The following is a 57,671-nucleotide window of genomic DNA, read 5'->3' on the forward strand; positions in this document are numbered from 1 at the left end:
GCAGCGACGTCCTGAATGCCTGGGCGCGGCAGTACGAGGCGGTCGCCGCCGGCCCGCAGTTCCGGACGCTACGACACTGCGCGATGCGCAGCCTGGCCACCGTGATGGCTGAGGTGGGCTGCGCCGGCGACCCGGCCACACTGTGCACGGCGCAGTTCACGTACTGGCAGTCGCCGCCGTTGCGTCCAGGCACCCGGCAGTTTCTCTCCCAGGTCACGGTGCCCATCTGCGTGGTGTCCGACGTCGACCGCGCCGACCTGGACGCGGCAATGGCGCACCACGGCCTGACCTTCGCCGCCGTTGTGACCAGCGAGGACGTCCGCGCCTACAAACCGGACCGGGCCATGTTTGCCCGGGCGCTCGCCGCCCTGGATCTGGATGCGGACGAGGTGCTGCACGTGGGCGACTCGACAAGCGCCGACGTGTACGGGGCGCACGCGGCCGGCATCCAGGCCGCATGGATCAACCACCGCGGGCATACCCTGCCGGACGATACGCCCGTCGAATACGAGTTCACGGATCTAACCGGCCTCATCGCAGTCATCCAATAGCCACGATCCTGGCGGGATGACGCCCGCCCCCGGGCCGGTCCGCGCGAGCGCGGCGGCCGCACGCAGGTCGGCTGTGGCGGTCAACGACCCGGTTGTAGTCCCGGCTGACCGCGGCCTGAGCCCGCCGGCCCTCGCCTCCGGGTCCGCCTTGTCGGTGCCGTTGGCCGCGATGACGGGCATCCCGTGTGCCTCCGGCTGATCACTCCTCCAGCAAGCCGACGAGAACCCGCGACACCACGTCCTCGAGGCGTGGCGCAGGCACCAGCGGACCGTCGGTCAGCGCCGCCGTCAGGTGGGCGTGCCGGCCCACCGCGATCACGTGGGCCAGGTACGCGCCCTGCCTCTGCCGGGCGCTGGAGCTCCCGTTGAGTTCGTTGAGGACGAACGCGGCGGTGAGCGTGTTCATCACGGCGAACGCCTCCAGCTTGCGGCCCACATCCGCCGGGTGTTCGGCGAGGACCGCCAGCACGTGCTCCAGCAGATCGGTACCGTGCGGGCCGAGCGCCGAGCGTGTGAGCAACAGCTTCGGCAGCCAGCCGTGCCGCCGCATCAGCTCGCGCCCCTGTCGGCACACCTCCAGCAGGCCCGGCAGCCAGGGGCCAGCCGGCGCCGGCAGCTGATAGGCGGCAGCCACCTCGTCGGTCATCAGGTCGAGCAGGTCGTCCCGGCTGTCGACATAGCGGTAGAGCGACGCCGCCCCGGTGCCCAACTCGGCGGCGATGCGGCGCATCGAAACCGCGGCCAGCCCCTCTCGGTCGGCCAGCGCGATCGCCGCGGCGGTCACCTCCGTCCGGGACCGCTCGGCGGGCCGGCCCACTCCCGTGCGCCGTTCCCGAAGCCATATCGGCATCGCCTCCATGCCACCGCGCTACGCCACCCGCAGCGGGTGCGCACCGTGACCTCTTTCGCCGCCGTGCCCAGCGACATTCGTGGTGCCGCCGTCCTACGCTATGTGCGCCTGCCATTCCTGGCGCGCCTGACGCGCATGCGCCAGCCCGCACGGCCGCGACGGCGACGTGGCGGCCGGCCTGGCCCTACTGCGGGCGGTCGCCTCTCCCGGCCACCCGTTCGACGAGCAGGACGCCCGCCTCCGCGTGGAGCGCGAACTCGACGCCGGGCTGCCCAGCGGTGTCCGCGACAGCCGTGCCCAGGCCCGGCAGACCAGCGCCACCTGGCACGGCCCGCGTCTGCGCGAGCTCCGCGTGCCCACCCTGGTGTTACACGGCGAGCAGGACCCGCTGATCCGCCCCGCCGCCGGCCGTCGCATCGCCGCGTCGGTGCCAAACGCCCGCTACGTCGAACTGCCCGGCACCGGTCACGATTTACCCCGGGAAATGTGGCCCACCGTGGTGCGCGAGATCCGGACTCGGGTCAGCTGAGGCCGCAGAACCCATCAGGTCCACGTGATCCATGTCCGGCACGCCCCACACGTACGGCACGCCGCGTCGTGATCCGCTGTCGCCGTACGGCTGATCAGCGTCCGTCCGGGGCGGTCGGCGCGATCTGGTCGAGGTGCGCGCCGACGGTGGCCTTGGCGGTTGCGTTGGAGGTCCGGCCGGGGCGCAGGAGGGCGTGCAGGATCACGCCGTCGACGAGGGCGTAGAGACGCTCTGCCTCGACCTTCTGATCGAGCCCGGGCCGGAGCGCGCCGGCGTCGGCCAGTCGCCGGATCATGATGGCGAAGGCGTCGGTCAGACGTCTGTCGATTTCCTTGCGCAGGCCGGCCATTGTCGGTTCCACGAGGGCGCGTGCCGTGAACGCGAGCCACACTTCGCACTCGCCGCGCCGCGGCTGGTCCAGCGGCAGCATCTCGTCGATCATCGACTTGACCACCGCGCGCTGGTCGCCTGTGGTGTCCACGGCTCGGATCCGCTCCTCGATCCGTTCTCCGACCAACCGTAGGGCGAATCCGAGGAGTTCGGACTGGGTGGTGAAGAAATGGCGCAACGAACCCATGGACAGACCGGCCTCGCGTGCCACGTTCCGCACCGATGCCTGCTCCAGCCCGTCCCGCATCACGATCCGCCAGACTGCCTCGGCGAGCTCGGTCCGTCGGGAGTGCGCATCCACCAGCTTCGGCATCCCCCTTTATAACACAGTCGTGCTATTCTCACGTTGCTAACACACGCGTGCTAGATAAACGGGAGCGTCTGTGTCACGTCGAGAAAACGCCTGGCTCACGGCAGCGGTGGTCGGCTGGATCGCACTCAACGGCGCGGTACTGCTCCTCGCGCCCGGCGACGCCCCCTTCGACTGGCCGGCGCAGCACGACCCACCCTCCGGGCCCGGCCAGGTGATCGCCGCTCAGGCCACCCTCGTCGAGTTGGTGCTGCTCGCCGCCATCGCGTACGCGCTCACCCGTGGTCGACCCGCACCCATGATCGCCGAGCGCGCACCGACGCTCCCGACCGCTCGCCGTGAAACAGGACTCGTCCTGGCGTACGGCGTCCTCGCCCAACTCGGTGGCCTGCTCATCGGCCGAGCGCTCGGCTGGCACCCGATCGGCTTCCACCTGGCCGGCACGCTCGTCGGTGCCACCGATCCGGTCGGGCCCGCCGAGGCGCTCGGCTGGGCCACGTACAACGTTGTGGTCTACGCCCTGGTGCCACTCCTGTGGTTCCGACGGCGTTACACCGCCCACCAGATGTGCCTGCGCTCGACGGATCGGCGCGGCGACACCATCCTCATCGTCGCCGTGCTGGTCCTCGAATCGCTCGCGCAATGGGTGGTGCTCGGCCACGCGTTCGCCGGCCTGGCCCCGGGTCAGCTCGCCATCGGAGTGCCACTGACATTCCTGCTGTACTTGGCTGGCACGGTGCTACCCACCGTCATCTTCGTGCAGGGCGTCCTCGTCCCCCGCTACGCCCGCCTGACCGGCTCCACCACCGCGACCCTCGTTCTCGGCGGCCTGACGTACGCGGCACTGCACGTGTTCGAGGGCTGGGGCGGGTTCGGGTCGCCGCGCGAGGCCGCGCTGACGATTCTGTTCGTGCTTCTCATCTACACGCTGCCCGGCGCATTCAAGACCTGGCTCACCGTACGGACCGGCAACGCCTGGGTGCACGCGTGGGCGTACCACGCCCTCGCGCCACACACGATGCACGACACCGGGTTGATAGTTCGGATCTTCCGCCTCTGAGGGCGCGCTGTCTCGGCGACGCGAGGGCCTCCGGCATTTGCCGAGCCAGTGCGCGTATCACGTCCAGGGAACCGCGTCGCCAAGCGGCGAGGCTACTCAGCAGATGGATCGTGGCGTCGGCTGTCAGAGTCTGCGTCGTCAGTTGACCGTCAACAGCCGCGTCTTCGGTGGTAGCCCACGCGGGCCTGGTCAGGTCCGGCCGACCGAACGGTAGGGCCGGAAGAATTCGCGCAGCTCCTGCGCGTACAGCTGGGGCTCCTCGAAGGGCGCGAAGTGGCCACCCCTGTCGAGCTCGGTGATGCGCACGACGTTGGCCGTGCGCTCGAGCCAGGCGCGCGGCGGGTGGAGCGTGTCGCCGGGGAAGAGCGCGAAGCCGGACGGCACCTCGACCCTGCGGGCGTGCTGTTCCGCTGGGATCGCGGCGTTGGCGACGTACATGCGCATCGACGAGCCGATCGTTGCGGTTAGCCAGTAGCGCGTGAGCAAAGTGAGGATCTCGTCCTTGGTGAAGCTCTGCTCGATATCGCCGTGACAGTCGCTCCACGACCGCAGCTTCTCGACGATCCACGCGGCCAGTCCGGCGGGTGAGTCGGTCAGCCCCACGGCGGCGGTCTGCGGTTTGGTGCGGTGCATCGCGGCGTACGCGCCTTCGCTGGCCTTCCACGCGGCGGCGGCGTCGAGCCAGGCCCGCTCCTCCGGTGCGAGGTCAACGGCAGTGAGCACCGGGAGGCTGGCCTCCATGCGGTGCACGGCAACGACTCGCTCGGGATGGTTCAGGGCGAGGTAGCGGCTCACTGAGCTGCCGATGTCCCCTCCCACGGCACCGAAACTCGCGTGACCGAGCACGGTCATCAGCTCGGCCCACAGGTCAGCGACCGCGATCGAGTCGAGGGGTCCTCCGGCAGGACGGTCCGAGTGCCCGAATCCCGGCATGTCCGGCACGACCACGTCGAAGGCGTCGGCCGGGTCCGCGCCGAACGCGCCGGGGTCGGTGAGCAGGGGCACCACCTTCTCGTAGCGCCACGACGAGTCCGGCCATCCGTGGCAGAGGACCAGCGGCAGCACCGGCCCAACTGGCGCGACGGCACGCGCATGAATGAACGAGACGCCTACGTCCCGGATCCGCGTGCGAAAGCGCGGCAGGCGCGCGAGAGCGGTCTCCTGCGCCGGCCAGTCGAACTCGTCCGCCCAGTAGTCCACGAGTTCGCGCAGATAGGTGATGTCTGTGCCCAGCGACCACCCGGCGTCCTCCGGCGCGTCTGGCCAGCGCGTCGCGCGCAGGCGCGCACGAAGGTCCTCCAGCTCCTCAGGGCTGGCGTGCACCCGGAACGGCTCGACACTCGTCGGGTCCTGCGACGGGGAAATCATGAGCCGCACCGCCTCGCCGAGCTACGGACGGCGACGGCGCCGCCGTCCGTGCCAAGAGTTGTTGTCATGGACGGATCATGACAACCTCCGCCTACGTCGACAAGCAACGCGGCGTCTGGCGGGCGGCGGCCTGTCGCGGCCGAAAGCTGGCCACCATGCGCCCTGCACCACCGACGCGCGCCGCACTATCGCGCAAGGGAGCCGTGCCCCTGGTCGTCCACCGACAAGGCGTGGTGTTTTCGGCGTAGCGCGATCAGCGTTGCCCGCACCTCAGGTTGCTGAGCGGCTTCGGCGAGGTCGAAGGCTTCGGCGGCGTAGGCGTGTGCGACGCCGATCGCGCCCAGGTCCAAAGTGAGGGCGCCGAGCAGCCCGGACAAATGGACGGCGACGGTGTAGAGCCGGGCGCGTTGTGGTGGGTGCTGCTGGCTGGCCATGAGCTCGTCCAGGCAGATGCGCAACTGTCGCATGCGAGCCAGGAGGACTGCTGGCGGAAGGTGTTCGTGGTCGGCGATCGCGCGTCGGACTTCGTCTTCGAGGTAACTGAGTCGGGCATCTTCGTCGCTGCGAGACTTCAGCGCGGCTCGGCGGGCATTGATGCTCTCCTCGTCTTCCCAGTGGGCTGATCCGTCTTCGGCGCGTTTGTTGGCATCGGCGCTGCCTACGAGCTGCGGCCGGTCAAGGATCTTCGCCGGCGGGACCGTCGTTGGTTCCGACTGGTGCCGCCGGACTCGTTTGGTGAGGCGGTCGTATCCCTGGACGAGGATGCCGCCGGTGTGCAGGGCGGTGTCGCAGCGCGCCCAGAACTCGCGCTCGGGGTGTTGGCGGCCGGTCTCGGTGTTGGCGACGGAGCTGCGGCCGTACTGCACGAGCCGGGCGAGGCACTGCTGGGTGAGGTTGGCTTCCTTGCGTAGCTGTGCGAGTTGACGGCCGAGTGCGCGCCGTGCCGTCGTGATCTCGTCGGTGTCGGCCATGGTGTGCCACCCCCTGGCGGTGCCGAGATGCGGTCACGGTGCGGGCAGACCGTATCCGCCGCCTCCGACAATTCCCGGGTCGGTCACCGAGGTCTGTCGTACGCCGGTAGGGCACCCGAACGCCCCGGGGCCAGGCAGCTTACCGGCGGTGTCGGCGGCCGGGAGGGGTCACGCGCGGACGGCGATGTCGCGGTCTTGTCGGAGTCGGTGGCGGTATCTGCCGACAATGTCGTGGCCCGGCGCGGTGGGCGTGTCGGACGGCTGGCGTCCTACGGTCGATTCGACTCTTGACTCTCTGCTGAAAATCCAACCCACGGGAGGCCGCCTTCAGGTGGCCGGCCCTATCCAGACACGTCCCACCGCCATCGATTTACATTATTTTGAGGAGGTTTGTCCATGAGGCAGGCGGTCACCGCGAAGAATCCCAGCACAGCGGACCAGCCGGGCACCGTGCGGCCGGAGTCGGTCTTGCCGGAGCTACGGGCCACATGGTGGGAGACGGGGGTGCGGGCCCGCGCGGAAGCAGGCGTGTTCACCGTCTTCGCGGAACTCCCCCGGCTCGTCCGGACCGCCCTGGGCGTCAGTTGGCGCGCAGACCGGCTCCGCACGGGTGTGGTCGCCGTGGCGACGGTCGGCGCCGGGGTGATGGCGGCCTTCGGCCTGTTGGCCACGCAGCGGGTGTTGGTGGAGTTGTTCGCCGGCGGGCCGACCGCGGACAAGGTCCGGGCGGCGTTGCCCGCACTGGCCGTGCTGGCGGTGGCGGTCGCGCTGCGTGCGGGGATGGGCATCGCCACGGGGTACGCGCAGAACGCGCTGACGCCGCAGGTGAGCCGGGAGGTGGAACGAGGGCTGTTCGAGGTGTCCACGCAGGTGCGGCTGGAGGCGTTCGACGCCGACGCGTTCGCCGACGACATGGAACGCGCCTCCCGAGGCACCGAGTCCGCGATCGGCCTGGTGCAGTCCTCGATGAATCTCCTCGCCGGGCTGGCCGGCGTACTGGCGGTGGCCGTCGCCGTCGTGGTGATCCACCCGCTGTTGCTGGTGGCGTTGTTGGTGGCGACGGTGCCGAACGGGTGGGCCGCGCTGCGGGCGGGCCACCTGCGGTATCAGACCTACACGGCCGGGTCGGTGCGGCGGCGCCGGCTGTGGCTGTTGCAACGGTTGATGGCCGAGCGGGCATCCGCGCCGGAGCTGCGGTCCTACGGCCTGCGCCGGTTCCTGCTCGACCAGTACGACCGGGTCATGCAGGTCGAGACCGACATCCAGCTCGTCCTGGCGCGGCGGGTCACCACCACCACCTCGGCCGGGGCGATGATCGGCGGAGTAGCCACCGCAGCGGTGTACGCCCTGCTCGGCCTGCTGCTGCTCGACGGGCAGATCCCCCTCGCCGCCGCGGCGACGTGCGTGATCGCCGTGCAGTCCGCGCAGCGCTCCCTCGCCATCGTCACCTTCCAGGTCGACCGCGTCTACACCGAGGGTCAGCACTTCAACGACTACACCGGGTTCATGACCCGCGCCGCCGCCTACCTCCCGGAAAGCAGCGGACCGGTGGCCACGACGGGCCCCGAACGGCTGCGGGAACTGACCGTCAGCGGGGTGAGCATGCGCTACCCAGACCGCGACACAGCCGCCGTCGACAACGTCAGCCTGACCATCACCGCCGGGCAGACCGTCGCGTTCGTCGGGGAGAACGGCTCGGGCAAGACGACCCTCGCCGCGATGATCGCCACCCTCCGTAGCCCCAGCGAAGGCGTCATCGAATGGAACGGCCGCCCCATGTCGGAATGCGACATCGACGGGCTACGGGCGCAGATCGCGGTCGTGACGCAGGAATACCACAAATGGCCGTTCACTGCCGCCACGAACATCGCCATCGGCAACGTCGACACCGACGCCCGGCAGGACCTCATCGAGGCCGCAGCCGCCCGCGCGGTCGCCCACGACATGATCACCGAACTACCCCACGGGTACGAGACACTGCTCGACCGCACCTTCGCCCGAGGCCAGGACCTCTCCGGCGGGCAGTGGCAACGCATCACCGCCGCCCGCGGTTTCCTGCGGGACGCCGAACTGCTCATCATGGACGAGCCGTCCTCCGCGCTCGACCCCCGCGCCGAGGACGCCCTGTTCCAAGCCATCCGCGACCGCAAAGGCCGGGCCACCACGATCCTGATCACCCACCGGCTCGCGAACGTCCGCCACGCCGACCGGATCTTCGTCCTGCACCACGGCCGACTCGTCGAGGCCGGCAACCACGACGACCTCATCGCCACCGGCGGCCGGTACGCCGAACTGTTCGCCCTCCAGGCCGCCGGCTACGACGCCACCCCGAGCGAGGACCACCCCATCCCGCACCAGCACCTACCCGCCTCGCGATAGGAAGAACCGTCATGGACCACGCGGCCCCCACCGGCACCTCCGAGACGATCCTCATCAGCATCCGCGGCAACTCCAGCGCCGGGAAGAGCACCCTCGCCACGGCGTTGCGGCGCCGGCACGGCCGCGGCTGCGCCATGGTCGGCCAAGACCACCTCCGTCGGATCCTGCTCAGGGAACGCGACAAGCCCGGCGGCCTCGCACCCGCACTCATCGCGCAGAACGTTCGCTTCTGCCTCGACCACGGCTACCACGTGATCCTCGAAGGGATCATGCACACCGCCCGGTACCGGAGCATGCTCACCGAGCTGCGCGATGCGCACCGCGGGCGAACGCTCTTCGTCTACCTCGACGTGTCACTTACCGAGACCTTGCGACGACACGAAACACGTCCCTTGGCGGCGGAGGTGTCGCCGGAAAACCTGCGCAGCTGGTACACCCCGCGTGACGTCCTCGACTGGCCCGACGAACTCGTCCTGTCCGAGACCACCACTCTGGAGCAGGCGATCGAGCGCATCGCCACCATCGCCGGCCTGCCGTTGACCGGTCGCGACAACGACCTGCTCCCGGCGGTCCCATGACTCGGGCCCAGGCGGCAACCCGACGTAGCCTCTCAGGCGGTTCAGCGGCACCGCTCCCGCTGAGCCGTGACTTCCACCGCCGGGGTCGGGTTAGTGGCGGCGGCGTGCTGTGACGACCACGTCGTGCATCGAAATCGTGTGGCCGCCGTGACCGGTCAAGGCCCGGTGCGGCTCCTGTGCGGTCACGATCTCCCACACGACTGGGTCGAGGCGGGCCGTGATGTCGGCGGCTGTCACCTCGGCCGAGGCGGGCGGCCCTGTCTCACCGTGCCCGTGCCCATGCCCATGCCCGGTGGCAGCGTCCTGATCGTGGTGGTGGAGGTGGCCGACGATGAGCAGGGTGCCCGCAGGGGCGACCCAGGACGCGATGCGGTCGTAGAAGTCGAGCTGCGGTATCGCGGGATGCGCATAGTGGGTGGTCACCAGGTCGTACCGTCCGTCCGGCCGCCACGTGGACAGGTCCGCCTCGACCCACTCCACCCGCTCAGCGACACCGGCGGTGGCGGCGCGTTCAGCTGCGTGAGCGAGCGCTACGGGAGCGATGTCCGCTGCGGTGACCTGCCAGCCCTGGGCGGCGAGCCAGATCGCCTCGGCTCCGGCACCGCAACCCGCATCCAGGGCCGTCCCGGGCGCCAGGTCGCTGACCTGGAGGATCAGCTGCGGATTGGGGTGACCGGCAGCCATGGACGGGGCACGGTCGCCGTCCCAGATCTGGTCCCAGTAATCCTTGTCGAACGAGTGCGTCATCGAGAGCCCTCCTCGTTGGCACCGGCGTCGGCCCGTGCGGCCACGACTGGGCGTTCGTCCTCAACGGCAAACTCCGCCTCGTCCTCGGCGAGCACGACCTCATCCTCGAACCCGGCGAGGCCGCCGAGTTCAACACCCGCACCCCGCACTGGTTCGGAGCTACCAGCTCAGGGCCTGTGGAGTTTCTCAGCCTTGTCGGCAAACAGGGCGAACGCGCGCACCTCCGCACAGCGTCCAGCCAGCATGAATCGAGTCAGTAGCATCACCCGCAGCCAAAGACGGCGATATTGCCCGAAAACCGCTCGGGATGCCAATCTTGTGGCTAAACAACTACGAGATTTGTGGCGTTCGGCACCCTGTCGACCCTCATGGCTGATTTGGTCCTCGCCCTATTCAGGGAAAGTGTCGGAGCAAGCACCTTGCCCAAGGGCACCATGTGCGACGGCGCTGACCACCGCGGCATCCATCACGCCGAAAGCCAGCATCGGCAACGTCGCCCTCAAGCGCCAGTCGGCCAATACCGGATTCGGTCGCCGCTACCGGCAATCGCCGCGCACGAAGGGCTGCACGCCTGGGGCGGCTGGGCGTTCGACCACTCAGGCGGGAATCCCGAGCCCCAACTGCTGACGGTCAACGCTGACGTCGAAGGCCAACCGCTCATGCGCCTCAAGATCACAGAAGGGCTCGGTGAGTTCTGCGAGTAGGACGACCACCGCATACCGAACCGGCAACGCACACCTGCCTGGCGGACGCCGGTCGTTCAGCGGCAGACCCGTGCGCCGGTGGGAGCCGCTGCGCTGGTGCCGCACCTTGACCTGCACGGACTCCCCCACCAGGAGACAAAGATTCACTCAGCCCTCGGGTCAGGCGGATGTGCGGACGCCGCGAAGGCGATACCCGCGAGCACGAACCCACCGGCGACGTGCCATCGGCCGTCGAAGCCGGTCAGCACCCGACCGTCGGGGCAGTCGCCGGGCACCAGCAGTCGGGCCTGGAACGTACCCGCGACCGGGTCGACGGACACTTCGACCTCACCGAACTCCAGCCACCTGTCGGTCAGCGGGGACCAGGTCTTGTAGACGGCCTCCTTGGCGCAGAACAACAGCCGGTCCCAGTGCACGGGTGCGGCAGTGCGGGCCAGCTCGCCGAGGTGTCGCCGTTCCGATGCCGAAGCGATCAGGTCGAGGACGCCCTCGCGCAGCCCGGCGTGCGGTTCGGCGTCGATGCCGACCGCGGTGAACTCGCTGGAGCGAACCACGGCGGCGGCACGGTACCCGTCGCAGTGCGTCATGCTGCCGACCACCCCTGCGGGCCAGACCGGGCCGCCACGCGCGCCCGGCAGCAGCGGCACCGGGGGGACGCCGAGCTGGCTCATCGCGGCGCGGGCGCACAGCCGCACAGTGGCGAACTCGCGGCGGCGCCGTTCGGCCCGCCGCGCGATGTGCGCGGCCTCCTGCGGGAACAGCAGGTCGTCGGCGCGGTCAGGGTCGGCGAAGGCCTCGGCGGTCCGTACGGCGGGCGGCAGCACCTGCTCGATCATGCGGCCTTCTGCAATTCTCTGACCATCCACATGAGTATCAACATATAGACAGGGCCCACTCGTGACGACGAATCGTCGTAGGATATCCGGCAGCGCAGGCCCAAAGGGAACGCGCGGGGGACGTCTTCTTAATGGGGAGGCTGAATCGTCTGTGCCTGCGACGCTCGACCTGTCCAGGCTTCTCTTCCTGCATTTGTCCGCAGGGCTCGTCGTCTGCCGGCTGCTGAAGGTGGACTGATCGATATCGCCTTGAGCGCGAACCTGATCACACCACGGCTGTCCATGACCCTGACCGTCATGACGCTCGGGACGACCTTCGTGGCCACGCCACCGCACGGGGTGTTCGAGGGCGGTGCCTGACGGCTGGCCGGGTGTATGGCCTCGCCGGGGAGGCCGCGGAGGTGGGTACCGCGCCCAGCAGCCGGAAATGGTGTGACGCACAGTCGTACGTCGAAATGGGGAAACGATGCAAGACGCTGCTTCAGCGCTGACCGAGGTCGCCGAACGCTACGGCGCGCTCGGCGACAAGCAGCCGCCCGGCCCACCCACCGCCGCGGAGTTCCGCGAGCGGTGGCGCGAGCTCGCCAGCCTGGGCTTCTTCCGGTACGCCGAGCAGGCCAACGACGGTGCCGGCCGGGTGAGCCGGGCAGTCGCGGCGATCGAGGCGTACGGCCGGGCGGGCGGTGATCCCGGCTTCTGCTACGCCGCGACGTCCCAACTGTTCGGCATCCAGTTCCCGCTGAACGCGCTGCTCAACGGCGCTCAGCGGGAGCTGCTCTCGGGCGTGGCCGACGGCTCGGTGATGCTCTGTCACGCCTCCACGGAGACCTCCGGCGGGAGCGATCCGCTTTCGGGTTCGGTGCGCGCCACGCCGGCCGGCGACGGCGGTTACCTGCTCAATGGCACGAAGAGCTTCGTCACCGCCGCGCCGGTCGCGGACCTGGGCCTGGTTTTCGCGCGCACCGACGAGGGTCGGTCGCCCTTCGCCATGTCGGCGTTCCTGGTGGACCTGCACGACCCCTCGGTCACCCGGGAGGGTCCGTTCACCAAGACGGCGCTGACCGGCGCGCCGATGGGCGCCCTCACTTTCACCGATACCCCGGTGCCCGCCGCGAACCTGGTTGGCGACGAGGGCGCCGGGTTGTGGGTCATGAGCACCACCACGACCTGGGAGCGGGCGCTGCTGCTCAGCTATGCGCTGGGCCTGATGGGCCGGCTGCTCGATCAGACGGTTGAGTGGTGCCGCACCCGGCGCCACTTCGGTCGCGCCATGGGCAGCAGCCACCAGGTCGCCGCCCGGGTGGCCGAGATGGTCCTGCGGCACCGCCGCTCGCGCACCATGATCCGCGCGATGGCCAGTCGTTTCGACACGGCGACGTCGTACGCCGGGTTGGCCACCGACGCGGCGCTGACGAAGATTTCGGTCTCTGAGGACTACGTGCGGTTCTCCCAGGAGGCCGCACTGCTGTCCGGGGTACGAGCGTTCGTCGCCGACACCGGGCTGACTGCGGCGCTGGCCGATCCGCTCGCCGCCATGACGTACGCCGGACCCAACGACCTCCTGCGCATCGCGATCGCCCGCGACAGCGGGCTGCCGGTCGTCAACTGATATCGACCCCAGCCGAAAGGACATCCCTGTGGATACCGCATCCGCCTCGATGCTGGAGCGGGCGGCGGCGTTGGCTGACGCCACCCGCCCGCACGTGGCCGATATCGACCGGGAAGTGGTCTCCGGATCGGTCGCCTACAAGCACCTGCGTTCCTCGGGCCTGCTGAGCCTCCTCGTGCCGACGGCATTCGGTGGCGACGGCGGCACGTTCTCGCAGTACACCGAGGTACTGGAGAAGATCGCGCAGACCGACCTCGCCACCGCCCTCGGCTTCAACATGCACAACGTCGCGATCGGCTCGCTGTGCGAGGCCGGCGACACCGCGCTGCCCGAGGGCGCGGCCCGGTTCCGGGCCTGGGTCTTCGATCAAGTGATCAACGAGCAGAAACTGTTCGCCTCGGCCACCTCGGAGGCGGGTGCCGGCGCGAAGCTGAGCCGGCTGCAGACGACGTACCGGCCCGGCGGGGACGGCTGGGTGCTCTCGGGCGCCAAGTCGTTCGTGTCGCTGGCGGGCGTGGCCGACTACTTCATCGTCGCGGCCCGCGCCGCGGACGACGACAGCGAGCACGAAATCTCCCACTTCGTGGTCGCCGCCGGAGACCCAGGCGTACGGTTCGGGCAGTTCTGGAACGGCGCCGCGCTGGCCGGCACCAGCACCGCCACCATGTTCCTCGAGGACGTGCCCGTCAGCCAGGAACGGCTGATGATGAACGTCCAGGGCATGTCACTGATCAAGCTGGCTCGCGAGCCGCACTGGATGATCTCGGGCTACACCGGCGCGTACCTCGGGCTGGCCGCCTCGATGTGCGCCGAGCTGATCGCCGTGGTGTCTCGCGACGCCCGCAAGTCGGCCGACCCGGTGGTGGTGCAGCAGATCGGCCGGCTGGTGGTGGAGCTGCGGGCGACCCGGGCGCTGGTCCGGGCCGCGGGCGTGATGATCGACACCCGGCGCGGCACGCCGGAGGCGGCCGAGACGGTACACGCCGCGAAGTACCGCACCGGTGAGCTACTGGCCGAGCTGGCCGACGCCTGCGTGCGGCTGGGTGGCACGGTGGCGCTGAACCGCGCGCACCCGCTGGAGCGGATGCTGCGCGAGGCGCCCTTCTGCCGCGTGATGCCGGCCAAGCCCGCCGAGTGCCTGGAGTACGTGGGCAAGGCGGCGCTCGGCGTCAACATGCGCGACGTCCGCAACTTCACCTGGTAACCCGGAAGGACAGCCGTGCCCTTACTCGACGTCACCGGCGGCCCGGTGGAGTACCTGGACATCCCGGGTCGCGACGACCTCGCGCCGCTGGTGCTGCTGCACCACGGCGTCGGTTCCATCGCCGGATGGTTCCGCTTCCACGCCGCCCTCGGTGCGGCGACCGGCCGCCGCACAGTTGTCTACAGCCGCCACGGTTTCGGCGGCTCAGCCCCGGCCGCGCGGCCACGCACGCTGCGGTACATCGACCACGAGGCGTGCGTGGTGCTCCCGGAGATCCTCGACAAGCTCGCCGTCGCCGAGCCGATGCTTGTCGGCAACAGCGACGGCGCCGCGATCGCGCTGGTCCACGCGGCGCAGTCCGGGCGGCCGGTGAGCGGGCTGGCGCTGATCGGGCCGCTGGTCTACCTACAGGAACGCGGCCGCAAGGCAATCGCGCAGATGGGCCGGGAGTTCGCCGAGGGTGACCTGCGCGCCCGTGTCGCCATGGTCCACGACGACCCGGACGAGGCGTTCTCCACCTGGTACGACGCCTGGAGCGGCGACGACGTCGCGGACTGGAGCATCATGCCCCTGCTGGGCAAGGTCACCTGCCCCACGCTGCTGGTCTACGGCAGTCGCGACCCTTTCCTCGTCCCCGAGCAGATCGACGTGATCGAGTCGGCGCTCGGCGGGCCGGTGACCCGCGCGAACATCCGCCGGGGGATCCATCAGACGTTCGTCAACCATCCCCATGAGACGTTGGAGGCGGTCGTCGACTTCCTCTCCGCTCGTTCCGCGTCCCACAGAGAGGCATGAAGATGATCGACGTAGAGAGCCTGTGCGCCCTCGTGGCGGGCGCCATAGTGTGGGCCGAAGGCGAGGCGCCCACGCCCATCGACGCGGACACGCCGCTGCTGGCCAGCGGCTTACTGGACTCGCTGACCATTCTGCGCATCGCGGAGCGCGTCGAGGACGCCACAGGTGTCGTGCTGCCGGCCACGATGCTATCGGCCCGCAACTTCCGTACCCCGCAGCACCTGCACGCCGCCATCAGCCAGGTCGCGACGCAGCCAGCCAGCTAGCCGCATGTCCACCCGGGCGGCCAGCTTCACAGAGAGAGCTACCGATGACCGATCTCGGCGCCAGCGACCTGCCCGTGATGGATGCGGCGTTCCTGTCCAACCCGTACCCGCACTACGCCAAGCTTCGCGAGGCGGGCGCGGTGCACCGCATGCGAGGCTCCAACGGGCTGCGCATGTGGGTGGTGTCGCGCTACGCCGAGGCCCGCGAGGCGTTGGCCCACCCGGCCCTGTCCAAGGACATCTCGCGTTCGCACGAGCTCGGGTACCTGCAGCGGGAGCTGGGCGACAGCAGCTTCGGGCACCGGCTGACCACCTGGCCACTGTCGCACCACATGCTCAACCTCGACCCGCCCGAGCACACCCGACTGCGCAAGCTCGCCAGCAGCACGTTCACCGCGGGGCGGGTGCAGCGGCTCCGGCCCCGCATCGAGCAGATCAGCCTGCGGTTGCTCGACGAGATCGAGCGCACCACCCCGCCCGGCGAGCCGGCCGACATGATCTCCGCGTACGCGGAGCCGCTGCCGGTCATCGTCATCGGCGAGCTGCTGGGGCTGCCCGACGAGGATCTGCCGCAGTTGCGTGAGTGGACGGCGGTCCTGATGTCCAACGTGGACCCTTCGTTCCGCAAGGTGACCAAGCGGATCGCCAGGTACTTCAACGACGTCATCGATGCCAAGCGCGAGCGGCCCGGAACGGATCTGATCTCCGGCCTGCTGGCGGTCGACGACGACGGCGGGTTGACCCAGGTGGAACTGGTGTCAATGGCGTTCATGGTGCTCGTCGCCGGTCACGAGACGACGCTCAGCCTGATCTGCAATGGGCTGCGCGCCCTGCTCAACCATCCCCACCAGGGCGCCGCGCTGCGCGCCGACCCGGCGGGGATCCCTCGCGCGGTGGAGGAGTTCCTGCGGTTCGAGGCGCCGTTGAGCCGGTCCACGCTGCGCTACGTGGCCGCAGAGGTCACCATTGGCGGGGTGACCATGTCCGAGGGCGACTACGTGGTGGTGCTGATCGGCTCGGCAAACCGCGACGAGGGGGCCTTCGACCGAGCCGAGGAGCTTGATCTCAAGCGTCGCCCGAGCGGTCACCTGGCCTTCGGGCACGGCATCCACTACTGCCTGGGCGCGCCGCTGGCCCGGCTGGAGGGCGAGATCGCCTTCGGGCACCTGCTGTCGCGGTACCCGGACCTACGCCCGGCAGTGCCGGACGCCGACCTCGTCTGGCGGGACAGCACCCTGGTGCACAGCTTCGAGCACCTTCCGGTGATCCTGCGGTGAAGAGGGGTCCGGCCGTCCGGCGGGTGAGCGCCGCTCAGTCCGGCCGGGCGGCCAGGCCCATCCGGTCGACCTTGCCGCGGTCGGTGAGCGGGAAGTCCGCGACCGCGACCACCCGGTCGGGCAGCATCCGGCGCGGTAGCAGCCGCGACAGCCCCGACGTGAGCTGCTGGACGACCTCGGGCTCGCCCTGCACGTAACCCCAGATCTGCCCCGTGTGCGGTGCCGCCGACTTCTGCACGACGGCCACGGCCCGGGTACCCGCCTGCTCCTCCAACGCGCTCTGCACGTCGAGCAGGTCGATGCGGTACCCGTTGCGCTTCACCTGGTTGTCCTTCCGCCCGTCAAGATGCAGCCGCCCGTCGGCGGCACGGTGCCCGAGGTCGCCGGTCGGGTAGCCGCGCCGCAGCACCCCGTCGGGAAAGCGCACCATCCGGGTGGCGTCGCGCAGGACCCCCTGCTCCAGGTAGCCGACGAACACCGTCGGGCCCGCCACGACGATCTCCCCCGCGTCGGACGGCTCGTCGTCCTCGTCGAGGAGGACCACGTGGGTGTCGGCGATGGGTACGCCGATGGACAGGCCGTCGCCGGGCTTCCAGCCTGGAGCGACCTGTTCCCAGGTGCACACGTTGGTCTCCGTGGGGCCGTACAGGTTGTACAGCTCGCAGTCGCCCGCAGCCTGCACGTACCGGTGCAGCAGTGGCAGCGGGAACGGCTCACCGGCGAACACCATGCGGCGCAGCGCCGGCGGCCAGTTCCGATCGATCTCGCCCTGCTCCAGCAGGCCCCGGTACAGCGACGGCACCGCGTACAGCACCGACACACCCCGTTCGGACAGCCAGCCGACCAGATCACCGGGGAAGAGCGTGTGAAACGGCGGCACCAGGTCGAGGCACGCCCCTGCGATCGCGGTCGAGAACAGGTCCAGCGTGCTCAGGTCGAAGGTCAGCGACGCCTGCGACGCCACCCGGTCGGCCGGCTCAAGGCGCAGCACCTCGGCTGCCCAGCGGGCGAAGTGCAGCACGTTGCGCTGGGTGAGCAGCACGCCCTTCGGGTTGCCGGTGCTGCCGGAGGTGAACAGGATGTAGCCGCCGTCGGCGGGCAGCGACTCCTCGACGGGCGGGTCGGCCAGGGTGAGCAGGTGCAGACCCTCGACGTCCAGCTCCCGGGACCGCACGGGGCCCAGACGCGCCGGCACGCCGGACGGATCGGCGCACACGAGATGGCCCAATCCCCCGGCCCGCACCGTACGGCTCAGGCGCTCGGCCGGGTCGAGCGGTTCCAGCGGCGCGACGAACGCCCGAACCCGCAGCACCGCAAGGATTGAAATCACCGCTGCCGGGCTCTTGGGCAGCAGCACCCCGACCCGGTCCCCGGGGCCGACCCCGGCAGCACGCAGCGCAGCGGCTGCCACGTCGACAAGCGCGTCCAGCGCGGCGTACGTCAGCGTCCGCTCGTCGTCGCACAGCGCGGGCGCGCCGGGGCGCTCCCGCGCTCCGGCCGCCAGCGCGGAGTCCAGGAAGGTGTCCATCGCCGGCGCGCTCATGCCCGGACGGTCGCGTCCGCGTCGGCCGCGCCGTGGCCGCCGTCGGCGTCGGTGTAGATCGGGCATTGCAACGCGAATTCGAACGGAGCGAACGTGTTCCACTGCGGCAATGTCCGGAAGTACGCCGCGATCGGGTTGACAGGGCTCCAGAAGTCGCCGCTGATCAGCCGCGCGAACCATTTGTCACCGGCCAGTCGCAGCCCAGCCCGGCGCAGCATCCGGCTCGGATTGAACCGGTTCTCGTAGAAAACGTAGACCAGCCGCATATATGCGTCGTACCCGGTCTTGTACAGGGCCGTGTACGACTCGCGCAGTTCCTCCGCCCGGGCCGGGTCGGTGATGTCGAGCAGTTCGTGGGCCGTCTCCGCGGCGCGCATCCCGGTCGTCATCGCCAGGTAGACCCCGCCGGAGAACATCGGGTCGATGAAGCAGCCGGAGTCGCCGACCATCGTCCACGCCGGCCCCGCCACCACGTCGGCGTAGTACGTGTAGTCGGTTTCGACCTTGAGCTCCGGCTCCCCCGTCGTGCCGGCGATGCGCTCGACGACGCGGGGCAGGCGGGACAGGTGCTCGTCAAAGATCTTGTCGAGCTCGCCGGCGCGCACGTTGCCGCGGGGGGTGACGGCACCGACGCTGATCCGGTCGGCGGCGATCGGGATCGCCCACAGCCAGCCGTCCTCGTGTCCCCCGATCTGGATGTCGCCGGGCTCGACCGAGCCGTTTCGCTCGTCGAACCCTTCGTAGTGTCGGAAGATCGCCACGTTGCGCAGCTTCTCGTTGATGCGGCGTAGGTCGAGCTGCTTCGCGATCCGGCTCGCACGGCCGCCGGCGTCGATCACGTGCCTGGCAGCCAGGAACCGGGTCGCACCGTCGTGCACGTAGCTGACGCCTGTCGCAGTGCCCTCGGCATCGAAGACCACGTCGACCACCCGCGCCTGGTGCCGGACGTCCGCACCGCGTTTCTTGGCCTGGCCGAGCAGGAAGTAGTCGAAGCGCGCTCGCTCCACCTGGTAGGTCACCGGGTGACGGCCTTCGCCCTGGTCGGCGAAGTCCACCCGACGGAAGTCGCCCTCCTCATTTGTGAACTCCGCGCCGCGCTTGAGCACGAAGCCCTGCGCCTCAACCTCGGCCGCGATGCCGAGCTTGTGGAACAGGCCCACCGAGTACGGCAACATTGACTCGCCGATGTGGAAGCGCGGGAAGTCGCGCTGCTCCAGCACCACCACCCGCCGACCGAGGTCGGCCAGCACCATCGCCGCGACGGCGCCCGCCGGCCCGCCACCGATTACCACAACGTCGCATTCCTCGTCCACCGGCAGTCTCGCCCCCATGATCGCAGTCAGTCGGGAATCGGGAATCGTTGGCCATCCTGGCACACCCGATCGGCGCGTGTGAATGCTGAATGTCCAATTCCGACATTCGGGAGGCCACGCTCGGCGGGCCACGTCACTCCCGATGCTCATCTATGGTTGGGCGCGGTGAGTGACCGAACGAGGGACGATTGTGTCTGATTCGTATGTGCCCATCGCAATAGTCGGCCTGGCAGCGCAACTGGGTCCCTGCTCCGATCTGGAGGAGTTCTGGCGGCTGCTCGACGCCGGCGAACACAGCATCAGCGACCGCCCGCCACAACGGGCGGAACTGGCGCACGCCCCGGCCGACGTGCCGACGATGGGCAGCTTCCTGCCCTCCGTCGACCGCTTCGACGCGACCTTCTTCGGCATCTCGCCGCGCGAGGCCGCCGTGCTCGACCCGCAACAGCGCCTCATGCTGGAGACCGTGTGGCGCGCCCTGGAGGACTCCGCCACCCGCGCCGCCGACCTGCGCGGCTCGCGTACCGGTGTGTGGATGGGCGGGCTCTGGCACGACTACGAGCTGCTGCGCCACCGCGCCGGTGAGCCGGCCACGCCGCACAGCATCGTCGGCAACTCACTGGACATCGTGTCGGCACGGGTGTCGTACTTCCTGGGCCTGAACGGCCCGAGCCTGACGGTGGAGAGCAGCTGCTCGTCGTCGCTGGTGGCCGTGCACCTCGCCTGCCAGTCGCTGGCTCGCGGCGAGTGCGCCGACGCGCTGGTGGGCGGCTCCAACCTGATCCTGACGCCGGAGACCAGCGAGGGGCTGACGCGGTTCGGCGGTCTGTCGCCGACCGGGCTTTGCCGGGCCTTCGGCGCGGGCGCCGACGGGTTCGTGCGCGGCGAGGGCGTCGCGGCGGTGCACCTCAAGACCCTGGCGGCGGCGCTGCGCGACGGCGACCGCATCCGCGCGGTGATCCGGGCCAGCGCCGTCAACAACGACGGCGGCGGCGCCAGTCTGGTCACCCCGAACCCCGCCGCCCAGGCGCAGCTGCTGCGGGACGTCTACGACGGCCACGGCATCCCGAAGCGGGAGGTCATGTACGTCGAGGCCCACGGCACCGGCACCCGCCGCGGCGACCCGGCCGAGGCCGGCGCCCTCGGGCAGGTGCTCGGCCGCCCCGGCACGGACTCCCCGCTGCTCATCGGGTCGGTGAAGTCCAACATCGGCCACCTTGAACCGGCCGCCGGCCTGGCCGGGCTCATCAAGGTGGTGCTCGCGATCGGGCACGGGCGCATCCCCGCCAGCCTGCACGCCGAGCAGCTCAACCCCGACATCGACTTCGCGGCCCTGGGCGTCACGGTGGCTCGTACGGCGGTGCCGCTGCCCGCCGAGGGGCCGGCCTACTTCGGCGTCAACTCGTTCGGCTGGGGTGGCACGAACGCGCATGTGGTCCTCACTGGGCCGCCGGCCGCTGCGGCCGAGCCCGAGCCGCGCACGACGGACCTGCCCGCGCGGGTGCTGCTGAGCGGCCACACGGCGGCGGCGCTGACGGAACGGGTGACGGACACCGCGGCGCTGCTCGGCCGCCTGCGGTCGGCCGCGGACGTTGCCGACCTGGCCGATGCCCTGGCCTGGCGGCGAGACCAGTTCGCCGAGCGGCTCGCCCTCGTGGTGCCACCCGAGCTGGTGGGCGCGGATCTGACCGCGGACCTCGCCGAGCTGCTCGCTGCGGGCGACGAGCCGGCCGCCGACGCGGTCGGCGCCCGCGGCACAGTGCTCAGCCGGGGCCGGGCCGCGCCGGTCGGCACTGTCGCGTTCGTCTTCCCCGGCCAGGGCAGCCAGTGGCCCGGCATGGCGGCCGGCGTGTACGGCCGCGACGAGGCGTTCACCGACAGCCTCGACCGCTGCGCCGAGGCGCTGCGGTCTGAACTGGACTGGGACCTGCGCGAGGACGTCTGCGACCCGCGGCGGCAGGCCTGGCTCGACCGGGTCGACCGCGTACAGCCCGCGTTGTGGGCGATGTCGGTGTCGCTGGCCGCGGCGTGGCGGGCGGCGGGCGTACACCCGGATGTCGTGGTCGGGCACAGTCAGGGCGAGATCGCCGCCGCGACCGTCGCCGGGATTCTGTCCCTGACCGATGGCGCCGCCGTGGTGGCCCGCCGGAGCACCCTGTTGCGCTCCATCGCCGGGCACGGCCGGATGCTCGCCGTCGAGCTCGACGGCGACGCCGCGGTCGAGGCACTGCAGGGTTTCGAGGAGCTGGTATCGATCGCCGTCGACAACGGCACCGGCTCGACCGTACTGTCCGGCGACACCGACTCGGTGCTGCTGCTGAAGGAGATTCTGGGCGCCGAGGACGTCTTCTGCCGCCTGGTGGACGTCGACTACGCCTCGCACAGCCCTCAGGTGGACCCGCTACTGCCCGGCATCCGCTCGGCGCTCTCGGGCCTCGCCCCGCGGCGGGCCGAGGTCCCCATGCTGTCCACCGTCACGCTGAGCCGCCCGGACGGTCCGGAACTGGACGCGGCCTACTGGGCGCGCAACCTGCGTCAGCCCGTACGGTTCGGCGACGCGATGGCGACACTGACCGACGACGGGCTGACCCACGTGCTGGAGATGAGCGCGCACCCGGTGCTGGCCGGCGTACTGGGCCGGATGCCCGTGCGCGGTGCACGCCCGGTGTCGGTGCTGCCGACGCTGCGGCGCGACGCCGGCACGGCGACCGACCTGGGCGCCGCCTTCGCCCGGGCCTGGGTTGCCGGACTCGGCGCGCTCGGGGCGCGGCCGGCGCGTCGCCCGGTGGTCTGCCCGCCGCCGTATCCGTTCCAGCGCGAGTCCTACTGGGTGCCCCCGCAACCGGCCGCGGGCCGGGTCGTGACAAGTGACCTGGCCACCCTGCCGACGGCCGTGGCGGGCGTGTCGCAGGCCGTACTCACGACCGGCCTGGCGGCCCACCCGTGGCTGGCGGACCACCGCGTCGGCGGCCTGCCCGTCTTTCCCGCGGGCGGCCACATCGGCGTCGCTCTGGCCGCCGCCGCGACGGGCGCCGAGGCGGCACCGGCCCTGCGCGACGTGGTCTTCGCCGAGCCGCTCGCGGTGGAGACCGACGGCACCGACCTCGCGGTGACCTGTCGACCCGACGCCGGGCTCTCCATCGCCTCCCTCGGCCGCGAGGGTGGTGTGGCCGCCCGTACCGAGCTCTGCCGGGCCATCGTCGCGACTCCGTCGGACCAGCTCACCGGCACGCCCGAGACGCCCGACGGCCTGGATCCGATGCCGGTGGAGGCCTTCTACGCCGACTGCGCCGCGCGCGGGCTCGACTACGGCCCGGCCTTTCGGAGCGTGCGGTCCGTGCGGCGGCGCGCCGGTGCGGCAGTGGTGTCGGTCGCCGTACCGGAGGGCGTCGCCGCCTTCCCTGGCGTGCTGCACCCAGTGCTGTGGGACGGCGTCCTCCAGGCCGCGCTCGCCGCGGATCCCGACGGCGACGCCGAGGTGCCCGCCGCGATCGACGAGGTTGCGCTGCGGCCCGGTGCGGCGCCGGTGCGGGAACTCATCGTGTACGCGTGGCGCACCGAGCCGCGGCACTTCCGGCTGCTCGCCACCGATGACAACGGTCAGATCGTGGCCCGCGTCGGCGGCCTGCGACTGGCTCCGCTGTCCGGCGGCGCACCGCGCGCCGTCGACGGGGTGTACGGGCTCGAACTGGAACCGGTCGAGCTGGCGCCGGCTCAGGACGGGCGAGTCGCCAACCGCACGGTGCTGTGCGGGCCGTACCCGTCCGAGCTGGTGCAGGCCCTCGCCGCCGCGATGCCCGAGGCGACGGTGCGGGTCGCCGAGGACCGCGCCGACGCGTGGCTCGAACACGCGGACCACGCCGTGTTCGTCGCCCCCGACCGGTCGGCCGGGGCCGACCGGCAGCGCGACGGCCTGCTCTCGCTGTCCCGCCTCATTGCCGCGCTGGCCACCGCCGGCAGGACGGCGCTGACGGTGGTCACCCGCGACGCCCTGCCGACGCCCGGCGGCGACCGCGTCGACCCGGGCGCGGCGATGGTCACGGGCCTGGTCGCCGTGGCGCAGAACGAGCATCCGCACCTGGGCCTACGGCTGATCGACGTGGATGCCGCGCCCGACCCGGCCGCGCTCAGGGCTGAGCTGCTGCACGGCGACGCGGACGACCTCGTGGCGCTGCGCGGCACCGCCCGCTTCGCCGGACGCCGCCGCGCGGGACGCGGGCCCGCCGTCGAGCCCGCTCGGCTGGTGAGCGCGGCACCGCAGCCGTTCCGGGTCGTGGCCGAGGTCCCGGGCCGGATCGACACCGTCACCCGGCAGCTTGCTCCGCCGGCCGAGCCAGGACCGGGCCGGCTCACGATCGCGGTCAGCGCCGCCTCGCTGAACTTCATCGACGTGCTGAAGGTGCTGGGGGCCTACCCGGACTCCGCGGACGACGCCGCGCTGCTCGGGCTGGATTGCGCGGGCACCGTGACGGCCGTCGGGGCAGGCGTCACGGACGTGGCCGTCGGTGACCGGGTGATCGGGTGCGGCCCCGCCGCGCTGGCCTCCCACGTCGAGATCGACGCGCGCCTTGCCCGGCCGGTACCGGCGGGCATGTCCGAGGCCGACGCGGCCGCGCTGCCGATGGTGTATGTCACCGCCTGGCACGCCCTGATCGACGTGGCCCGGATACGCCCCGGCGAGACCGTGCTGATTCACTCCGCGGCCGGCGGCTTCGGCCTGGCCGCCCTGCACGTGGCGCGCCTTCGGGGTGGGGTCGTGCTGGCCACCGCGGGCAACGAGGACAAGCGCGAGCTGCTGCGCGGGCTGGGGGTGACGCACGTCTTCGACTCGCGCGGCACCGACTGGGCTGACGAGGTGCGCCGGGTCGCGCCGCAGGGCGTCGACGTGGTGCTCAACTCGCTGGCCGGGCGCGGGATCGGCCTCGGCCTGGAGGTGCTCGCCGACGACGGCCGGTTCGTCGAGCTCGGCAAGCGCGACATCCACGGTGGCGCCGCGCTGGAGCTGGCGCCGTTCGCCAAGGCGGTCACGCTGTCCGCGGTGGACGTCGCGGGTCTGCTGCGGCGGCGACCGGACCGGATCGCCGCCGTCCTGGCCGAGGTGTGGGCCGAGATCACTGCGGGCCGTCTGCCGACACTGCCGGTGACGGAGTACGGCTTCGACGAGGTCGACCTCGCGTTTCGCGCGATGTCCACCGGCCGACACACCGGCAAGCTCGTGGTGGTCGACCCGGCCCTCGGGGCGGGCACCGTGGCACCCCGACCGTCGGCCGATGGGCGCTTCGACGCGGACCGGACCTATCTGATCACGGGCGGCCTGGGTGCGCTGGGCCTGTCTGCCGCGGAGTTTCTCGCCGAGCGCGGTGCGCGACACCTGGCCCTGGTGGGCCGCTCGGCGCCGTCGACGCAGGCCGCGGCGCGACTGGACGGGCTACGCGAGCAGGGTTGCCACGTCGAGGTGTTCGGCGCCGACGTCGGCGACGAGCAGGAGCTGGCCGCGGTCCTGGCACGGGTGCGCGCCTCGATGCCGCCGTTGTGTGGCGTACTGCACGCGGCCGGTGTGCTGCGCGACGCCACCATCGCGTCACTGAACGGGGACGAGCTGCGGGCGGTGTTCGCCGGCAAGGCCGACGGCGCGGCGCACCTGGACAGGCTGACCCGCGACGACGCGATCGAGTTGTTCGTACTCTTCTCGTCCGTCGCCGCGTACGTCGGCTCGCCGGGGCAGGCCGCGTACGCCGCGGCCAACGCGTACCTGGACGGGCTGGCGTACGCGCGTCGCCACGAAGGGCTGGCCGCCTTGAGCGTTCAGTGGGGACCGGTGCGCGATGTCGGCCTGGCGGCTGCGGCGAGCGTACGCGGTGATCGCCTCGGTGACCGGGGCCTGGACGGCATCTCGGTGGCCGAGTGCTGGCCGGCGCTGACAAGGTTCCTGCAGAACGGCGAGGCGGTGGTGGCCCGGGCGACGCTTGACGTACGCCGGTGGGTGGACAGCTATCCGGCCACGGCATCGCTGGCGAGCTGGCGGCCGCTGCTGGAGCAGCGGCAGGACGCCGCTGCCGCCGGGCACATGGCCGTTGGGGCGCTGCGCGGGCTGGACGACGCGGCGCTGCGCCATGAGGTGGAGGGCATCGTGCGCACCGCGGCGGCTTCGGTGCTGCGCATCCAGTCCACGCACCTGGAGAGCGACATACCGTTGAAATCGCTCGGATTGGATTCGCTGATGTCCCTGGAGCTGCGCAATCTGCTCGAATCACGGGTCGGGTTGCGGTTGAGCCCCACCCTGCTGTGGAAGTTCACCACCGTCGGCGAGCTCGGCACGGCGCTGACCGGCATGCTGGGCGACGCGCGTACCGGCGAGAGGAGTGACCGTGGCTGAAGGGACGGGCACCGCACCCGCACTGCGGCTGACCCCGGTCGAGATCCAGCAGCTCCTGGAGAATTCGATCTCGGTGGTGGATGGCATCCGGCTGGTGTCAGTCGAGGCCGACGCCTTGATCTTCGCGGTGGCGGCGCACGCGCTGAGCCAGCGTCAGGGCGGGACCGTCTCAGGCCCTGCGCTCTTCGCGGCGATGGACGTGGCCGCGTACGCGACCGTCAACGGCTACGTCGGACATGTCCCCACGGCGACCCTGTCGTCGTGCAGCGTCGAGTTTCTGGAGGCGGTGCGGCCGGCGCCGCTGACGGTTCAGGTGCGGCTCCTGCGCCTGGGCATGCGCAAGGCGGTGATGTGCGCGGAGGTGACCGGCGACGGCGTGCTCGTCGCGGTGGCGACCCTGCAGTTCGCCGTCCCGGCGCGTGCGGCCCGGACCGCCCTGGCGGCCGTGGATTGACCGGACCGCCGCGCCGTTGACGGCTCACGCGCGTGCGGCCGCGACGGAGTACGTCGTGCGCTGCCAGGGGTAGGTGGGCACGGTGGCGACGTGGCGCGCCGGCGCGGTCCACGGGACGGGCTCATCCGGCTTGAGCGGTTGGACGCGGGGATCGTCCCGGCCGGCTGCCAGCGCCGTCAGCCCGGCGATGGCCGTCGCCGGGTCGGCGGCGTCGACCCAGGCGGCCGCGGCATGCCGGGCGCGGCCGAAGGTCGCGGTCTGCGCGAACGCCGCGTACTGCGCGACGTCGACCGAGGCCAGCGCCTCAGCGTAGGCGCCGGCAAGCTCGGCCAGGGCCGCCTCGGTGCGCGCCGACACGAGCAGTCCCGGCGCCGGCTCCGCGACGGGGCCAGCCTCGTCGGCGCCGGCCCGGAGGCTCAGAATGACCGAGGCGTTGGTGCCGCTCATGCCGAACGAGCTCACCATGGCGCAGGGGCCCAGCTCACCGTCCCAGTCGACCGGCTCGGTCGGGATCGTCATGGCGGTGCCGGCGAGGTCGATGCGCGGGTTCAGCGTGCTGAACTGCGCCTGCGGCGGGATCTGGCGCCGCCGCAACGCCTCCACCGCCTTGATCAGCCCGAGGAGACCGGCCGCGGCCTCGGCGTGGCCCACGTTGGCCTTGACCGAGCCGAGGTGCAGCCGGCGTCCGCCCGAGCGGCGCCCGAGCGCCTCGGCGACCGCCTCCAGCTCTATCGGGTCACCCAGCGACGTGCCCGTGCCGTGGGTCTCCAGGTAGCCGATGTCGGCCGGCGCGCGCCCTGCCCGCGCCAGAACCTGCTCGATCAGGCGGGCCTGCGCCGCGACGTTGGGCGCGGTGAAGCCGGAGGAGCGGCCGTCCTGGTTGAGCGCGGTGGCCTCGACGACCGCCAGGATCCGATCGCCGTCCGCCTCCGCGTCGGCCAGCCGCTTGAGCACCAGCGCGCCGCAGCCCTCGCCACGGACGAACCCGTTGGCCAGGGCGTCGAACGGCCGGCAGCGCGCGTTCGGCGAGAGCGCACCGGTCTTACTGATCTCCAGCGTCGACCGCGGCGACAGCACCAGGTTCACCGCCGCCGCCACCGCCACCTCACAGTCGCCGGTCAGCAGCGATGAACACGCGGTGTGCAAAGCCGACAGTGACGAAGAACACGCGGTGTCCAGCGCCACCGCCGGCCCCCTGAAATCGAGGGTGTACGCCAGGCGGCCCGCCGCGAAGCTGTGCCCGTTGCCGACGGTCCAGTGCGCGGTCGGCTCCCCGTCCGCCCAGCTGCGGTAGTCCTGGCCGGTGATACCCACGAACACGCCAGTGCTGGCACCTCGGTCCGCGGGCCGGATTCCGGCGTTCTCGAACGCCTCCCAGGTGACTTCCAGCAGCAGGCGATGCTGCGGGTCGGTGGATCGCGCCTCGCGCGGAGACATGTCGAAGAACGGCGCGTCGAAATCGAGTGCGCCGTGCAGCCAGCCGCCCTGTTCGGGCAGCTGAGGCCCGACTTCAGACGGGCCGGGCGGGCGCCGGTCGGACGGCGGCTCCCCGGTGAGGTCCCGCCGGTCCAGCAGCGCCTGCCAGTACGCCTCGACGTCGGTGATGCCGCCGGGCGCGCGCACCGCCTGACCCACGATCGCGATGCGCCGGTCGGGCGTGGCCGCCGCGAGCTGTCGGCGCAGTGCGGCGATGGTGGTCATGGCGCGGCGCAGCGGTCCGTTCGGCTCCGCATCAGTATCTGGCATGGATGTCCTTTCAGGACTGACAGAGAGGGACTGCGCGATTACGGTTCGCATGTAGACTAATACGTCGATGGCTTCGAGCACGCCGGCCTGCCCGGGCATAGGCGCGCGTGACTGGGGGATCAGGCCACCACAGCGCATTGGTGCGCCACTTCAGGGTGGTCTCTGAGTGAGAGGCACACGCATGAAACAGGCGATTCTCGACGACGAAGAAGTCGTCGTACGAACCCCGGATGAGTTCTCCCGAATGCCTCGGGACTACAAGAAAATGCTCATCAGCCAGATAATGATCAATACCGAGGGCGAGCTGTCCGGCGCGGATGACTACGCCCTGGTGTTCCTCCCGTTGGCGCCGTCGGCCGAGGAGCGTCAGGTGTGTGTCGAGCGCGCCACGGAGGAGTACGACCACTACAAGATCGGCAAGCGGATCCTGGCCGACATTGGCGTCGACACCACGCACATGGAGACGCAGAAGTTCGAGGAACGCACCCTTTTCGCCGACCAGCGCATGCACACGTGCACCACGTGGGCCGAGCGCGGCATCTACTCCTACATCGGCGAGGAGACGGCCCTGATCATGATCAAGGAGTTCGCCCACAGCAGTTACAAGCCGTGGGCCGAGGCCGTCCGCACAATCATCCAGGACGAGAAGATCCATATCGCGCACGGCGCCCGCGTTTGCCGCAATCTGTCCCAGACGGCCGAGGGCCGCGCGGAGCTGCAGTACGCGCTCGACCGGCTGTGGCCCATGTTCGTCGGCCTGTTCGGCAGCCCGCACTCGGAGCGATCCAAGCAGGCGGTGCGCTACGGCCTGCGCCAGACCACGAACGGGGAGGCCCTCGATCAATGGCGTGAGCGGGTCGGCCCCCGGGTTCTCAACCTCGGCCTGACCGTGCCGAACTGCTGACATTGGATGCCACCATGCCCACTCCGGTTTTCATCAACCCACCCGCGCCGTCGCGTCGCGACGCCAAGTTGCGCCTGCGTGAGCTGCTCGCCGACCGCCCCGACCTGGAGGAGCGCCTCGCCGTCGTCCGTGACATGGGCCGGCGGGTGCGCGCCTGCGAGATCCACCTGACGAACACCTGCAACATCCGCTGCAAGGGCTGTTGGTACTTCGAGGGCGGCTTCGACTCGGCCGTCCGCGAGACATCGAGCATCGAGGAGATAACCGCCTTCGCCGACAAGCTCGTGGCGGACGGCTACACCCAGGCCACGCTCATCGGCGGCGAGCCCACAATCGTGCTCAACCGGGTCGTTCCGTTCGCTGAGCGGCTGCCGTACCTGACCATCTCCACAAACGGCCTGCGCCCGTTGCCGATGGCCGGATTCGAGAACGTCGCCATCGGCGTCAGCCTGTTCGGCGGCGGGCCGCTCGACGACGACCTGCGGTCCTGGCGCCCCAACGGTTCGTCTTTCACCGGCCTGTTCGGCACGGCGCTGCGGCACTACCGCAACGACCCCCGGGTGACGTTCGTGTTCGCGCTCTCCGAGGACGGCCTGGAGTTCATCGAGCCGACCGTCCGGGCCATCGAGGACAACGGCAACCAGGTGACGTTCAACTTCTACAGCGCCCACGGCTCGGACCACCCGCTGCGCATCGACAACGAGCAGCGCACGCTGGCCAAGGCGCTCGAAGCGAAGGCGAAGTTCCCCGAGACGGTCGTGTCCCACCCGTACTTCATCGAGGCGCTCATCACCGGCCGCGGCCACTGGGGCGGCCGGTTCGGCTACGACGTCTGCCCGAGCATCAGCGTCGACCTGCCGGAGCACGCCCAGCGCGTCACCAACGGCAACCCCACTCTGGACGGCTTCGCCGTGTTCGGCGCCGACTACGAGACTCTGCAGTTCTGCTGCACCTCCGGCGACTGCGACGGCTGCCGGGACAGCCAGGCCGTCTACAGCTGGCTGATGGTCAGCTCCAACCGGTTCCTCGACTCGGTCGAGCGGTTCGAAATGTGGCTCGACCTGGCCGAGAGCTACTGGCGCCAGTGGTACTGGTCGCAGCGCCAGTCGCCGAGCTTCGCGCGCCGTGACCCCACCCCGGTCGCTTGACCGTTACGCCAGCCCAGCAGTACGTCCGTTACAAGGAGAAGAGCTAAATGGCAGCCATGCCCACCCCTGATGCCGTCATGGACCTGATCCGCCGGGAGCTGATCGAGTGCGCGGTGGAGGAACCGGTCACCGTTGACACCAGGTTCGACGAGCTGGAGATCGACTCCCTCGACGCGGCCGAGATGATGACAGCCATCAAGCGCGAGTTCGGAGTGACCCTCTCGCGCAGCAGCCTCACCGACTCGACCCTCGGCCAGCTCGTGGACCTGGTCGTCGCCGGCGCCGCCGAGCCCAGCACCGCCTCTTGATCGACCCGGTAGCGATCACGGGCGTCGGCGCCGTCAGTCCCTTCGGCGTCGGCGCCCGTGTGCTGGTCGACGGCGTGCTGGCCGGGGCGAGCGGGATCGTCAGCGGCGAAGGGCCCTGCGTGGACTTCCGCGCCGACGACCTGATGTCCCGCCGCGAATACCGCCGGTACGCACGGTTCACCCAGTTCGCGGTCACCGCCGCTGTCGAGGCCACCACCCAGGCCGGCTGGGCCGAGCTGCCGTACGACGCGGACGAGATCTTCTGCGCTGTCGGCACAGGCCTGGGCGGGGTCGAGTGGTTCGGCACCGCGCAGGGCGGCCCCGCCGATGAGCCGTCCGCGCTGACGGTGCCGCTCATGATGGCCAACGGCGCCGCCGCGGCCCTGTGCATGCGGCTCGGTCTGCGCGGCGAGTCGTACGCGGTGGGCGGCGCCTGCGCCGCCGGCGCACAGGCCGTTGGCGCCGGACTGCGCGCACTGCGCAGCGGTCAGGCGCGGGCGGCCGTGGTCGGCGGGGCGGAGGCAGCCCTGGTGCCCCGGGTACGCGAGTCGTTCCGAGCCGCGGGAGCGCTCTCGGAGACCGGGCGGTGCCTACCCTTCGGCGCCGACCGCGACGGCTTCGTCATGGGCGAGGGCGCTGGCGTGCTGGTGTTGGAGCGCCTTTCCAACGCCGTCAGTCGCGGGGCGCCCGTGCTCGGCCTCATCCTCGGCTACGGGGCCAGCTCCGACGCGTACCATCTCACTGCCTCGCCGCCCGGTGCCGAGCCCGCCTCGATCGCGATTCACCGCGCCCTCGCCGACGCGGGTCTGCGCGCCGACGACGTCTGCTACGTCAACGCGCACGGCACGGGCACCAAGCTCAACGACGAGAACGAAATCCATGCGCTGCGCCGCGAGTTCGGCGAGCGGCTCGCCGAGGTCCCGGTCTCGTCGACCAAGGCCGCCACCGGTCACCTGTTCGGCGCGGGCGGCGCGGTCGAGGCGATCCTCACCGTGCTGGCTCTCAACCAGGGCCTGGCCCTGCCGACCTGTGGCCTGACCCGCCCCGACCCCGAGCTGGGCCCGCTGCACCTGCCGCGGCACGCCGTCGCCGTCCCCGCCGGGCCTCGTGGACGCATCGCGCTGTCGAACTCCTTCGGCTTCGGCGGGCACAACTCGGTGCTCGCGCTGGCCGCCACACCGAACGGGGAAATGCAGCAATGACCGGACCGTCGTTCACCGGCCGCCGTTACCTGGTGACCGGGGTCCTCAACGAGGAGTCGATCGCCTGGCACGCCGCAGCCGCGTTGCAGCGGCACGGCGCGCAGGTGGTGCTCACCTCGTTCGGCAGGGCGGCGCGCCTGGCCCGCAAGGCCGCCGCGCTGCTGCCCGAGCCCGCCGAGCTGCACGAGCTCGACGTCACCCGGCCCGAGATGTTCGATCAGCTCGCCCAGGCTCTGGCCGCCGATGGCGGCCGCCTCGACGGGGCGGTGCACTGCATTGCCGCGGCTGAGCCTACGGCGCTCGGCGGCCAGTTCCTCGACACCGGCGTCGCCGCGCTCGAGGCCGGGTTCCGGGTCTCGGTCGCTTCCTTCCAGCAGCTCACGGCCGCGTTGCTGCCGCTGCTGTCGGCGGCACCGGGCGGGGGCAGCGTGGTGGGCCTAACGGTCGACAGCGCCCGCGCGTTACCGGGATACGACTGGATGGGCGTCTACAAGGCGGCGCTGGACGCGGCGACCCGCTACACCGCCCTGTACGCCGGACGCCACGGCGTACGCGCCAACCTGGTCGCCTCCGGTCCCCTGCTCACCGTGTCCGCACAGGCGGTGCCGAGCTTCGACGACCTGGCTCGCTACTACGAGGACTGGGCTCCGCTGGGCTGGGACCGCGCCGACCCGGAGCAGGTGGTGGGTGCCGTACTCTTCCTGCTGTCGGACTGGTCGCGCAGCACGTCGGGCCAGATCGTGCACGCCGACGGCGGCACCCACGCCGTTGCCGGCGGCATCGGGAAACCATCCCGGCAATAACCGCCGACACCGCGCTCCGGGCGTCCGCCACCTTCGGTACTCGCGAGCGTCGCACAGCGTCGTGACTTGCCGATCGCTCGCTACTAAACTCTCGTTCATGGCGACCTTCACCGTTGTTCCATCCGACAGTCCGCTTCCTGAGGCCGAGCGCAAGGCCCTGATGGCCGAGCCGGGTTTCGGCCGGGTCTTCACCGACCACATGGCGACGGCGGTATGGACGCCAGAGGCAGGCTGGTCCGACCACCGGATCGGCAAGCTGCAGAACTTCTCGCTGCACCCGAGCGCGGCGGTGCTGCACTACGCCCAGGAGATCTTCGAGGGTCTGAAGGTGTACCGGCACGCCGACGGCAGCCTGTGGCTGTTTCGTCCGGAGGCCAACGCGGCGCGCTTCGCCCGGTCGGCCGAGCGGCTGGCGTTGCCCCTGCTCGACGAGGAGACCTTCCTGACCAGCGTCACCGAGCTGGTCCGCCAGGATGAGCCCTGGGTCCCGGCGTACGGCGGTGAGGAGAGCCTCTACCTGCGCCCGTTCATGTTCGCCTCCGAGGGCTTCCTCGGCGTGCGCCCGGCCGCGGAGATCACGTACTGCGTGATCGCGTGTCCGGTCGCCGGACTGTTCCAGGGGGGCGTCTCCGGGGTTCGGCTGTGGGTGAGCACCAACTACACCCGCGCGGCGCCGGGCGGCACCGGTGCGGCCAAGTGCGGCGGCAACTACGCCAGCAGCCTGGCAGCGCAGCTGGAGGCGCGTGACCACGGCTGCGACCAGGTGATGTACGTCGACGGCGTCGAGCACGAGTGGCTCGAGGAGTCCGGCACCATGAACATGTTCATGGTCACGGCAGACCACGAGCTGGTCACGCCTGGCCTGGGCACCATCCTCGAGGGCATCACGCGCGACAGCATCCTGCGGCTTGCCGACCGCCACGGACTGACCCCGGTCGAGCGCCGGGTGAGCCTCACCGAGCTGCGTCAACGCTGCGCCGACGGCACCGTCACCGAGGTCTTCGCAGCCGGCACGGCCGCCGTCATCACGCCGATCATCGGCTTCAACGGTGACGGCTTCGAGGTCAAGGTGGCCGACGGCGAGCCGGGCAAGACCACCATGGCCCTCCGCGAGCACCTGCTCGACATTCAACACGGCCGTGCGCAGGACCCGTTCGGCTGGATGCGGCGCGTTCTCTGACGGGCCCCGGAGCACCCCGTGTAGCCGCGCAGACCACCGGCGTGGCGCTCCGTCCTAGCCGGTGCGCCCGTCAGGACGGTTCATAGGCCAGATTGGGCCGCAGCCACCGCTCGACGTCGGCGACGCTCATGGCGCGGCGGGCGGCGTAGTCTTCGATCTGGTCCTTGCCGATACGGCCCACCGTGAAGTATTTGGCCGCCGGGTGGGCGAAGATCAGCCCACTGACGCTGGCTGCCGGCGTCATCGCGAAGGACTCCGTCAGGCCGATGCCGAGCTCGGCGGCCTTCAGCAGGTCGAACAGTTCCCGCTTCTCGCTGTGGTCCGGGCTGGCGGGGTAGCCGAGCGCCGGTCGGATGCCTCGGAAGCGTTCGGCGTGCAGGTCGGCGAGGTCCGGCGTGGAGTGTGGCTCGAACCAGTCGCGGCGGGCCTTCAGGTGGATGTACTCGGCGAAGGCCTCGGCAAGCCTGTCGGCCAGCGCCTTGACCATGATCGCGCGGTAGTCGTCGTGCTGGGCCTCGTAGTGCGCGGCCAGGGAATCGGCACCGTGGATGGTCACGGCGAAGCCACCCAGGTGGTCACCGTCGGGGGCCACGTAGTCGGCCAGGCAGCGGTTGTCGCGGCCGGCCGGTTTGACCGTCTGCTGGCGCAGCATCGGCAGGCGCACCCCGTCGCCGAGGACGATGTCGTCGCCCTCGGCGTGCGCGGGCCAGAAGCCGTAGACGCCCCGGGCCTGGAAGGCGTCATCCTTCGTGATCTTGTCCAACAGGGTGTTGGCGTCGTCGTAGAGCTCCCGGGCGACCGGTTGATCCAGGATCGCCGGAAACTTGCCCTTCAGTTCCCAGGCCAGAAACAGGAACTGCCAGTCGATCATCTCGCGCAGCTCGGGCAGGGTGGGCTGAACCGTCCGCCGACCGGTGAAGGCCGGGGTCGGCAGGTCGCTGAAATCGACCGTCTCGCGGTTCGCGCGAGCCTCAGCCAAGCCGAGCATCGGCTGGGAACGCCGGTTGGCGTGCGCCTCGCGCAGCTGTTCCTGCTCGACGCGGTTGGCGCGGTCCAGCTCGCGGGCCCGGCCATCGTCGAGCAGGTCGGACACCACGCCGACGACCCGGGACGCGTCGAGCACGTGCACGGTGGTGCCGTCGTACGCGGGGGCGATGCGGACGGCGGTGTGTTGACGCGATGTCGTGGCCCCGCCGATCAGCAGGGGCACCTTGAGGCCGCGGCGCTGCATCTCGGCGCCGACTGTGACCATCTCGTCCAGCGACGGCGTGATCAGGCCGGACAGACCGATGGCGTCAGCGCCCTCGGCGACGGCCACGTCCAGAATCCGGCCGGCCGGAACCATCACGCCCAGGTCGATGACCTCGTAGCTGTTGCAGCCCAGGACCACGCCGACGATGTTCTTGCCGATGTCGTGCACGTCGCCCTTCACGGTCGCCAGCACGACCTTGCCCTGCCCCCGGCCCGGGTCGATCCGGCCCTCCAGGCGGGCCTGCTCCTTCTCGGCCTCCATGAACGGTTCGAGGTAGGCGACCGAGCGCTTCATCACCCGGGCGCTCTTGACCACCTGCGGCAGGAACATCTTGCCGGCGCCGAACAGGTCGCCGACGATCTTCATTCCGTCCATCAGCGGACCCTCGATGACATCGAGGGGTCGGGCGAGGCCCTGCCGGGCCTCCTCCGTGTCCTGTTCGATGAAGTCGACGATGCCGTGGACCAGCGCGTACGACAGCCGCTCGTGCACCGGCGCCTCGCGCCAGGACAGGTCGACCGCACGCTTCGTGCCGGAACCGGTAACTGTCGACGCGAAGGTGACCAGACGGTCGGTGGCGTCCGGGCGCCGGTCGAAGATCACGTCCTCGACGAGTTCGAGGAGGTCGGTGGGGATGTCGGCGTACACCGCGAGCTGGCCGGCGTTGACGATGCCCATGTCCAGCCCGGCACGGACAGCGTGCAACAGGAACGCGGAATGCATGGCCTCGCGAACGACGTCGTTGCCTCGGAAGGAGAACGACAGGTTGGAGATGCCGCCGCTGGTGCGGGCACCCGGGCAGCGCGCCTTGATCAGCGGGAGGGCGTCGATGAACGCCTTCGCGTACCCGTTGTGTTCGGCGATGCCGGTGGCGACCGCGAGGACGTTCGGGTCGAAGATGATGTCCTCCGACGCGAACCCGACCTGCTCGACGAGCAGATCGTAGGCCCGGCCGCAGATGGACACCTTGCGTTCGGTGGTGTCGGCCTGACCCTGTTCGTCGAAGGCCATCACCACCACGCCGGCGCCGTAGTCGCGGATCCGGCGGGCCTGAGCCAGGAACGACTCCGCGCCCTCCTTGAGGCTGATCGAGTTGACCACGCCCTTGCCCTGCACGCACTTGAGGCCGGCTTCGAGGACTGTCCACTTCGAGCTGTCGATCATCACTGGGATCCGGGCGACCTCCGGCTCAGTGGCGATGAGATTGAGGAAGGTCGTCATGGCGCGCTCGCTGTCGAGCAGGTCCGCGTCCATGTTGACGTCGAGCAGGTTGGCGCCGCCGCGAACCTGCTCCAGGGCCACGTCGACCGCGCCCTGATAGTTGTCCGACTCGATGAGCCGGCGGAACTTGGCCGAGCCGGTGACGTTGGTGCGCTCACCGATCATCACGAACCCGGTGTCCGGTCCGATCGCGAAGGGCTCCAACCCACTGAACCGGGTGGTTTCCGGCAGGGCGGCAACCGTTCGTGGCGGTGTGCCGGCCACCGCGGCGACGATCCGGGCAATGTGATCCGGTGAGGTGCCGCAGCAGCCACCGGCGATGTTGAGCAAGCCGGACGCGGCAAACTCGCCGAGCAGGCCGGCGGTCTCCTCCGGCGTCTGGTCGTAGCCGCCGAAAGCGTTCGGCAGACCGGCGTTGGGGTGACACGCCACGTACGTTCCGGCGATCTTGGAAAGCTCCTCGACGTGCGGGCGCATCTCGGCCGCGCCCAGCGAGCAGTTCACGCCGACGACCAGCGGATCAGCCCGCTCTATCGAGCGCCAGAAAGCTTCCACGGTCTGCCCCGACAGGGTACGGCCGCTGAGGTCGACGATGGTCACGGAGATCCACAGCGGCAGCTGCGGCGCGACCTCACGGGCTGCGGCTATTGCGGCTTTCGCATTCAACGTGTCGAAGATCGTCTCGATCAGAAGCAGGTCGACACCACCCTCGGCCAGGGCCGAGATCTGCTCCGCGTACGCCGCGCGCACCTCGTCGAAGTCGACGGCGCGATACGCCGGGTCCTCGACCCGCGGCGACAGCGACAGCGTCACGTTCAGCGGCCCGACCGAGCCGGCCACGAACCGGCCACCGAACTCGTCCGCCGCCTGCCGGGCCAGCCGCGCACCCTGAACGTTCATCTCACGAACCAGTGACTGGAGTCCGTAGTCGGCCTGGCCGATGCTCGTCGCCGTGAAAGTATTGGTGGTGGTGATGTCGGCGCCGGCGGCCAGATACCGCCGGTGTACGTCCAGAATGAGGTCCGGCCGGGTGAGGTTGAGCAGGTCGGGATCTCCGCTGACGTCCTGCGGATGGTCGACAATCAGGTCGCCTCGATAGTCCGCGGCGGTGAGCTTCGCGCCCTGCAACATCGTTCCCCAGGCGCCGTCCAACACCAGAACACGCTGCGACATCAACTGCCGCAGCGACGATGCGGCGCTTCCCTGGTTGAGTAACGCGCTCACGCAGCCGCCTCCGATGTCCGGAGGCGCCCTTGTCGATGACATCAAGGCCGAGCGTGGCGGGCATCGCCCGTCGCAGCGCCTCTCGACCTGACCGGTAAACAATACCCTGACCCGCCTGAGGATGGGCCGAGGAGCACTGGCACGGTCATCGCGGCGACGCGGGCAGCAGGGGTCGCCGCGCGCGGGTGCCCTTGCCCGACTGCTTGACCAAGGGCACCCGCCGAATCGCCTTGGCAACAGCCGGATGAGGCGATCCACCTGCTGCATATCCGCAGCGAGGGTGGTACCGCCAGACAGCGAGTGGCGAGCTACGCCCGCCGCGAAGGTGACGCGTATCGTGGCTAGAAACCATCGCCGAGAGAATGGGCGGGAGGGGCGTGGACATGACAGATGGCACGGTCTACTCCGGCTCACACTGGCAGCGCTACGCCACCAATGACATCGATGAAGCGCACGCCTACATCCGGCGGGCATTCCTCGACATCAAGGTGCAGTCCTCCGGTGAGGGCCGCGACGGGGCCGGCCTGCGCACCGTCACCACCGCGCTCGCCGACGTCGGCGTGACCCGGCTGCACTACTCCGCGCGCACCCAGGCCCAGACGGCTCCGGACGGCGACCTGAACGTCACCCACCTGATGGGCGGCCGCTTCACCATCTCCAAGGAGAAGAACGAATACCGGTTACAGCCCGGGGACGTGATGCTGATCCTGCCGGACGAGTCCGAGGACCTCGCCTACGACAACGTCGACACGTTCGTCGCCCGCCTCCCCCGCGCCCTGCTCGAGGAAGTCGCCCACGCGCAGACCGGCATCAGCGGCGCCGACCTGCGCTTCGACAGCTCTCGACCGATCTCGACTGCGCTCGGTCGGCACTGGACCAACACTATCTCCCACCTGGCCCGCAGCGTGCTACCTGACCCTGCCCTGATGGCCAACCCGCTGGTCGCCGGGCCCACCCGCCACCTGCTCGCGGCGACGGCCCTCGCCGTGTTCCCCAACACCGCGCACAACATGACCCTGCGCCCCGCCGGCGGGGTCACTCCGCAGGCGTTACGCCGAGCCGTGAGCTATATCGACGACCACGTGGACCAGCCGATCACGGTCGACCAGATCGCCGCCGCCGGTGTGGGTGCTCGGGCTCTGCAACTGGCGTTCCGCCGCCACCACGACACGACGCCGATGCGGTACCTCCGCCAGGTCCGCCTCCAACGCGCGCACCGCGACCTGCAGGCCGCCGACCCGACCGCCGGGACCACCGTCACCACGATCGCCGGACGCTGGGGCTTCACCCACCCCGGACGCTTCAGTACGGACTACCGCGCCACCTACGGATGCAGCCCCAGCCACACCCTGCGCACCTGACGCCCGCCTCGTTCGAGGGAGTGCGCATCCAAGGGGCCCAAGGGTGCATTCCGGCGTTGGTTGCTGCCGTGGTCGCCGAACCGACCACGTGCGTCTGGACGAACCCGAACCGCGCCGACAACTGCGCCACCACCGCCCGGGCGCTGTCCCGACGCCGGCCGGGCCAGCCCCGGAGGTGGTCGGTGGCTCAGACCGCGAGGGCGACCTTCAGCCAGCCCGGGTCGCGGTCCTGAAACTGGCGGTACGCCTGCAGCACGTCGGTCACCGGTTCGTGCCTGGTCAGCAGCTGTGCCCAGCTCGGCGACCCGCGCGCGGTAGCCGGGCAGCTCGGCGGGGGTCAACAGGGCCGCGTCGGACCCGAGGTCCCCTGCCGGAAGACGCGGGCGCAGTCCTTGAACGGATCGCTGGGCGCGAGCGGGCCCGCCTTGTCCCGCATCCAGTCGAACGTTCGCGGACTGATCTATGCCGGCTCGCGCACGCCACCGGCGTTGCCACCATCGTCCGGCATCGGCTCGGCCGGGGCTTCGGGCAGTTCGTCCTGGGCGCCGGGCAGAAGGACGCCCGCGTCGTCGGGCACCGGTTCACGCGGGTCGATGGGCGGATACTGTTCGGGGTCGAGATCCGGTCCAGTCATCAGGCGAGTATCCGTCGTCTTCCGAACTGCCGCTCGTCGAGCCCGCGACCCGGGCGGCCGTCCCCTCGTCTTCGGCGACTGGCGGCACTGGTTCGTTCGCTGCCTGCGCCTGACCGGCTGCCTCGTCGCGACGAGGCCGGCTTTGGCTCCGTGACAGCGAGGACCCCAGCGCAACCCGTCAGCGTCTCGTCCGGTACGCCGACCTGGTGCCCGATACACCATGCGGCGTCCGCTTCTCACAACTCAGATCATCCAGGTGCCAAGGCATCCGTTCGTCTGTCCCCGCCGTGTCGCGTCAACTACCCGCGGATCCGGGTCTGAGATCGTGCTCGTCAGAGGCCGGGCGGGGTCAGGCGGCAGATGTCTTTGCCGGCAGAGCAGCAACCACCGCGGGCCTGGCGTTGTTATCGGCATGAGGGATAGGTACACCCATGGACGCTGACCTCGACCGGGAGTTCAGCGATTTCGTCGCGGCCCGCTCACACGCACTGTTCCGGACCGCGCTCGCCCTGACTGGGCACCGTCAGCAAGCCGAGGATCTACTCCAGACGGTACTGACCAAGGGCGCCCGACACTGGTGGCGAATCCGCACCGGAAACCCCGAGGCGTACCTGCGCACCGCGCTGTACCGCCAGCAGACGAGTTGGTGGCGCAGCCTCCGGCGGGGGCGCGAGGTGAGCTCTGAACAATTGCCCGAGGTCGCGACGACGGCCGACGCCACCGCCACCGTCGACCTCAACCTGGCGCTCAGACAGGCGTTGGCACAGCTCGCGCCCAAACACCGGGCGGTGCTTGTGCTGCGCTACTTCGAAGACCGGCCGGACAGCGAGATCGCCGAGATTCTGGGCTGCACCCAATCCACGGTACGCAGCCAGGCCGCACGGGCTCTCGCCCGGCTGCGCGAACTCTGTCCCAGGTTCGACATCCTCGCCACGAAGGAGGCGGCAGACCGATGAACCCGCACCTCACCAGCGCGCTCCGGACCGCTTTCGAGGAACTGGCCGAGACCGCGCCCGCGCCGGTCGGGCTGGCCCAGGCCGCACTGGTCAGCGCCCGCCGGCAACGGGTCACCCGGCTGGCCGTCGGTGGTGGCTTCGCCGCGGCGATCTGCGCCGCCCTGATCGGCGTGGTCGCCGTCCTCGCCCCGATCAGCGGTACGACCGGCGACCAGTTCGCCGATAACGGGCTGCGGCCACTCGTGGTGACCGCGTACAGCGGCATCCGCGATCCGAAAATCGATGATCCGAGCCCGCACTTTCAGTATTCGCTCCTGCTGAACGCGAAGACCGGCCGGTACGACCGGGTGCCGTACCGGTATGCCATGCCGTCCCCGGACGGCAGCCAGGTGCTGGTCGCGACGGGTGACAACAGTTCACGCTATCCAACCCGGGTGGGCGTACTGGACCGGGCCAGCGGGAACGTGCGCTGGATCGCCGACTCCGGCGGCACCAGCGACGCCCGTTTCCCCGGCTATTCCAACGACGGGCGCTGGTCGCCGGACGGGCAGCGCATCCTGTTCACCCACATGCCGCGCACGGGTACGCCCGGCTTCGTGCTTGTGGATTCGGAGACGCTCACGACAACGTTCGTCCCACTGCCCGACCTGGCCGCGCAGAACGACCAGGCCACCGGCCTGACCTGGACGCCAGACAGTAACGGGCTCGCGCTGACGCTCTCCAAGTCTGTCGACGAGCCCACGGTGACCGGGATCCGCATCTATGACCTGGCAGGCAGAGTGGTGCGTACCGTTCCGGCCGGCGGCGGCCCGCTGGACGACGTCAGCTTCTTTCCGGACGGCGGGCAACTGGCGCTGGCGCCGTACTCCGATGGGGTGCGGCAGACCTCCGTCAGGGTGGTCGATCCGGTCACCGGGGCGCTCCAGCACAGCTTCAAGGTGCCCCTTGCCGGCGGCCTGATCGGCTGGACGGACGACCAGCACCTGCTGATCCGCGTCTTCCACGACGCGGGCGGGATACCGGCATCGGACCAGCCCGCCCCAGTCCTCGGACCAGGTGATGACGAGTACGACCGCCTGCTCGTGGTCGACCTGACCGGTCGGGTGACCCACTCGATGCACCTACCGGCCGAGTACGCCGACCATCTCTTCATCGGCTCCTCCGCCGGCCTGCCGAGCAGCGCCGCGAAGATCACCTTCTAGGCCGTGATGGACCTCGCCAACGTCAACGAGGTCGGCCAGACCAGCTGACACCGGTACGGGGCGGGTCGGGTCACCGCGACGCGGCCCGCCCCCGTACCGCCCATCTGCAACACGTTCACCCTTGGCCCATCCCCCTGGAGCCGCCTCCTATGCGCCCTCGCGTGATTATGGTGTTCGCTGTCGCGGCGATCGTTGTCGGCGGGGTCCTGCTGGTCCCTGCCGCGTACGCCAGACTCGCCACCACCTCCGATCCGACCGACTCCGCATCCGCCACTCCCACCACCCCGCCATCGCCGCCGACCCTGGCCGCCGCACCGGTATCGGTGCCGGTGGACGGCTTCGTCGCGTGGGCACTGCTGGACCGCGAGAGCGGGCAGACCGCCGGCTCGGCCAACAGTGCCACGTCGACCAACTCCACCGAATCGATGATCAAGGTTTGGATCGTCGCGGACTTCCTGCGCCGAACGGCGGAGGCGAGCAAAACGCCCTCGGACGAACGCCTGGAACAGGCCAGCCGAGCGATCCGCTACAGCTCCAACGACTCGGCCGAAGCGCTCTACAACGCTGGCGGCCGCACAGCGGTGATCAGACGGATGATCAGCCTGTGCCGGTTGACCAGAACGAGGCCGGGAAACATACCTGGCTACGCGGGCTGGTGGAGCTTCACCGAGATGACCGCCCGAGACGCGGTACGGATGGGCGAGTGTGTCAAGAGCGGCAAGGCCGCAGGCCCCGAGTGGACCGACTGGTTGCTCAAGGAGATGCGCAACGTCTGGGGAACCACCGCCAAGGAAGATCAGCAGGAGACGAGAGAGGGCGGCCGGTGGGGCATCATCGAGGGCTTACCGATGGAAATGCTCGAGAGGGACCCGGTCAGCATCAAGAACGGCTGGACCTCGCTCGACTATGACGGCAACTGGCACGTCAACTGTCTGGCCATCACCAACAACTGGGTACTCGCGGTGCAGGTGCGCTACCCGGACCAGCGCGGTCTCGACTACGGCGCACGCGTCTGTGCGAGCGTCGCCGCCCAACTGGTGACCCCGCGACCGGGTGCCGCGCTGAACGTGCCCCGACCCCTGGCCGGAGGCTGACCAGACTCACTGACTGGGGGCCCACGCAGTGGCGCCGACTATTTTCAACAGTTGATCCAGCGCGCTGGGCGCAGTCGGGGCCCGTTGATGGAGCCTACGACGAGGCCGTTATCGGCGATCCCCCAGCCGAAGGGGTCTTGGACACCGGGGATGGCGCCGCCCAGGGCGACGAGCCGGTCGCCGTGGTCGACGGCTCGGTCGCCGAGCACTGTGCCCCGGCTGTTGACGTCCTGCGTTGATACCAGCGCCGGGTTCACGGCGGACGCCACGCCAGTGCGCAGGTCCCACCGCACCAGGGTGCTGTCCTCGTCCTCACTGCCGGTGCCGATGCGACCAACTGCCCAGGTCCCCTGGGCCGCGTAGACCCCCGACCACCGGGCCCCGGGGGCGGTGAGCCGGTCGGTCCTCGCGTCGGGATGGCGTACCCAGCCGGAGTTGCCGGCGCTGCCGATGATGGTGCCGTCGTCGAGGATCTCCCTCGCGCTAGCGTTGGGCGGGGCGTCGATCACCTCGACGGTGCCCGGTCGGTCGGCGGGCCAGAGCAGCGGCAGGGACGTCTCGGTCTCCTCAACGGCGAGTTGGCCGACGATGTCGCCGCGTGAGTTGATCCCCAGCGCCAAGGTGTTGGAGAACGTCGGCAGGACGGGTAACCACTCCAGGCGCCCGTCGCGGTAACGCCAGGGGCGGTAGACGTTGTCGACGACGGCATTGCCGACGGCAACGCCGTACCGATTGATGTTCTCGACTTGCTGCGGCGCTCCTATGGTGACGACGGTGAGGCGGGGTACGCCCCACACCCCAGGCCCGGGTCGGCGCGGCTTTCCGGCCCACAGCAGCAGTAACGGCTGCGAATCGTGGTCATCGACTCGGTAGCCGATACCGGCGATGAACCGACCAGTCGGGTCGACCGCCAGCGCTCGACCATCCATGTCCGCTGGTAAGGGCAGTGGTAGTAGCGCGCAGACCGGGACGGGCCGGTGCTTCGGCTCGGCCATGGCAACGCCGGGCAGGCCCAGCGTTGCGGTGAGGGCGCCAGCGGTCAGACTGATCAAGAAGCCGTTCCGAACAGTCCGGGTCATCTCTACTCCCAGTGACGTGCGGTGGTGGTGTGCTTACCGAAGCACGTCGATGTCACCATCGGAAGTGCTGCCTACGGCTGGGCGGCGCTGATTTCCGACACCACGCAGCCGCGATGGTGCGCCGCACCTCGGTCTCTCCCATGGCCCTTTCGACCGCAGGCAGGCCGACCTTCGCCAGGAGGCGGGCTGCCGCGGGTCGCTCTCAGCCGTGCGGGCTGGGGAAGTCATCGCGTGGCTGGCACCGTCGAGATGCCACACGCGCAGAGACGGGTTGTCCACAGCGGCAAGTCGTTCGGTGGTGGCCTTGCTGGTCCAGCGGTTTGTCAGCGGGCGAGTTCGTCTTCGACGAACGCGGGTCTTGCCAGCGTGATCGCCGGGATGGTCGCCACGAGGGCGACGGCGAGCAGGAACAGCAGCGGCAGGGTCCACCCGCCGCTCATGTCGTGCAGCAACCCGACGAGCAGCGGACCGAGCGCGCCGAGCGCGTACGCGACGCCCTGGGCGAAGCCACTCAGCGCGACGGTGCCGTCGTGGGTTCGGGTCCGAACGTTGATGAGCACGAGGCAGATCGGGAACAGGATCGACCCGGAGCCGATGAGCAGCACCCAGAGCAGTGTGAGTGTCGCGGGTGCGAGCAGCAGGCCGAGGTAGCCGAACACGAAGCTCGCGACACCGGCGGCGATCAGCCAGCCGACATTGCGCAGCCGCGCGACGAGGAGGGGCGCGATGAACGCGCCGGGCACGCTGATGAGGCCGGTGATGGCGAGCAGCACACCGGCCTCGGTCGGCGTCGAACCGGCGATGTCGCCGAGGATCTCGGGCAGCCACGCGAAAGCCGCGTAGGTGCAGATCGTGCTGGTCGAGAAGACGACGGTGATCGACAGGGCCACGCGTGACCGCCATAGTCGCGTGACGAGAGCGGCAGGAGGGGACTCAACGGCGGCGGCATCCGAGAGTCGCTGGCGGCGCTCGCGCGCGATGACGACGAGCCACGGAACGAGCGCGACTACCGAGGTCACCGACCAGATCCCGAGCACGAACCGCCAGCCGAGCTGCGCGGCGACCGGAGCGGCGACCGCGGCGGGCACGGCCGTGCCCATGCCCACGATGCAGACGTAGACGGCGGTCAGCAGCGCTACCCGGTCGGGGAAGTAGCGGCGCACGATCGGCGGCAACAGCACATTGCCGATGCCCGTACCGGCGAGCGCGAGAACACTGCCAAGGAGCAGCACCGCGAAGCCCGGAGCGAACGCGCGCACGAGATGGCCGAGGGCCATGAGCAGCAGCGCGAGTACGATGCCGCCGTCGGGGCCGAGGCCACGGGCGACGCGCGGTGCGATGAACCCCGATACCGCCAACAGGATCGGTGGCAACGTGCCGAGCAGCCCGACGCCGATGTTCGAAATGGGGATGTCCACCCGGATGTCGCCGAGGATCGGCGATATCGTCGCCACCGCCTGACGCAGGGTGAAGGCGACGAGCACGATGCCCAGCAGCGCGACCGTGCGTCCCGCCCACAACGGAAGGCGGCGTTGCTCGGACACCCCCCGAGTCTAGTGCTCCATCCGAGGATGTTGACCTTGGGTGAGCCGACACGTCGGGTGTCGAGAAGACGAGGTAGGGCGAGCTCGCCTGGAGTCGCATCGGCCGTCAGATCGTTGGAGATGACCGCCGACGACGCCCCGATCAACGAGGCCCTCGTCGCCGCCGTTCGCAGCACGACCCGGGCAGTGACCGATTCAAACAGCTGTTCCGCGCCCCACCGGAGGTGCGGAACCCGGGAGTCCGTTGTTCAGGGCTTGGAGAATCAGATCGAGCCCGAACTCGAATTCCTCGTCCAGCGGACGGGGCAGGAGGTGCACGACCGAAGCCGTGCAGCGGGCCGGCTCCTTCCACAGCCGCGCCAGCCGTTCGTCCCGCGTCGCGAGCGGGGCGCTCGGCCCCCAGAGGCTGAAGAGAAGCCGCGGGTGGGGGCATCGATCGGGCGCACGCAGACGATCGCTGCGCCTTGTCAACGGCATCTGCGGACGTCCGTGCCAGCTGGCCGGAGGGAGCCTCGAGGACGTCGGGGTTCGCGGATGCCGGTCAGTTCTCAGACTGTCGTGGCCACGTCCAAGCGGGAACCTCACGGATCGGATGCAGCTGGTCATCGCTCTCGGCGTGCGAGTTCTGCTGGGCCACGCGAGCGCCGAACTCGAGGTGTTCGCGCACCGCCGCCCGGAATGCGTCATCGTCCGGTAGGCCGGCTTCATCGATCGCTTCGAGGTAAAGGGCGACGAACCGCTCCCGTTGCTCGTCGGTGATCTTCAGATGGCGGTGGACGTCAACGATGTACTGAAATCCCAGTCCGGTGGTGAACCTGTCGGGGCCGCCGAAGGACTCGGCGGTGAACCAGGTGAGGTGTTCGACATGGCCTGGCTGGCGAGCGGGGAACACGCTGCGCAGCACGGGGTCGTCCAGCACCTTGGTATAGAACAGTTCCTCCAGACGATGCAGCGCCTCGTCACCGCCGGCAAACTCGTACAGAGTGGACATGGACTCGTCCTTCGTTGCCTGGACTGAGCGACTGGTGCGCTCCACCGAAATCCGATCGCTGCGACCGTACCGCGTTCTGACAAGCATGGTGGCCTACGCAAAGCCGCAACGCCCGGTCATCGGTGTGCGCGGATGCTGCCCGACTGACAACCGGGAGCGTCTTGGCTGACACCTTCGGATTCGCCGAAGAGGTCTCGCATTAAGCAGCCCCGGCCCGGAGGATACTGGTGGGACGTGAATCTCAGCTTCCGGGAGCCACGACTGGAAGACCAGCGGGCCGGCTGCGGACGATGTCGCGGTAGACGGCGAGGGCGGGCTTGGGTCGGTAGGTGTCGGTGACGATGCCCAGCGTCCCGGTGGGTTCCGTGGAGCTGCTGTCGGCGTCCCTGAGGCTGAACAGTTCGTAGTGGGTGATGTGCAGCGGCTCTTGTTCGGTGAGGATGACGCCGACCATGTCCGACAGCGAGTCGCACTGTGCCTGCTCGCTGCGCGGCGGCCCGCTCGGAGTGCCGTTTTCCACGATGTGGATGGGGGTGTTGGACGGGATGTGCGCGCGGGGCAGTGACACGCCCCGTAGGTGGTGCAGGGCGTGTCTGGTGAGGGACGCTGTGTCTCCCGGGTTCCCCCGCGGGGCGACGGGTGAGAAGGCGTCGGGGTACAGGCCCAGGCCGACGTAGTCGACGAGAGCCGCGAAGTCTTGATACGGGACCGAGGAGAGGTGCGACCAGAACTGGTCGTCGCCGCCCAACCACTCCGGTGGTTCCGCCACGGAGAAGCCGATTCGCACGTGCTGGAGACCCTGCCGGTCCAGTGCGGCGCGTGCGTGCGGGATGCCGAGGGTCAGGGCTTCGAGCACGCCGGGTGCGCTTCCGTCGATGAGCGGGATGGGGAAGTTCGGCTCGAGCGTCACCTGGAGGTACCGCGCCAGGTGACCGTAGCGGTCGATCACGGTGTCGAGGAAGGCCAGCCATCCGGAGAGGTCGGCGGCCCTGGGGATGTAGCTGACCACGAGGTCCAGCTCGCGGTTTCCGTCGACGTACCACTCGTCGGGCATCGTGAGGTGCGTGAGTTCGTGTTCGGCGCCGAGCGAGGTGACGACGTCCGTCGGTGCCGTGTCGCCGAGGAAGTGCACGTACTCACGGATGACGAAGGGGCGACCGTTCGAGAGGTCGTCGACGAGGTGGCGGATCGCGGCGATATCAGGTGGGCGGGAGCAGACCGCGCCGGCCCGCCCGCCCGGATAGATGCCGAACTTCATGCTCATGCACTCCCTATTGTTCGGTTTGCTGGGTTGGCCAGCCGATCTCGCGCGCGCACATCCGCCGCACCAGGGTCCTGATCCAGGTGGCTTCGGTGGCGACGATGGTGCGCCAGTAGGCGACTTCGAGCATGTGCACTTCGAGTACGTCACCGTCGGGCAGCACCGAAAGGGCAGCCAGTTCTTGGTCGAGCCGGTTGGCGCGACCGTCCAGGATGCACGCCGCCTGGTCGATCGGAAGAATTCCGACGTAGGCGACCGCCATGACGAAGTCCACGGAGGCGGCAGGGGCGTCGCGTACCCCAGCCTCGACCTTGTTGCGGAAGTCGGCGAGACCTGCGTCAGTCAGCTCGTAGGCCGTACGTGGTGGCCGATTCCCCACTCGCTCGGGCGGCCCGGAGGAGACCAAGCCGGCCTTCTCGAGCACCTTCAGCAGGGACGTAACCGTGCTGCGGGTGACCGAGAGGTGTCCGTATCGCTCGCGTAGTCGTGTCGTGATGTCGTAGCCATGTGCCGGCTGCTCGACGAGGAGTCCGAGGATCGGCAACACCAGGCTGTTCCGTGACGCGTCCAAGGGCACCCAGGCAACCTATAGACGTATACGTCTAATTGCAAGACCGAGCTGGTGCCCGAGACAACGCCAGGTTGCGCATCGCCACCGCGCAACGGCTGACATCTTCGGCTTCGCCGAATGTGCGTCGACTGTGGCGCCGACGCGCCTTTCGTCCTACCTTTACTGCGGCTTTTGTCGGTATTGGTGGAATTTCAAGCTTCGGCACAAGATAGATGAGTTGAAATCCTTGACTCAGTGCCTGTGTTGCCGGTTAATCACATCTACATGTCGACTGTGTTCACCCGCCCGGGTGGTCGACGACGTCGGCGGGTCGTCGAATCGATTCGCCTACGGCCAGTGCATGCACATTGACTCGAAGTCATGAGGATTGTCGGGTGAGCCACAGGAGTAGCCGTGCACCGTACGAACGTCCGCTGGGGCGGCCGATTGTCGGCGTCGGCCAGCGGGCTGGCCCGATCGTGGCGCTCAGCCTGCCCCTGACGCTGGGCGGCCTGGCCCTGGCGACCCCCGAGCCGGCCCTGGCCGCGCCGGTCGCGAAGCCGACCGCCGGCGACCAACTGACCGACCGTTGTGATGTCTGCTCGGGCGTGGGTTCCCGCGCCCGAGCAGACCACCATCCAATCCTGTCGAATTTGACGACCTTCAGCCTCGGTGTCGAGAGGAACTCCTGATGACGGACCTGCCCGTGAGCCGTAGACACCTCCTCGCCACCGCGGCGCTGACCGCCGGGTCGGCGGCCCTGGTCCCGGCCGTGGGCGCCGCACGGGCCGCCGCCGCTGCGCCTCAGGCCACGCTGCCCGAGCGCGGGATCTACGACGCGTCGGCGGCGACGACCTGGACGGACGGGTTCCTCACCGGCAACGGCGAGTACGGCGCCGTCCTGTACGGAACGCCGACCCTCGAAAAGGTGATCTTCAATCACCACCGCTTCGTGATGCCCAACGGCAGCCGGGGCGTGACCCCGCCAGTGATCTCAGGGCGGCTGGCCGGCGTACGTGACAAGGCGCTGGCCGGGAACTACGCCGGAGCCAACACGGACTTCGCGGCCGGCTGGAGCCTGCGCTGGACCCAGACCTACCACCCCGGCTTCGAGTTGCAGATCAGCACTCCCGGCATGACCACCGCCAACGGGTACGCCCGCAGCACCGACTTCCGGACCGGGGAGGTCACCTCCACCTGGACCGACAGCAACGGCACCTGGACACGCCGCGCCTTCGCCTCCCGAGCCGACAACGTCGTCGTACACGAACTGACCCCGGCATCCGGCCGATCGATCGACGCGACGCTGAGCGCCAACACGTCCCTCGCCGGCGTCCCGGGCTCGGTCCGTTTCACCACCCTGGCCAGCGTCATCGACGGTTCGGGCTACCTGAACCTGCGCGGCACCTACCCGTCCGGGCAGGGCGCGTTCGGCTTCGAGGGCGTCACCCGGGTCGTCGCCACCGGTGGCACGGTAGCCGCGAACGGGTCGAGCATCGTCGTCACCGCGGCAACCAGGCTCGTCCTGCTGACCAAACTCGATCGGTACGAGTCCCCCACGGCCTGGGACAGCAGGCCGTTGCACGCGGCGCTGGCCGCGGTGCGCGCCGACTATGCCGAGCTGCGGACCCGGCACGTCACCCTGCATTCGGCGATGTACGACCGCTCCCGCCTGGACCTGAACGTCTCCGCCGCCGACCGGCAACTGTCGACCACCGCGCTGATCGCCCGGCAGAACGCCAACCGCAACACCATCGATGTGGCCCTGCTGGAGCGGCTCTACGACAGCGGCCGTTACCTGTTCATCAGCTCCAGCGGCGTCCTGCCGCCGCGGTTGACCGGAATCTGGGCCGGCACCTGGAATGGTGCCTGGGCCGACGATTTCACCACCGATGCCAACATCAACCTGCAGGTCGCCGGCGGCAACATTCTCGACCTCACCGATGCCATGCAGGGCTACTTCAACCTGATCCTCGGCCAGCTCGCTCACTGGCGCACCAACGCTCGCAACCTGTACGGCGCCCGCGGCTTCCTGGCTCCATCACGTACCGACGGCGAGTACGGATACATGCTGCACTTCGACCCCGGCTTCCCCGGCCAGTGCTGGACCGGTGGCGCGGACTGGTTGCTCTACCCGCTGCTGGAGTATTACCAGGTCACCGGGGACCGGACGTTCCTGGCTGAGAAGCTGGGACCGGCGCTGATGGAGCTGGCGCTGTTCTACGAGGACTTCCTGACCCGCACCGACTCGGCCGGCCGTGTGGTGTTCGTGCCGTCGTTCTCGATGGAGAACTCGCCGGCCAGCACGAACGTCCTGTTGGCGATCAATGCCACCGGCGACATCCAGGCCGGCAGACATGCCCTGCGGGCGGCCGTCGAGGCCGCCAACGCGCTCGGTGTCGAACAGGGCGCCGGCCAAGGCGTCGCACGCTGGACGGCCCTGCTGGCGAAGCTTCCGCCCTACACGGTCAACGGCAGCGGCGCCCTCGCCGAATGGTCCTGGCCGGGCCTCACGGACCGCTACAACCATCGGCACGTCCATCACCTGTACGGCGCGTGGCCCCTGCACGAGATCAACCCCGAGGAGGCGCCCGGTCTGGTCACCGCCGCGCTCAGGGCCCTGGCGCTGCGCGGTGACGAGAACACCTCCGCGCACGGCAGCCTGCATCGAGCCCTCGCCTCCGCTCGACTCAAGGACGGCGCCGGCGTCTACAGCAACCTCCGGAAGATCATCGGCAACAACATGATCTTCCGGTCGCTGATGACAGCACACAACCCGAACCTGGAGACCTACAACGCCGATGCGGCCAACACGCTGCCGGCCGTACTCAGCGAAGCGCTTGTGTACACCAGGCCCGGCGTCATCGAGCTGCTGCCCGCCGTGCCCGGCCAGCTCGCCAGAGGCACCATCACCGGGGTCCGCGGACGCAACCAGGTCCGCATCCACAGCCTCTCCTGGGATCTTCCTGGTCGCTCCGTGACCGTGGTACTCACCTCGACGATCACCCAGGCGATCACCCTGCTCAGCCGGCGCGGGATGGCATCCATCACCACGTCCGCGACGGTCACAGCCTCGCCGCTCGGCCCGCAGGCCCGGGTGATCTCGTTGACGGCCGGGCAACAGATACAGGTTGTCGTAGGTCTGCCAGCCGCCGCCGGCGGCGTCGTTCGACTGGTCAACAGGCGCAGCGTCAAGGTGCTGGACGTCAACGGCGGCTCCACCACTGACGGGGCAACAATCATCCAGTGGCCGTGGACGGGCGCGGCCAACCAGCAGTGGCGGCTGCTGCCCAACAGCGATGGCTCATTCCGGCTGTCCGGTGTCAAGAGCGGGAAGGTCCTGGACAGTCCAGGTGGCTCGGGCCAGGGCGCGGGACTCGTTCAATGGGCCGACAACGGCGGACGCAACCAGTGGTGGAATCTCGTCCCGGCCACGACCAGCGGGTACTACCGGTTCGTCAACGTGAGCAATGGCTTGTGTGTCGGGGTCGAAGGCAGTTCCACAGCGGACGGCGCCAGGGCGGTCCAGCAACCGGTCAGCGGCGAGATCAGCCAGGAATGGCAGATCCTTGATGCCTGAGACAGGAGGTCAGAGGCACCTGTCGCAGCAGCTCTCGGTCGGGGCGACAACATCGTGTGTGGTCCCGTGGTTACGCATTGACCATCGCTGATTTCAGCAGTTAACATGTGACGTCTGACGAATTCTGGACGGCCGGGACACCCTCGAAGGACTCAGGCGACGTCCTCGTCAACGCTCCGCTTCTCCCGTCCTGCGCTCGTCACCACCCTGGCGGCTGGGGCGGCCGCTGCGTCGCTCGGCTGTGCGAAGGAGACAAGATGTCTGAAGTGACCCGAAGGAAGCTCCTCGGAGCCGGGGCAGCTGGGGCTGGTGCCATGCTGCTGCCGACGGGTTGGACCGCAGCCGCTCGGGCCGGGTCGACCGCACCCCCACAGGTGCTGGCAGCCAACGACATGGCGTTGTGGTACGACGAGCCGGCGGGTACGGATTGGTTACGGGCTCTGCCGATTGGTAACGGCCGGTTGGGCGCGATGGTGTTCGGGAATGTCGACACCGACCGGCTGCAGCTCAACGAGGACACCGTGTGGGCCGGTGGCCCGTATGACTCGGCCAACACCCGCGGTGCGGCGAACCTGGCGGAGATTCGGCGGCGGGTCTTCGCCGATCAGTGGACGCAGGCGCAGGATCTGATCAACCAGACCATGTTGGGCGGTCCGGTCGGGCAGTTGGCCTACCAGCCGGTCGGCGACCTGCGGTTGGCTTTTGGCAGTGCCAGCGGGGCGTCGCAGTACCAGCGGACCCTCGATCTGACCACGGCCACCGCTACCACCAGCTACGTGCTCAACGGGGTGCGGTTTCAGCGTGAGATGTTCGCCAGCGCACCGGATCAGGTGATCGTGATCCGGTTGACCGCTGACCGGTCGAACGCGATCACGTTCACCGCCACGTTCGGCAGCCCGCAACGGACGACCGTGTCCAGCCCGGACGCCGCCACGATCGGCCTCGACGGTGTTTCCGGCAGCATGGAGGGCATCACCGGGCAGGTCCGGTTCCTCGCTCTGGCAAATGCCGCCGTGAGCGGCGGCACGGTCAGCAGTTCCGGTGGCACGCTGCGGGTCTCCGGCGCGACAAGCGTCACCCTGTTGGTGTCGATCGGTTCCAGTTACGTCAACTACCGGACCGTCAACGGCGACTACCAGGGCATCGCGCGGCGGCACCTCGACGCGGCCCGCACCGTCGGCTTCGACCAGTTGCGCGGCCGCCATGTGGCCGACTATCAGGCGCTGTTCAACCGGGTGTCGATCGATCTGGGACGCACGACGGCGGCCGACCAAACCACCGACGTGCGGATCGCGCAGCACGCGAGCGTCAACGATCCGCAGTTTTCCGCGCTGCTGTTCCAGTACGGTCGCTACCTGCTGATCTCCTCCTCTCGGCCGGGCAGCCAGCCGGCGAACCTGCAGGGGATCTGGAATGACCAGATGGCCCCGTCCTGGGATTCGAAGTACACAATCAACGCGAACCTGCCGATGAACTACTGGCCGGCCGACACCACCAACCTGGCCGAGTGCTACCTGCCGGTCTTCGACATGATCAAAGATCTGACGGTGACCGGCGCCCGCACTGCTCAGGTGCAGTACGGCGCGGGGGGTTGGGTCACCCACCACAACACCGACGCGTGGCGCGGCTCGTCGGTGGTCGACGAAGCCCTGTGGGGGATGTGGCAAACCGGCGGCGCCTGGCTGGCCACCATGATCTGGGACCACTACCAGTTCACCGGAGACGTCGAGTTCCTACGCGCCAACTACCCGGCCATGAAGGGCGCCGCCCAGTTCTTCCTCGACACGCTGGTCAGCCACCCGACGCTCGGCTACCTCGTCACCAACCCGTCAAACTCGCCCGAGCTGCGGCATCACACCAACGCCAGCGTGTGCGCGGGGCCGACGATGGACAACCAGATCCTGCGTGACCTGTTCAATGGCGTCGCACGGGCCTCCGAAGTCCTCAATGTGGATGCCAGCTACCGCGCCCAGGTACTGACCGCCCGGGACCGGCTGCCACCGACGCGGGTCGGGTCCCGCGGCAACGTCCAGGAATGGCTCGCCGACTGGGTGGAGACCGAGCGGACGCACCGGCACGTCTCCCACCTGTACGGGCTGCACCCCAGCAACCAGATCACCAAACGCGGCACACCACAACTGCACCAGGCCGCACGACAGACCCTGGAACTGCGCGGCGACGACGGCACCGGCTGGTCACTCGCGTGGAAGATCAACTATTGGGCACGACTCGAAGACGCCACCCGCTCCCACAAGCTCCTCCGCGACCTGGTGCGCACCGACCGGCTCGCACCGAACATGTTCGACCTGCACCCGCCCTTCCAGATCGACGGCAACTTCGGCGCCACCTCCGGCATCGCGGAAATGCTGCTACAAAGCCACGCCGGCGAACTGCACCTCCTGCCCGCACTACCATCCGCCTGGCCAGCCGGGCAGGTCACCGGGCTCCGGGGCCGCGGCGGATACACCGTGGGCGCCGCCTGGAGCAGCAGCCGAATCGAGCTCGTCGTCACCCCCGACCGCGCCGGGCCCGTCCGCGTTCGCAACCGGATCTTCGCCGGCACCTTCGAACTGCGCGACGAGACGAGCGGCAGCGCCGTCCAGCCGACGCGGATCGAGGCCGATCTCGTGGAGTTCACCGGCCAGGCCGGGCACACCTACCGCGCATCCGGGATCAACTCGGGGCCGGTCGAGACTGGTGCGTACTACCGGCTCGTGGCCCAGCACAGCGGTAAGGCCGCCGACATCAACGGTGCGTCCACCGCCGCCGGCGGGTTGCTGATCCAGTGGCAGAGCGGCAGCGGGCAGAACCAGCAGTTCGAGTTTGTGTCGGCGGACGGCGGCCACTTCCGGATCAGGGCGCGGCACAGCGGCCTGTTCCTGCAGGCCGCGAGCAACAGCACTGGCGCCGACATCGCCCAGCAACCCGACAGCCCCAACGCCGCCAGCCAACAATGGCGGGTCGACGACCAGGGCGGCGGGGTGGTCAGACTCATCAACCGGCAAAGCGGTCTGGCAATGGACGTCTGGCAGGCTTCGACCGCCGACGGTGCCCGCATCTCCCAGTGGACACCCGGCACCGGCGCCAACCAGCGATTCAAACTTCAACGCATATAGGGCGTGTGTCAGAGTCATCGGTCGAGCCGAGGCGGAGTCCAGGAGCCGTTGGGTCGATTGCCGCACCGCGAGATGCTACGCCGGCCGCTGCACGCTTTCTGCGACATCGCGGCGGCCGGCGACTGACACCACGGCCATCTCCGGCTGCCCTCCGGGTCAGTGTGGGCGCTCGCCGAGCAGCTTGGTGGCCAGCACCGCAGCCTGGGTGCGCCGTTCCAAGCCGAGTTTGGCGAGCAGGCTGGACATGTAGTTCTTGACGGTCTTCTCGGCGAGGAACATCCGGCCAGCGATCTCCCGGTTGGTCAGGCCCTCGGCCACGTACTCCAGGATCCGGCGTTCCTGGTCGGTCAGACCGGCGAGTTCGCGCGGCTGCTCGACGCCGTTGCGAATGCGCTCCAGGACTCGCTGGGTGACTGCGGGGTCGAGCAGTGACTGGCCGGCCGCCACTCGGCGTACCGCGTCGACCAGGTCGGTGCCCTTGATCTGCTTGAGCACGTATCCTGCGGCGCCGGCCATGATCGCCGCGAACAATGCCTCGTCGTCCTCGTACGAGGTCAGGATCAGTCCTTTGATCGTCGAATCCACGGCCCGCACGTCGCGACACACGTCGATGCCGTTGCCGTCCGGCAGTCGGGCGTCGAGTACCGCGACGTCGGGGCGCAACGCTGGGATCCGCCGGGTCGCCTCCTGCGCCAGACCGGACTCGCCGACCACCTCGATGTCGCCGGCGGTCTGCAGCAGGTCAATCAGGCCGCGACGGACGACCTCGTGGTCGTCGAGCAGAAAGACACGGATCATGCGCTCTTCCTACCCTGCCGTGCGGCTTGACACCAGCGGCAGCACCCTTTCCCTACCGGCGGCGAGTGAGCCACCCGCTGGCACCGGCCGGAGCCGTCGGCCCACGAAGAGCCGCCGTTCGGCACAGCCAGAAGCGACACACGTTGCTCTCAGGCCCGGGGTGGGGGCCGAAGGTCCTTCGGTGGACGGCTTCCGACCCTTTGGGGCCGGCCTCGGCGGGACCTAGCGTGACTTCTGACCAGCCGAGATCTGTGGAAGGAATAACCGTGACCGCGGTCGTATCCGAACCCCGTACGCTCGCCGAGCTCGACGACACCGAACTCGCCCGTCTGGACGCGTGGTGGCGCGCCGCCAACTACCTGACCATCGGTCAGATCTACCTGCGGGGCAACCCGTTGCTGCGCGAGCCCCTGTCGGCTGAGCACATCAAGCCGCGCCTGCTCGGTCACTGGGGAACCAGCCCGGGTCTGTCGCTGATCTACGCGCACGTCTCCCGGCTGATCCGGCTCACCGGTCAGCAGGCGATCTACCTGGCCGGTCCGGGCCACGGCGGCCCGGCACTGGTGGCCGCCGGCTACCTGGAAGGCACCTACAGCGAGGTCTACCCGGACGTCAGCCAGGACGAGGCCGGAATGCTGCGCCTGTTCCGGCAGTTCTCCAGCCCGGGCGGTATCCCGTCGCACGTGTCGGTGACCACCCCCGGCTCCATCCACGAGGGCGGCGAGCTGGGCTACGTCCTGGTCCACGCGTTCGGCGCGGTCATGGACAACCCGGACCTGCTGGCCATCGCGGTGGTGGGCGACGGTGAGGCCGAGACCGGGCCCCTGGAGGGCTCCTGGAAGGGCGTGTCCTTCCTCAACCCCGAGCGCGACGGCGCGGTCCTGCCGATCCTGCACCTCAACGACGCCAAGATCTCCGGTCCCACCGTGCTGGGGCGCAAGGATCCCGAGGAGGTACGCAACCTGCTGCGTGGCCACGGTTACGACGTCATCGAGGTCGAGGGCTCCGACCTGCCCGGCATGCACCACCGCTTCGCCGCCGCCCTCGCCACCGCCTGGACGAGGATCCGCGACATAAAGACCGCCGCCCGTGACGGTTCCTGGGACGGTACCCGCCCGGCCTGGCCGCTGATCATTCTGCGGTCACCGAAGGGATGGACCGGTCCGGACTCCGTCGACGGGATCACCGTCACCGGGACCTGGCGGTCGCACCAGGTGCCGCTGTCCGGCATCAAGGACAACCCGGAACACCTCGCACTGCTGGAGCGTTGGCTCACGTCGTACCGTCCGGAGGAGCTGTTCGATTCCGCCGGCGCGCCGGTGGCGTTGATCCGGGACCAGGCTCCCGACGGTGACCTGCCGATGAGCGCCAGCCCGCATGCCAACGGCGGGGTGCTCACCCGGAATCTGGACCTGCCGGACTTCCGTGCCTACGCGGTCGACGTGCCCCGGCCCGCGCAACAGCGGGCCGAGTCGACGCGCAAGCTGGGCGAGATGATGCGCGACATCTACCTCCGCAACGCCGACCGGTTCCGGTTGTTCTGCCCCGACGAGACCAACAGCAACCGGCTCGGTTCCGTCTTCGAGGTCTCTGACCGTGCCTTCATGGAGCGAGTGACGCCAGACGACGTTGCCATCAGCCGCCACGGTCGGGTCATGGAGGTGCTCAGCGAGCACAACTGCCATGGCTGGCTGGAAGGCTACAACCTGACCGGTCGGCACGGCATGTTCGCCACGTACGAGGCGTTCGCCATGGTCAGCGCCTCACAGACCGTGCAGCATGGCAAGTGGTTGCAGGAAGCCAAGAACCTGCCGTGGCGCGAGAAGGTGCCCAGCCTCAACGTGCTGCTCACCTCGACGGCGTGGCGCAACGACCACAACGGCTTCTCCCACCAGGGGCCCGGCCTGATCCAGGTGGTGCTCACCCAACGCGGCGACGTCGCCCGGGTCTACCTGCCGCCGGACGCCAACACCCTGCTGTCGGTGGCCGACCACTGCTTCCGGTCGCGGTCGTACATCAACCTGATCGTCATCGACAAGCAGCCGCAGCTGCAGTACCTCTCCATGGACGAGGCGATCGAGCACTGCGCGCGCGGCGCGGGCGTCTGGGACTGGGCCGGCACCGACGACGGCACCAGCGACCCCGACATCGTCCTCGCCTGCGCCGGCGACGTCGTCACCATGGAGACGGTCGCGGCGGCACAGATCCTGCGTGACCGGCTGCCCGGCTTCAAGGTCCGCGTGGTCAACGTGGTCGACCTGATGACCCTGGTCCGCCCCAAGGACCACCCGCACGGCATGAGCGAGACCTTGTTCACCGAACTTTTCACCGACACCGTCGACGTGGTGTTCTCCTTCCACGGCTACCCCGGCGCGATCCACCAGCTCGTGCACGGCCGCCCAGACGT

43 protein-coding genes, 2 pseudogenes and 1 riboswitch (2 of these 46 cut by a window edge) are annotated in these 57,671 nt (G+C 69.7%); of the genes and pseudogenes, 28 read left to right on the forward strand and 17 right to left on the reverse strand.

Annotated elements, in window-relative coordinates:
- On the forward strand, positions 1–551 hold the 3' portion of the coding sequence (locus ACLQ3B_RS24900) for an HAD family hydrolase (RefSeq protein WP_425783121.1). It extends 112 nt beyond the left edge of the window; the window shows 551 of its 663 coding nt (coding positions 113–663); its start codon lies off the left edge, out of view; the stop codon is at positions 549–551.
- A 199-nt stretch (positions 552–750) separates the two neighbouring features.
- Here the strand turns inward: ACLQ3B_RS24900 and ACLQ3B_RS24905 are convergent, their stop codons facing one another.
- Positions 751–1,401, reverse strand: a complete 651-nt coding sequence (locus ACLQ3B_RS24905; RefSeq protein ID WP_425783122.1) for a TetR/AcrR family transcriptional regulator — start codon at positions 1,399–1,401, stop codon at positions 751–753.
- Between the two features lie 163 nt (positions 1,402–1,564).
- Between ACLQ3B_RS24905 and ACLQ3B_RS24910 the strand changes: the two are divergent.
- Positions 1,565–1,930 (forward strand): annotated as a pseudogene (locus ACLQ3B_RS24910) (alpha/beta fold hydrolase); the annotation flags it as partial.
- A gap of 94 nt (positions 1,931–2,024) precedes the next feature.
- Here the strand turns inward: ACLQ3B_RS24910 and ACLQ3B_RS24915 are convergent.
- Positions 2,025–2,633, reverse strand: coding sequence for a TetR/AcrR family transcriptional regulator (locus ACLQ3B_RS24915; protein ID WP_425783123.1), 609 nt, complete (start codon positions 2,631–2,633; stop codon positions 2,025–2,027).
- Positions 2,634–2,703: 70 nt separating this feature from the next.
- Between ACLQ3B_RS24915 and ACLQ3B_RS24920 the strand changes: the two genes are divergently transcribed.
- The gene (locus ACLQ3B_RS24920; protein WP_425783124.1) at positions 2,704–3,690 is read left to right on the forward strand and encodes a hypothetical protein; all 987 of its coding nucleotides are present in this window, start codon (positions 2,704–2,706) and stop codon (positions 3,688–3,690) included.
- Between the two features lie 189 nt (positions 3,691–3,879).
- Here ACLQ3B_RS24920 and ACLQ3B_RS24925 read toward each other — a convergent pair whose 3' ends face one another.
- Both ACLQ3B_RS24925 and ACLQ3B_RS24930 read right to left on the reverse strand, forming a co-directional pair.
- Complete coding sequence (locus ACLQ3B_RS24925; RefSeq protein ID WP_425783180.1) at positions 3,880–5,058, reverse strand: epoxide hydrolase family protein; 1,179 nt, start codon at positions 5,056–5,058, stop codon at positions 3,880–3,882.
- Between the two features lie 185 nt (positions 5,059–5,243).
- A complete protein-coding gene (locus ACLQ3B_RS24930; protein WP_425783125.1) occupies positions 5,244–6,029 on the reverse strand; it encodes a helix-turn-helix domain-containing protein in 786 nt (261 codons plus the stop codon).
- Between the two features lie 396 nt (positions 6,030–6,425).
- On the opposite strand from ACLQ3B_RS24930, the gene ACLQ3B_RS24935 reads away from it, so the two are divergent.
- Together ACLQ3B_RS24935 and ACLQ3B_RS24940 are read left to right on the forward strand one after the other, a co-directional pair.
- Positions 6,426–8,408, forward strand: coding sequence for an ABC transporter ATP-binding protein (locus ACLQ3B_RS24935; protein WP_425783126.1), 1,983 nt, complete (start codon positions 6,426–6,428; stop codon positions 8,406–8,408).
- Positions 8,409–8,419: 11 nt separating this feature from the next.
- Positions 8,420–8,986: a kinase gene (locus tag ACLQ3B_RS24940; protein WP_425783127.1), complete on the forward strand. Its 567-nt coding sequence runs from the start codon at positions 8,420–8,422 to the stop codon at positions 8,984–8,986.
- Positions 8,987–9,076: 90 nt separating this feature from the next.
- Here the strand turns inward: ACLQ3B_RS24940 and ACLQ3B_RS24945 are convergent, their stop codons facing one another.
- The gene (locus ACLQ3B_RS24945) at positions 9,077–9,733 is read right to left on the reverse strand and encodes a class I SAM-dependent methyltransferase (RefSeq protein WP_425783128.1); all 657 of its coding nucleotides are present in this window, start codon (positions 9,731–9,733) and stop codon (positions 9,077–9,079) included.
- Positions 9,734–9,771: 38 nt separating this feature from the next.
- Here ACLQ3B_RS24945 and ACLQ3B_RS24950 point away from each other — a divergent pair.
- A pseudogene (locus ACLQ3B_RS24950) lies at positions 9,772–9,993 on the forward strand (cupin domain-containing protein); the annotation flags it as partial.
- Positions 9,994–10,074: 81 nt separating this feature from the next.
- A complete protein-coding gene (locus ACLQ3B_RS24955) occupies positions 10,075–10,437 on the forward strand; it encodes a hypothetical protein (RefSeq protein WP_425783129.1) in 363 nt (120 codons plus the stop codon).
- Positions 10,438–10,580: 143 nt separating this feature from the next.
- On the opposite strand, the gene ACLQ3B_RS24960 is transcribed toward ACLQ3B_RS24955, so the two are convergent.
- The gene (locus ACLQ3B_RS24960) at positions 10,581–11,273 is read right to left on the reverse strand and encodes a 4'-phosphopantetheinyl transferase family protein (RefSeq protein ID WP_425783130.1); all 693 of its coding nucleotides are present in this window, start codon (positions 11,271–11,273) and stop codon (positions 10,581–10,583) included.
- A 466-nt stretch (positions 11,274–11,739) separates the two neighbouring features.
- Here ACLQ3B_RS24960 and ACLQ3B_RS24965 point away from each other — a divergent pair, with 466 nt between their 5' ends.
- Genes ACLQ3B_RS24965 through ACLQ3B_RS24985 form a run of 5 tightly spaced genes read left to right on the forward strand, consistent with a single transcriptional unit; the run spans position 11,740 to position 16,424 of the window.
- Complete coding sequence (locus tag ACLQ3B_RS24965) at positions 11,740–12,882, forward strand: acyl-CoA dehydrogenase family protein (protein WP_425783131.1); 1,143 nt, start codon at positions 11,740–11,742, stop codon at positions 12,880–12,882.
- A 28-nt stretch (positions 12,883–12,910) separates the two neighbouring features.
- Positions 12,911–14,086, forward strand: a complete 1,176-nt coding sequence (locus ACLQ3B_RS24970) for an acyl-CoA dehydrogenase family protein (RefSeq protein ID WP_425783132.1) — start codon at positions 12,911–12,913, stop codon at positions 14,084–14,086.
- A 15-nt stretch (positions 14,087–14,101) separates the two neighbouring features.
- On the forward strand, positions 14,102–14,881 hold the full coding sequence (locus ACLQ3B_RS24975; protein WP_425783133.1) for an alpha/beta fold hydrolase: 780 nt from the start codon (positions 14,102–14,104) through the stop codon (positions 14,879–14,881).
- Complete coding sequence (locus ACLQ3B_RS24980) at positions 14,878–15,147, forward strand: acyl carrier protein (RefSeq protein ID WP_425783134.1); 270 nt, start codon at positions 14,878–14,880, stop codon at positions 15,145–15,147. Before ACLQ3B_RS24975 ends, ACLQ3B_RS24980 begins: the two co-directional genes overlap by 4 nt.
- Before the next feature lie 44 nt (positions 15,148–15,191).
- Positions 15,192–16,424: a cytochrome P450 family protein gene (locus ACLQ3B_RS24985; RefSeq protein ID WP_425783135.1), complete on the forward strand. Its 1,233-nt coding sequence runs from the start codon at positions 15,192–15,194 to the stop codon at positions 16,422–16,424.
- A gap of 34 nt (positions 16,425–16,458) precedes the next feature.
- Here the strand turns inward: ACLQ3B_RS24985 and ACLQ3B_RS24990 are convergent, their stop codons facing one another.
- Positions 16,459–17,967, reverse strand: coding sequence for an AMP-binding protein (locus ACLQ3B_RS24990; RefSeq protein WP_425783136.1), 1,509 nt, complete (start codon positions 17,965–17,967; stop codon positions 16,459–16,461).
- On the reverse strand, positions 17,964–19,298 hold the full coding sequence (locus ACLQ3B_RS24995) for an NAD(P)/FAD-dependent oxidoreductase (RefSeq protein WP_425783137.1): 1,335 nt from the start codon (positions 19,296–19,298) through the stop codon (positions 17,964–17,966). Before ACLQ3B_RS24995 ends, ACLQ3B_RS24990 begins: the two co-directional genes overlap by 4 nt.
- 187 nt (positions 19,299–19,485) lie before the next feature.
- On the opposite strand from ACLQ3B_RS24995, the gene ACLQ3B_RS25000 reads away from it, so the two are divergent.
- On the forward strand, positions 19,486–25,656 hold the full coding sequence (locus tag ACLQ3B_RS25000) for a type I polyketide synthase (protein ID WP_425783138.1): 6,171 nt from the start codon (positions 19,486–19,488) through the stop codon (positions 25,654–25,656).
- Positions 25,649–26,110 (forward strand): PaaI family thioesterase, encoded by a 462-nt coding sequence (locus ACLQ3B_RS25005; RefSeq protein WP_425783139.1) that lies wholly within the window; start codon positions 25,649–25,651, stop codon positions 26,108–26,110. Before ACLQ3B_RS25000 ends, ACLQ3B_RS25005 begins: the two co-directional genes overlap by 8 nt.
- A gap of 24 nt (positions 26,111–26,134) precedes the next feature.
- Here ACLQ3B_RS25005 and ACLQ3B_RS25010 read toward each other — a convergent pair whose 3' ends face one another.
- The gene (locus ACLQ3B_RS25010; protein ID WP_425783140.1) at positions 26,135–27,937 is read right to left on the reverse strand and encodes a polyketide synthase; all 1,803 of its coding nucleotides are present in this window, start codon (positions 27,935–27,937) and stop codon (positions 26,135–26,137) included.
- 100 nt (positions 27,938–28,037) lie between these two features.
- On the opposite strand from ACLQ3B_RS25010, the gene ACLQ3B_RS25015 reads away from it, so the two are divergent.
- From ACLQ3B_RS25015 to ACLQ3B_RS25040, 6 genes are all read left to right on the forward strand, one after another.
- Complete coding sequence (locus ACLQ3B_RS25015; protein ID WP_425783141.1) at positions 28,038–28,760, forward strand: Phenylacetic acid catabolic protein; 723 nt, start codon at positions 28,038–28,040, stop codon at positions 28,758–28,760.
- A 14-nt stretch (positions 28,761–28,774) separates the two neighbouring features.
- Positions 28,775–29,908: a radical SAM protein gene (locus tag ACLQ3B_RS25020; protein WP_425783142.1), complete on the forward strand. Its 1,134-nt coding sequence runs from the start codon at positions 28,775–28,777 to the stop codon at positions 29,906–29,908.
- A gap of 47 nt (positions 29,909–29,955) precedes the next feature.
- Positions 29,956–30,216: an acyl carrier protein gene (locus ACLQ3B_RS25025; protein ID WP_425783143.1), complete on the forward strand. Its 261-nt coding sequence runs from the start codon at positions 29,956–29,958 to the stop codon at positions 30,214–30,216.
- Entirely contained in the window at positions 30,213–31,418 is a 1,206-nt protein-coding gene (locus tag ACLQ3B_RS25030) for a beta-ketoacyl-[acyl-carrier-protein] synthase family protein (RefSeq protein WP_425783144.1), read from the forward strand. Before ACLQ3B_RS25025 ends, ACLQ3B_RS25030 begins: the two co-directional genes overlap by 4 nt.
- Positions 31,415–32,221, forward strand: coding sequence for an SDR family oxidoreductase (locus ACLQ3B_RS25035; RefSeq protein ID WP_425783145.1), 807 nt, complete (start codon positions 31,415–31,417; stop codon positions 32,219–32,221). Before ACLQ3B_RS25030 ends, ACLQ3B_RS25035 begins: the two co-directional genes overlap by 4 nt.
- Before the next feature lie 97 nt (positions 32,222–32,318).
- Positions 32,319–33,401, forward strand: coding sequence for a branched-chain amino acid aminotransferase (locus tag ACLQ3B_RS25040; RefSeq protein WP_425783181.1), 1,083 nt, complete (start codon positions 32,319–32,321; stop codon positions 33,399–33,401).
- A 70-nt stretch (positions 33,402–33,471) separates the two neighbouring features.
- Here ACLQ3B_RS25040 and metH read toward each other — a convergent pair whose 3' ends face one another.
- Entirely contained in the window at positions 33,472–37,098 is a 3,627-nt protein-coding gene (gene metH, locus ACLQ3B_RS25045; RefSeq protein ID WP_425783146.1) for a methionine synthase, read from the reverse strand.
- Between the two features lie 14 nt (positions 37,099–37,112).
- Positions 37,113–37,188: riboswitch (S-adenosyl-L-homocysteine riboswitch) on the reverse strand.
- A gap of 293 nt (positions 37,189–37,481) precedes the next feature.
- On the opposite strand from metH, the gene ACLQ3B_RS25050 reads away from it, so the two are divergent.
- Positions 37,482–38,459 carry an AraC family transcriptional regulator gene (locus ACLQ3B_RS25050; protein WP_425783147.1) on the forward strand — a complete coding sequence of 326 codons (978 nt, stop codon included), beginning with the start codon at positions 37,482–37,484 and terminating at the stop codon, positions 38,457–38,459.
- Positions 38,460–38,919: 460 nt separating this feature from the next.
- Here the strand turns inward: ACLQ3B_RS25050 and ACLQ3B_RS25055 are convergent, their stop codons facing one another.
- Positions 38,920–39,093, reverse strand: coding sequence for a hypothetical protein (locus ACLQ3B_RS25055; protein WP_354944920.1), 174 nt, complete (start codon positions 39,091–39,093; stop codon positions 38,920–38,922).
- 431 nt (positions 39,094–39,524) lie between these two features.
- Here ACLQ3B_RS25055 and ACLQ3B_RS25060 point away from each other — a divergent pair, with 431 nt between their 5' ends.
- The 3 genes from ACLQ3B_RS25060 (at position 39,525) to ACLQ3B_RS25070 (ending at position 42,345) form a co-directional block, all read left to right on the forward strand.
- Complete coding sequence (locus ACLQ3B_RS25060; protein WP_425783148.1) at positions 39,525–40,049, forward strand: SigE family RNA polymerase sigma factor; 525 nt, start codon at positions 39,525–39,527, stop codon at positions 40,047–40,049.
- A complete protein-coding gene (locus ACLQ3B_RS25065) occupies positions 40,046–41,251 on the forward strand; it encodes a hypothetical protein (RefSeq protein WP_425783149.1) in 1,206 nt (401 codons plus the stop codon). Before ACLQ3B_RS25060 ends, ACLQ3B_RS25065 begins: the two co-directional genes overlap by 4 nt.
- Positions 41,252–41,400: 149 nt before the next feature.
- Positions 41,401–42,345, forward strand: coding sequence for a hypothetical protein (locus tag ACLQ3B_RS25070; RefSeq protein WP_425783150.1), 945 nt, complete (start codon positions 41,401–41,403; stop codon positions 42,343–42,345).
- A 44-nt stretch (positions 42,346–42,389) separates the two neighbouring features.
- On the opposite strand, the gene ACLQ3B_RS25075 is transcribed toward ACLQ3B_RS25070, so the two are convergent.
- From ACLQ3B_RS25075 to ACLQ3B_RS25095, 5 genes are all read right to left on the reverse strand, one after another.
- Positions 42,390–43,424 carry a hypothetical protein gene (locus tag ACLQ3B_RS25075; RefSeq protein ID WP_425783151.1) on the reverse strand — a complete coding sequence of 345 codons (1,035 nt, stop codon included), beginning with the start codon at positions 43,422–43,424 and terminating at the stop codon, positions 42,390–42,392.
- A 323-nt stretch (positions 43,425–43,747) separates the two neighbouring features.
- Complete coding sequence (locus ACLQ3B_RS25080; RefSeq protein ID WP_425783152.1) at positions 43,748–44,968, reverse strand: CynX/NimT family MFS transporter; 1,221 nt, start codon at positions 44,966–44,968, stop codon at positions 43,748–43,750.
- A 541-nt stretch (positions 44,969–45,509) separates the two neighbouring features.
- Positions 45,510–45,959: a group II truncated hemoglobin gene (locus ACLQ3B_RS25085; protein ID WP_425783153.1), complete on the reverse strand. Its 450-nt coding sequence runs from the start codon at positions 45,957–45,959 to the stop codon at positions 45,510–45,512.
- Positions 45,960–46,200: 241 nt separating this feature from the next.
- A complete protein-coding gene (locus ACLQ3B_RS25090; protein ID WP_425783154.1) occupies positions 46,201–47,223 on the reverse strand; it encodes a hypothetical protein in 1,023 nt (340 codons plus the stop codon).
- 7 nt (positions 47,224–47,230) lie between these two features.
- A complete protein-coding gene (locus ACLQ3B_RS25095; protein ID WP_425783155.1) occupies positions 47,231–47,797 on the reverse strand; it encodes a PadR family transcriptional regulator in 567 nt (188 codons plus the stop codon).
- A 452-nt stretch (positions 47,798–48,249) separates the two neighbouring features.
- Between ACLQ3B_RS25095 and ACLQ3B_RS25100 the strand changes: the two genes are divergently transcribed.
- From ACLQ3B_RS25100 to ACLQ3B_RS25110, 3 genes are all read left to right on the forward strand, one after another.
- Positions 48,250–48,462 (forward strand): hypothetical protein, encoded by a 213-nt coding sequence (locus ACLQ3B_RS25100; protein WP_425783156.1) that lies wholly within the window; start codon positions 48,250–48,252, stop codon positions 48,460–48,462.
- Entirely contained in the window at positions 48,462–51,350 is a 2,889-nt protein-coding gene (locus ACLQ3B_RS25105) for a glycosyl hydrolase family 95 catalytic domain-containing protein (protein WP_425783157.1), read from the forward strand. The genes ACLQ3B_RS25100 and ACLQ3B_RS25105 overlap by 1 nt, the downstream gene beginning before the upstream one ends.
- A 257-nt stretch (positions 51,351–51,607) precedes the next feature.
- A complete protein-coding gene (locus tag ACLQ3B_RS25110) occupies positions 51,608–54,466 on the forward strand; it encodes a glycosyl hydrolase family 95 catalytic domain-containing protein (RefSeq protein ID WP_425783158.1) in 2,859 nt (952 codons plus the stop codon).
- Between the two features lie 156 nt (positions 54,467–54,622).
- Here ACLQ3B_RS25110 and ACLQ3B_RS25115 read toward each other — a convergent pair whose 3' ends face one another.
- Positions 54,623–55,264 (reverse strand): response regulator, encoded by a 642-nt coding sequence (locus tag ACLQ3B_RS25115; protein ID WP_425783159.1) that lies wholly within the window; start codon positions 55,262–55,264, stop codon positions 54,623–54,625.
- A 266-nt stretch (positions 55,265–55,530) separates the two neighbouring features.
- Between ACLQ3B_RS25115 and ACLQ3B_RS25120 the strand changes: the two genes are divergently transcribed.
- Positions 55,531–57,671, forward strand: partial view of a phosphoketolase family protein gene (locus ACLQ3B_RS25120; protein ID WP_425783160.1) — the 5' portion only. It continues 262 nt past the right edge of the window; the window shows 2,141 of its 2,403 coding nt (coding positions 1–2,141); its start codon is at positions 55,531–55,533; the stop codon falls past the right edge of the window.

The sequence above is a fragment of the Micromonospora sp. DT53 genome, assembly GCF_049841535.1.
Lineage (GTDB): Bacteria > Actinomycetota > Actinomycetes > Mycobacteriales > Micromonosporaceae > Micromonospora.

Excerpts from the sequence above, each read along its gene's own strand:
- ACLQ3B_RS25070 (WP_425783150.1), top strand. The coding sequence starts at position 41,401 with ATGCGCCCTCGCGTGATTATGGTGTTCGCTGTCGCGGCGATCGTTGTC.
- ACLQ3B_RS25065 (WP_425783149.1), top strand. The coding sequence starts at position 40,046 with ATGAACCCGCACCTCACCAGCGCGCTCCGGACCGCTTTCGAGGAACTG.
- ACLQ3B_RS24960 (WP_425783130.1), bottom strand. The coding sequence starts at position 11,273 with ATGATCGAGCAGGTGCTGCCGCCCGCCGTACGGACCGCCGAGGCCTTC.
- ACLQ3B_RS25085 (WP_425783153.1), bottom strand. The coding sequence starts at position 45,959 with ATGTCCACTCTGTACGAGTTTGCCGGCGGTGACGAGGCGCTGCATCGT.
- ACLQ3B_RS25025 (WP_425783143.1), top strand. The coding sequence starts at position 29,956 with ATGGCAGCCATGCCCACCCCTGATGCCGTCATGGACCTGATCCGCCGG.
- ACLQ3B_RS25105 (WP_425783157.1), top strand. The coding sequence starts at position 48,462 with ATGACGGACCTGCCCGTGAGCCGTAGACACCTCCTCGCCACCGCGGCG.
- ACLQ3B_RS24925 (WP_425783180.1), bottom strand. The coding sequence starts at position 5,058 with ATGATTTCCCCGTCGCAGGACCCGACGAGTGTCGAGCCGTTCCGGGTG.
- ACLQ3B_RS25090 (WP_425783154.1), bottom strand. The coding sequence starts at position 47,223 with ATGAGCATGAAGTTCGGCATCTATCCGGGCGGGCGGGCCGGCGCGGTC.
- ACLQ3B_RS24990 (WP_425783136.1), bottom strand. The coding sequence starts at position 17,967 with ATGAGCGCGCCGGCGATGGACACCTTCCTGGACTCCGCGCTGGCGGCC.
- ACLQ3B_RS25110 (WP_425783158.1), top strand. The coding sequence starts at position 51,608 with ATGTCTGAAGTGACCCGAAGGAAGCTCCTCGGAGCCGGGGCAGCTGGG.
- ACLQ3B_RS25115 (WP_425783159.1), bottom strand. The coding sequence starts at position 55,264 with ATGATCCGTGTCTTTCTGCTCGACGACCACGAGGTCGTCCGTCGCGGC.
- ACLQ3B_RS24985 (WP_425783135.1), top strand. The coding sequence starts at position 15,192 with ATGACCGATCTCGGCGCCAGCGACCTGCCCGTGATGGATGCGGCGTTC.
- ACLQ3B_RS24995 (WP_425783137.1), bottom strand. The coding sequence starts at position 19,298 with ATGGGGGCGAGACTGCCGGTGGACGAGGAATGCGACGTTGTGGTAATC.
- ACLQ3B_RS24980 (WP_425783134.1), top strand. The coding sequence starts at position 14,878 with ATGAAGATGATCGACGTAGAGAGCCTGTGCGCCCTCGTGGCGGGCGCC.
- ACLQ3B_RS24945 (WP_425783128.1), bottom strand. The coding sequence starts at position 9,733 with ATGACGCACTCGTTCGACAAGGATTACTGGGACCAGATCTGGGACGGC.
- ACLQ3B_RS25075 (WP_425783151.1), bottom strand. The coding sequence starts at position 43,424 with ATGACCCGGACTGTTCGGAACGGCTTCTTGATCAGTCTGACCGCTGGC.
- ACLQ3B_RS25035 (WP_425783145.1), top strand. The coding sequence starts at position 31,415 with ATGACCGGACCGTCGTTCACCGGCCGCCGTTACCTGGTGACCGGGGTC.
- ACLQ3B_RS25020 (WP_425783142.1), top strand. The coding sequence starts at position 28,775 with ATGCCCACTCCGGTTTTCATCAACCCACCCGCGCCGTCGCGTCGCGAC.
- ACLQ3B_RS25015 (WP_425783141.1), top strand. The coding sequence starts at position 28,038 with ATGAAACAGGCGATTCTCGACGACGAAGAAGTCGTCGTACGAACCCCG.
- ACLQ3B_RS24930 (WP_425783125.1), bottom strand. The coding sequence starts at position 6,029 with ATGGCCGACACCGACGAGATCACGACGGCACGGCGCGCACTCGGCCGT.
- ACLQ3B_RS25055 (WP_354944920.1), bottom strand. The coding sequence starts at position 39,093 with ATGACTGGACCGGATCTCGACCCCGAACAGTATCCGCCCATCGACCCG.
- ACLQ3B_RS24940 (WP_425783127.1), top strand. The coding sequence starts at position 8,420 with ATGGACCACGCGGCCCCCACCGGCACCTCCGAGACGATCCTCATCAGC.
- ACLQ3B_RS24965 (WP_425783131.1), top strand. The coding sequence starts at position 11,740 with ATGCAAGACGCTGCTTCAGCGCTGACCGAGGTCGCCGAACGCTACGGC.
- ACLQ3B_RS24935 (WP_425783126.1), top strand. The coding sequence starts at position 6,426 with ATGAGGCAGGCGGTCACCGCGAAGAATCCCAGCACAGCGGACCAGCCG.
- ACLQ3B_RS25040 (WP_425783181.1), top strand. The coding sequence starts at position 32,319 with ATGGCGACCTTCACCGTTGTTCCATCCGACAGTCCGCTTCCTGAGGCC.
- ACLQ3B_RS24915 (WP_425783123.1), bottom strand. The coding sequence starts at position 2,633 with ATGCCGAAGCTGGTGGATGCGCACTCCCGACGGACCGAGCTCGCCGAG.
- ACLQ3B_RS25050 (WP_425783147.1), top strand. The coding sequence starts at position 37,482 with ATGACAGATGGCACGGTCTACTCCGGCTCACACTGGCAGCGCTACGCC.
- ACLQ3B_RS25060 (WP_425783148.1), top strand. The coding sequence starts at position 39,525 with ATGGACGCTGACCTCGACCGGGAGTTCAGCGATTTCGTCGCGGCCCGC.
- ACLQ3B_RS24905 (WP_425783122.1), bottom strand. The coding sequence starts at position 1,401 with ATGCCGATATGGCTTCGGGAACGGCGCACGGGAGTGGGCCGGCCCGCC.